The organism is Bacillus sp. hwrm1 (assembly GCF_040207805.1).
In the GTDB taxonomy this organism is placed as follows: domain Bacteria; phylum Bacillota; class Bacilli; order Bacillales; family Bacillaceae; genus Bacillus; species Bacillus velezensis.
The window spans coordinates 3,730,169-3,787,839 of the sequence record NZ_CP157943.1; the positions used below are offsets into that span (position 1 = coordinate 3,730,169).

Annotated in this window: 37 protein-coding genes and 1 pseudogene (1 of these 38 cut by a window edge); 13 read left to right on the forward strand and 25 right to left on the reverse strand. The window is 50.1% G+C overall.

The window, feature by feature from the left end; genetic code table 11:
* Together ABK447_RS18780 and ABK447_RS18785 are read right to left on the reverse strand one after the other, a co-directional pair.
* Positions 1-34 carry the 5' end (the start) of a HAMP domain-containing sensor histidine kinase gene (locus tag ABK447_RS18780; RefSeq protein WP_162303988.1) on the reverse strand. The gene continues 1,400 nt to the left of window position 1, outside the view, so only the first 34 of its 1,434 coding nucleotides appear in the window; the start codon lies at positions 32-34; its stop codon lies beyond the left edge, outside the window.
* Positions 21-704, reverse strand: coding sequence for a response regulator transcription factor (locus ABK447_RS18785; protein WP_007410267.1), 684 nt, complete (start codon positions 702-704; stop codon positions 21-23). The genes ABK447_RS18780 and ABK447_RS18785 overlap by 14 nt, the downstream gene beginning before the upstream one ends.
* Before the next feature lie 212 nt (positions 705-916).
* On the opposite strand from ABK447_RS18785, the gene ABK447_RS18790 reads away from it, so the two are divergent.
* Both ABK447_RS18790 and ABK447_RS18795 read left to right on the forward strand, forming a co-directional pair.
* A complete protein-coding gene (locus tag ABK447_RS18790; protein WP_349909112.1) occupies positions 917-2,353 on the forward strand; it encodes an ABC transporter permease in 1,437 nt (478 codons plus the stop codon).
* Positions 2,354-2,367: 14 nt separating this feature from the next.
* Positions 2,368-3,051 carry an ABC transporter ATP-binding protein gene (locus ABK447_RS18795; protein WP_349909113.1) on the forward strand — a complete coding sequence of 228 codons (684 nt, stop codon included), beginning with the start codon at positions 2,368-2,370 and terminating at the stop codon, positions 3,049-3,051.
* Between the two features lie 103 nt (positions 3,052-3,154).
* Here ABK447_RS18795 and ABK447_RS18800 read toward each other — a convergent pair whose 3' ends face one another.
* The 10 genes from ABK447_RS18800 to gerKA all read right to left on the reverse strand — a co-directional run bounded on the left by ABK447_RS18800 (position 3,155) and on the right by gerKA (position 13,942).
* Complete coding sequence (locus tag ABK447_RS18800) at positions 3,155-4,501, reverse strand: MmgE/PrpD family protein (protein WP_100001207.1); 1,347 nt, start codon at positions 4,499-4,501, stop codon at positions 3,155-3,157.
* Positions 4,498-5,649: a M20 peptidase aminoacylase family protein gene (locus ABK447_RS18805; RefSeq protein ID WP_007410263.1), complete on the reverse strand. Its 1,152-nt coding sequence runs from the start codon at positions 5,647-5,649 to the stop codon at positions 4,498-4,500. Before ABK447_RS18805 ends, ABK447_RS18800 begins: the two co-directional genes overlap by 4 nt.
* A 17-nt stretch (positions 5,650-5,666) precedes the next feature.
* Positions 5,667-6,416, reverse strand: a complete 750-nt coding sequence (locus ABK447_RS18810; RefSeq protein ID WP_012116792.1) for an amino acid ABC transporter ATP-binding protein — start codon at positions 6,414-6,416, stop codon at positions 5,667-5,669.
* A 13-nt stretch (positions 6,417-6,429) separates the two neighbouring features.
* Positions 6,430-7,104, reverse strand: coding sequence for an amino acid ABC transporter permease (locus ABK447_RS18815; RefSeq protein WP_007410261.1), 675 nt, complete (start codon positions 7,102-7,104; stop codon positions 6,430-6,432).
* Positions 7,105-7,126: 22 nt separating this feature from the next.
* The gene (locus ABK447_RS18820; RefSeq protein ID WP_012116791.1) at positions 7,127-7,918 is read right to left on the reverse strand and encodes an amino acid ABC transporter substrate-binding protein; all 792 of its coding nucleotides are present in this window, start codon (positions 7,916-7,918) and stop codon (positions 7,127-7,129) included.
* A 28-nt stretch (positions 7,919-7,946) separates the two neighbouring features.
* Positions 7,947-8,438 (reverse strand): GNAT family N-acetyltransferase, encoded by a 492-nt coding sequence (locus ABK447_RS18825; protein WP_003156352.1) that lies wholly within the window; start codon positions 8,436-8,438, stop codon positions 7,947-7,949.
* Between the two features lie 13 nt (positions 8,439-8,451).
* The gene (locus ABK447_RS18830) at positions 8,452-9,777 is read right to left on the reverse strand and encodes an LLM class flavin-dependent oxidoreductase (protein WP_029326230.1); all 1,326 of its coding nucleotides are present in this window, start codon (positions 9,775-9,777) and stop codon (positions 8,452-8,454) included.
* Positions 9,778-9,945: 168 nt separating this feature from the next.
* Complete coding sequence (locus ABK447_RS18835; RefSeq protein ID WP_014416891.1) at positions 9,946-11,064, reverse strand: GerAB/ArcD/ProY family transporter; 1,119 nt, start codon at positions 11,062-11,064, stop codon at positions 9,946-9,948.
* Positions 11,065-11,088: 24 nt separating this feature from the next.
* Positions 11,089-12,315, reverse strand: coding sequence for a Ger(x)C family spore germination protein (locus ABK447_RS18840; RefSeq protein WP_020955315.1), 1,227 nt, complete (start codon positions 12,313-12,315; stop codon positions 11,089-11,091).
* Positions 12,302-13,942, reverse strand: a complete 1,641-nt coding sequence (gene gerKA, locus ABK447_RS18845; protein ID WP_031378680.1) for a spore germination protein GerKA — start codon at positions 13,940-13,942, stop codon at positions 12,302-12,304. Before gerKA ends, ABK447_RS18840 begins: the two co-directional genes overlap by 14 nt.
* Positions 13,943-14,063: 121 nt before the next feature.
* On the opposite strand from gerKA, the gene ABK447_RS18850 reads away from it, so the two are divergent.
* A complete protein-coding gene (locus ABK447_RS18850) occupies positions 14,064-14,285 on the forward strand; it encodes a hypothetical protein (RefSeq protein ID WP_007410254.1) in 222 nt (73 codons plus the stop codon).
* A gap of 92 nt (positions 14,286-14,377) precedes the next feature.
* Here the strand turns inward: ABK447_RS18850 and ABK447_RS18855 are convergent, their stop codons facing one another.
* The gene (locus ABK447_RS18855; protein WP_100001205.1) at positions 14,378-16,123 is read right to left on the reverse strand and encodes a right-handed parallel beta-helix repeat-containing protein; all 1,746 of its coding nucleotides are present in this window, start codon (positions 16,121-16,123) and stop codon (positions 14,378-14,380) included.
* A gap of 278 nt (positions 16,124-16,401) precedes the next feature.
* On the opposite strand from ABK447_RS18855, the gene ABK447_RS18860 reads away from it, so the two are divergent.
* Complete coding sequence (locus tag ABK447_RS18860) at positions 16,402-17,880, forward strand: peptide MFS transporter (protein WP_012116786.1); 1,479 nt, start codon at positions 16,402-16,404, stop codon at positions 17,878-17,880.
* 121 nt (positions 17,881-18,001) lie between these two features.
* Positions 18,002-19,152 (forward strand): IS3 family transposase gene (locus ABK447_RS18865; RefSeq protein WP_094031497.1). Its coding sequence is split into 2 segments (ribosomal slippage): positions 18,002-18,275 and positions 18,275-19,152, totalling 1,152 coding nucleotides; the frame shifts between segments, so codons are not numbered across the junction.
* Positions 19,153-19,218: 66 nt separating this feature from the next.
* Here the strand turns inward: ABK447_RS18865 and ABK447_RS18870 are convergent.
* Genes ABK447_RS18870 through ABK447_RS18885 form a run of 4 tightly spaced genes read right to left on the reverse strand, consistent with a single transcriptional unit; the run spans position 19,219 to position 21,963 of the window.
* Positions 19,219-19,680 carry a hypothetical protein gene (locus ABK447_RS18870; RefSeq protein WP_039252807.1) on the reverse strand — a complete coding sequence of 154 codons (462 nt, stop codon included), beginning with the start codon at positions 19,678-19,680 and terminating at the stop codon, positions 19,219-19,221.
* On the reverse strand, positions 19,680-19,907 hold the full coding sequence (locus ABK447_RS18875) for a non-oxidative hydroxyarylic acid decarboxylases subunit D (protein ID WP_007410250.1): 228 nt from the start codon (positions 19,905-19,907) through the stop codon (positions 19,680-19,682). Before ABK447_RS18875 ends, ABK447_RS18870 begins: the two co-directional genes overlap by 1 nt.
* A gap of 17 nt (positions 19,908-19,924) precedes the next feature.
* A complete protein-coding gene (bsdC, locus tag ABK447_RS18880; protein ID WP_094031496.1) occupies positions 19,925-21,346 on the reverse strand; it encodes a phenolic acid decarboxylase BsdC in 1,422 nt (473 codons plus the stop codon).
* A 2-nt stretch (positions 21,347-21,348) separates the two neighbouring features.
* Positions 21,349-21,963: a non-oxidative hydroxyarylic acid decarboxylases subunit B gene (locus ABK447_RS18885; protein WP_088005476.1), complete on the reverse strand. Its 615-nt coding sequence runs from the start codon at positions 21,961-21,963 to the stop codon at positions 21,349-21,351.
* Positions 21,964-22,056: 93 nt separating this feature from the next.
* Here ABK447_RS18885 and ABK447_RS18890 point away from each other — a divergent pair, with 93 nt between their 5' ends.
* The 6 genes from ABK447_RS18890 (at position 22,057) to ABK447_RS18915 (ending at position 26,803) form a co-directional block, all read left to right on the forward strand.
* The gene (locus ABK447_RS18890) at positions 22,057-22,929 is read left to right on the forward strand and encodes a LysR family transcriptional regulator (RefSeq protein ID WP_015416796.1); all 873 of its coding nucleotides are present in this window, start codon (positions 22,057-22,059) and stop codon (positions 22,927-22,929) included.
* Between the two features lie 128 nt (positions 22,930-23,057).
* The gene (gene tcyA / locus ABK447_RS18895; protein ID WP_020955311.1) at positions 23,058-23,855 is read left to right on the forward strand and encodes a cystine ABC transporter substrate-binding lipoprotein TcyA; all 798 of its coding nucleotides are present in this window, start codon (positions 23,058-23,060) and stop codon (positions 23,853-23,855) included.
* Positions 23,842-24,546, forward strand: a complete 705-nt coding sequence (locus ABK447_RS18900; protein ID WP_003156375.1) for an amino acid ABC transporter permease — start codon at positions 23,842-23,844, stop codon at positions 24,544-24,546. Before tcyA ends, ABK447_RS18900 begins: the two co-directional genes overlap by 14 nt.
* 12 nt (positions 24,547-24,558) lie before the next feature.
* On the forward strand, positions 24,559-25,302 hold the full coding sequence (gene tcyC / locus ABK447_RS18905) for a cystine ABC transporter ATP-binding protein TcyC (RefSeq protein ID WP_020955310.1): 744 nt from the start codon (positions 24,559-24,561) through the stop codon (positions 25,300-25,302).
* A gap of 81 nt (positions 25,303-25,383) precedes the next feature.
* A complete protein-coding gene (locus tag ABK447_RS18910; protein ID WP_077392018.1) occupies positions 25,384-26,031 on the forward strand; it encodes a YitT family protein in 648 nt (215 codons plus the stop codon).
* 97 nt (positions 26,032-26,128) lie between these two features.
* On the forward strand, positions 26,129-26,803 hold the full coding sequence (locus ABK447_RS18915; protein ID WP_033575091.1) for a 4'-phosphopantetheinyl transferase superfamily protein: 675 nt from the start codon (positions 26,129-26,131) through the stop codon (positions 26,801-26,803).
* Here the strand turns inward: ABK447_RS18915 and ABK447_RS18920 are convergent.
* The gene (locus ABK447_RS18920; protein ID WP_033575092.1) at positions 26,798-28,108 is read right to left on the reverse strand and encodes a PLP-dependent aminotransferase family protein; all 1,311 of its coding nucleotides are present in this window, start codon (positions 28,106-28,108) and stop codon (positions 26,798-26,800) included. The two genes, ABK447_RS18915 and ABK447_RS18920, sit on opposite strands and share 6 nt — an antisense overlap.
* A 118-nt stretch (positions 28,109-28,226) precedes the next feature.
* Here ABK447_RS18920 and ABK447_RS18925 point away from each other — a divergent pair, with 118 nt between their 5' ends.
* Positions 28,227-29,189, forward strand: coding sequence for a DMT family transporter (locus ABK447_RS18925; RefSeq protein ID WP_020955308.1), 963 nt, complete (start codon positions 28,227-28,229; stop codon positions 29,187-29,189).
* Complete coding sequence (locus tag ABK447_RS18930; protein WP_007410241.1) at positions 29,186-29,725, forward strand: YcxB family protein; 540 nt, start codon at positions 29,186-29,188, stop codon at positions 29,723-29,725. The genes ABK447_RS18925 and ABK447_RS18930 overlap by 4 nt, the downstream gene beginning before the upstream one ends.
* Before the next feature lie 34 nt (positions 29,726-29,759).
* On the opposite strand, the gene ABK447_RS18935 is transcribed toward ABK447_RS18930, so the two are convergent.
* The 7 genes and pseudogenes from ABK447_RS18935 to srfAA form a co-directional block, all read right to left on the reverse strand.
* Positions 29,760-31,070 (reverse strand): aminotransferase class I/II-fold pyridoxal phosphate-dependent enzyme, encoded by a 1,311-nt coding sequence (locus tag ABK447_RS18935; protein ID WP_094031495.1) that lies wholly within the window; start codon positions 31,068-31,070, stop codon positions 29,760-29,762.
* 121 nt (positions 31,071-31,191) lie between these two features.
* The gene (srfAD, locus tag ABK447_RS18940) at positions 31,192-31,923 is read right to left on the reverse strand and encodes a surfactin biosynthesis thioesterase SrfAD (protein WP_039062589.1); all 732 of its coding nucleotides are present in this window, start codon (positions 31,921-31,923) and stop codon (positions 31,192-31,194) included.
* A 19-nt stretch (positions 31,924-31,942) separates the two neighbouring features.
* Entirely contained in the window at positions 31,943-35,779 is a 3,837-nt protein-coding gene (gene srfAC / locus ABK447_RS18945) for a surfactin non-ribosomal peptide synthetase SrfAC (protein WP_094031494.1), read from the reverse strand.
* 34 nt (positions 35,780-35,813) lie between these two features.
* On the reverse strand, positions 35,814-43,379 hold the full coding sequence (locus ABK447_RS18950; protein ID WP_269775696.1) for a non-ribosomal peptide synthetase: 7,566 nt from the start codon (positions 43,377-43,379) through the stop codon (positions 35,814-35,816).
* Entirely contained in the window at positions 43,301-43,465 is a 165-nt protein-coding gene (gene comS, locus ABK447_RS18955; protein WP_012116773.1) for a competence protein ComS, read from the reverse strand. The genes ABK447_RS18950 and comS overlap by 79 nt, the downstream gene beginning before the upstream one ends.
* A 16-nt stretch (positions 43,466-43,481) precedes the next feature.
* Positions 43,482-46,574: pseudogene (srfAB, locus tag ABK447_RS18960) on the reverse strand (surfactin non-ribosomal peptide synthetase SrfAB); the annotation flags it as partial.
* Positions 46,575-46,595: 21 nt separating this feature from the next.
* Positions 46,596-57,350 (reverse strand): surfactin non-ribosomal peptide synthetase SrfAA, encoded by a 10,755-nt coding sequence (srfAA, locus tag ABK447_RS18965; protein WP_094031492.1) that lies wholly within the window; start codon positions 57,348-57,350, stop codon positions 46,596-46,598.
* Positions 57,351-57,671 lie beyond the last annotated feature (321 nt).

Genomic DNA, 57,671 nt, shown 5'->3' on the forward strand with positions numbered 1-57,671 from the left:
ACAGCAGCTGATATAAGTATTTAATCCTCATCAAATTTGTATCCTACCCCCCACACCGTGTATAAAAACGGTTTTTCCTCACTGGACAGTTTTTTGCGCAGCCGTTTAATATGAACATCAACCGTACGTTCATCGCCGTAAAATTGATAGCCCCACACCTGCTCAAGCAGCTGCTCTCTCGAAAAAACCTGGCGCGGGTTTTGTGCGAGATAAAAGAGCAGATCGAATTCCTTCGGCGTCAGATTCTCGACAGGTTTTCCGTGCAGAAACACTTCCCGCGTCTTCTTATTGATTGAAAAACACGCCGTTTCGATCAAGTCGTCGCTTTTAACGGCCTGCCCCGTCGCCCGGTATCTTCTGATCACCGCTTTAATCCGCGCTACTAGTGTCAGCGGGCTGAACGGCTTGGTGACATAGTCGTCGGCTCCCATTTCAAACCCGATCACCTGATCAGACTCCGTGTCCTTTGCGGTCAGCATAATAATCGGCACACTGCTCGTCTCTCTTATTTTCCGGCAGATCGTCACTCCGTCCATTGATGGAAGCATAATGTCCAGAATGACCAAATCCCAGTCCTCTTCCGTGAAACGCTGATAGCCTTCCACTCCGTCATGGACAAATTCGGCTTCAAATCCTTCTTTAAAAAAGAACATTTCCGTCATGGTGCATACGCTTATATTGTCTTCTATCATTAATATCTTCATTGGTTCCTCCGCTTATCTTCACGCTTTTTCTTATAATAGCACCATTTTACCCGGGTGTTTTCGGGTTTCACAATTGTTAGTTTTTATTTCATCATCCGGAAATAGTTTGTTCATATTTTTTTCATACATTTCTCCTACTATATACATATCGGATGGCCGGTGCTAAAGAAGGCCGGTTTTACAATATCTGACACCCATACGGAGGAACAGACATGAACTTTATAAAAAGAGCCTTTTGGAGCATGAAGGAAAAAAAGGGAAAAACATTTTTGCAGCTGGTTGTGTTTTCAGTGATTTGCATTTTTGTCCTGTCCGGTCTTACGATCCAGTCAGCAGCAAAGAAATCAAGCGAACTGGCAAGGCAGCAGCTCGGCGGGAGCGTCACACTCCAGGCTGACCGCCAAAAGCAAATGGCGCAGCAGCAAAAAGACGGTGAAAAGAGGACGTTTGAATCAACGCCGATTTCCGTCTCAGATGCCAAGAAGCTTACATCTTTACAGCATGTTAAAAATTACAACTTCCTCACGACAGCGTCAGCAAATGCAGAAAGCTTTGATGCGATAAAAAGCTCAGGCGAATCAGCCGATAACAGTTCCGGCGCCGGCCGTTTTCAAGGCGGCGGAAGACAGATGATTTCAGCTGATATCTCGATCGAAGGCGTGCTCTCTACGGCATTGCTTGATGATTTCACAGGCGGGAGCTCAAAAATCACTGACGGCCGCGCCATCACAAAGACAGATGCGGACGCAAAAGTCGCCGTGATTAATGAAACGCTGGCAGATCAAAACAAGCTGAAGGTCGGCGGCTCCATTACCGTTTCCTCAGCAGCGGATGATTCTGTGAAAACGAAGCTTAAAATTGTGGGAATCTATAAAACAACATCATCAGGAGACGATCAGGCACAGCATTTTTCATTCTTAAATCCTGACAATAAAATCTATACGCCTTACACCGCCGCGGCGGCGTTAAAAGGGTCTGATAACAAAAACAAAATCAGCTCAGCCGTTTATTATATGGATGATGCCAAATATATTGACTCATTCGTTGCGGCTGCGAAAAAAACATCTATAGATGATAAAACCTACGCGCTGACGACAAATGATCAGGTGTATCAGCAAATGGCCGGCCCGATTGAAAATGTCGCGTCATTTTCTAAAAACGTGGTATACCTTGTATCCATCGCGGGCGCGGTCATTCTCGGGTTGATCGTGATGATGTCGATCAGGGAACGCAAGTATGAAATGGGTGTCTTGATGGCGATCGGCGAAAAGCGCTGGAAGCTCATCGGACAATTCTTAACGGAAATTCTGGTTGTCGCCGTTATTGCCATCGGGATCGCATCCGTCACGGGCAGCCTTGTGGCGAATCAGCTCGGAAATCAGCTTCTTTCCCAGCAGGTCAGCTCAGCCGATGATTCACAGCAGCAAACAAGCGGCTGGGGCGGCGGAGAAATGCCGCGGGGAGGCGGCTTGTTCGGTCAGCATTCATCCGGCGCGGATGTCATCAGTACAATGCAGGTAAACGTCTCGCTGAATGACCTTCTGATTCTTGGCGGCATCGGCGTCGCAATTGCCGTCATCGCCACATTACTGCCGTCTGTATCAGTCATGCGGCTTCACCCTAAAACGATCCTGACCAAGCAGGAGTAAGAGGAGGCAGCATAATGAGCCTATTAACCTTTCAACAGACCGGCTACTGGTACCAAGACAAATCACAGCCGCTGTTTCAGGATATAACGATCAGCTTTGAAAAAGGGAAGTTTTATACAATTGTCGGCGCCTCCGGAAGGGGAAAAACAACGTTTCTGTCTCTGGCGGGCGGCCTTGACACACCTAAAGAGGGAAGCATCCTTTATAACGGAAAAGACATCTCCAAAATCGGATTAACCAAATTCAGAAATCAATATGTCTCTATCGTCTTTCAATCTTATCATCTGATCCCGTATATGACGGCGCTCCAGAATGTCACAACGGCGATGGAGATCACCGGCTCTAAGGAGAACAACAAAGATGCGTTCGCGCTCAGCATGCTGAAAAAAGTCGGCATCACCGAACAGCAGGCCCGTCAGCGGGTGCTGACATTAAGCGGCGGACAGCAGCAGCGCGTTTCAATTGCGCGGGCTTTCTGCTGTAACACGGATTTGATTTGCGCGGACGAGCCGACGGGAAATCTCGACGAGGATACGTCAAAGGAAATCGTCCGGCTCTTTCAGGATCTGGCGCATAAAGACGGCAAATGCGTCATCATGGTTACGCACGACGAACAAATTGCCAAAGTTTCGGATATCAACATCCGCTTATCAAGAGGAAGTTTCACGGTTAAAGAAAACGGCACGGCCGTTTCCTGATACCGCGCCCCTGCCAGCGCAGACAGGGGCGCACCCTATATCCCCCTATTCAATAGAAGTGAACGTAAAAAGAGCGAGGGCTGCATCCCCCCGCTCTTTTTATTTATATCAGCTGTAAATAACGGTCCATATTTGATTGTCCGGCTGCTTTGATCAATTCTTCCGCCTTTTTCTCTTCTCCCGGTAAAGCGAGCCGGAGTTTGTCTTCAATGTCTTTTTCAGAAAGACCGTTTCCCGGCGCTCCCTTCGGACAGTCGATACGTGTTTCATAAACATGACCGCTGGAAGCCGTGACCCGTACAATTGTAAAACGGCCCTTCGGAACGGCGTTGTCAGCCGGCTGAATTTGATCATCGCAGCTGCGGTGAATCCGCTCAAATCCTTTTTGAAGGGATTCCGGAATCGGCTCGGATGTGAAATGTTCAACTGAAAAATCCTTACCGTGCAAAGCTAAGGTGATCACATATTCCACGCTGAATCTTCCCGCTTCGCCTGTTTTCGGACGCCGTTCTGTCAATGCAGCGTCACCGCCCGGCGGATAAATCACGTCGATCCGTTCCGTTTGGCCGAAAGTGAGACCATGTTCGGCCTTCAGCTTGAGAATGGCGTCCGCCGCATGATGAGCCGCCGAGCAAAACGGATAAACCTTAAACCAAAGTCCCGGGCTCACAATCCGCCAAGGTGTTCCCCACCCGTTTACAAGCAGGGTTTCTGCCCGTTCAAGATCGCCGTACAGTCCGAAAAAACCTTTCTCCCCGTCGAGCGCATGAACTGAGCCGCCGAAACCGGCCTTGGCAAGCTGCACGGCGAACAATCCGGCTTGAGCGGCCAGTCCGGCGTGGAGCGGCTTCATTTCTGTCCCGAATTGCACTCTCATGCCTCCGGAACGGGCAGCCGCAAACCCGATTGCTTTCTGCAATTGGGTTTGATTCAGATTCTCCGCGAATCCGACGGCGCATGCGGCCGCAATGGCACCTAACGTTCCTGTATTGTGCCAGCCTTTCTCGTAATGATGCCTTCCAGCTGACTCGCCGAGCCGCGCCATCACTTCAATTCCCGTCACATAAGCACCGAGAAAACGGCTTTTGTCTATCCGGCCGGCTGATGCGGCTGCAATCAAAGCCGGAAGGATGACTGCGCTCGGATGTCCTCTTACATCAGAATGAACATCGTCAAAATCAAGCGCATGTGCGATGAATCCGTTAATGAGCGCGGATTGGGACGGCGTGGTTTTTTGATTTCTGCCGATAAGCGGCGCTATCGGCACCCCGCCTTCTTCTTCGGCCAGTTTTACCAGCTTTTCAACTCCTTTATCCCGTCTCCCCGCAACAGCTGCCGCTGTAAAATCAAGCAGTCCTTTGCGCGCTTCTTTCATCGCTTCAGCGGATGTTTCCGGCACAGACGACATGACGGCCTGAGCAAGTCCGGCCGTCAGATTTTCCGTATTCATTCCGTCTGCTCCAATACGTTGACGGCAAGCCGGGCGAAAAACTCAGCCGCTGCCGGGAGCGCTTTTTCGTCGAGTGTGAAGGCAGGATGGTGCCATTCTTCCGTTCCGTTTGTTCCCATCCAGACGAAGAAGCCGGGGATTTTTTCTTGATATAATGCAAAGTCTTCACCGCCGGGCGACTGTTCTGCCCGAACGGTCTGAAGCCCGAGGCTTTCAGCCGTTTGTTCCGCCGCCTGGATGAAACGGGCGTCGTTCATCACTGACGGAAGGTAAGGATACCAGCGGAAATCAGCCTCTGCCCCGAATCCGGCCGCGATTCCTTCGGCAACCCGCTTCATATGTTTCGGAACAGCGTCACGCGCTTCCTTTTGAAACGTCCGGACGGTGCCTTCCATTTCAACATGGTCCGGGATGACATTCCAAGAGCTGCCGCCCTGAACTCTTGTGATGCTGACGACGGCATTATAAAGCGAGCTGATATTTCTGCTGACAACTGATTGCAGGCCGCCGATGATCTGTCCTGCCGCCTGAATCGGATCAATGCTGTTATCAGGGATTCCGGCGTGGCCGCCTTTTCCTTTAACAGTGATTTCAAAGCGGTCGACACTCGCCATCAGCGGACCTTCTTTCAGACCGACCGTGCCGACGGGGAGGTCAGGTTTGTTATGCATGCCGAATATCGCCGATACACCGTCAAGCGCGCCGGCTTCAATGACCTGTCTTGCTCCGGCGGCGATTTCTTCCGCGGGCTGAAAAATAAACCGCACCGTTCCTTTCAGCTCATGCTTTCTCTCATTTAATAAAAAAGCCGTGCCGAGGATAGATGCCGTATGGAAATCATGGCCGCAGGCGTGCATCACGCCGCTGTTGCGCGAAGCAAACGGAAGGTTTGTTTTCTCTTCGATCGGCAATGCGTCGATGTCCGCTCTGACGGCGATGACGGGGCCGCTTTTGTCTCCTTTGATTTCAGCGATCACTCCGGTTTGAAGTTTCGGCATATCAAGAACCGTAATTCCTTCTTCCTCCAGCCAGCGGCGGATTTTATTCGTCGTTTCGTATTCCTCGCCTGACAGCTCAGGGTGTTCATGAAGGTCGCGGCGGATATTGATTAAACGTTTGTTTAATGATTCATACGTTTCATTTGCCATTTCTTCTTCTTCCCTTCTTAGACAAGTTCGGCGGGCTCTCCCACTTGCTTAATAAATTTTTTCGTCCGTTCGTTCTGCGGATTGTCAAACAGCTCTTCCGGCGTTCCCTGTTCGATGATGCGTCCGTCCGCCATAAATATGACCTTGTCGGCCACTTCACGAGCAAAAGCCATCTCATGCGTGACGATGATCATGGTTGTCTGTTTTTCGGCAATTGATTTGATGACTTGGAGCACCCCGGCTACAAGCTCAGGGTCAAGGGCCGAAGTCGGTTCATCCAGTAAAATCGCGTGAGGATCAACGGCCAAGGCGCGCGCAATCCCGATCCGCTGCTGCTGTCCGCCTGACATCGTAATCGGGTAGCTGTCCGCTTTGTGTTCTAAACCGACTTGCCGCAGCAGATCCATACCGATCTGTTCCGCTTCTTTTCTCGGTTTCTTTTGCGCGGTGATCAGCGCCTCTGTCACATTTTGCAGGGCGGTTTTGTTTTTGAACAGGTTGTAATTCTGAAACACCATCGCCGTCTGCTGGCGAAGCTTATGAACGTCTTTGCGCGAATAGGACGCTGCATTCAGCTTTGCATCACCGATTTCAATGATGCCGTCATCCGGGCGCTCCAGCAGATTCAAACAACGGAGGAGCGTTGATTTTCCCGAGCCTGACGGGCCGATGATGGCCGTGACTTCGCCGCTTTTGATCTCAAGATCGATCCCGTCAAGTACGGTAAGGTCTTTAAATGCTTTTCGAATATGTCTGACTTGTATCATCCTGAGCCTCCTCCTATGTGCGATAAGGCTTGCTGATCGCCCGTTCGAGCAGATCCTGCAGCACACTGTAAATAATCGTAAGAATCCAGTACATGACCGCGACGGCTAAATACGTCTCAAAATATTTGAGGTTGCCTGATGCATACATTTTTCCTTGGGCGAACATTTCCATCACTCCTAATGTAAAGGCGAGCGATGTTTCTTTTAACAGGCCGATAAACGTATTTCCCGTCGCGGGAAGCGCGTTTCTGACGGCTTGCGGGAAAATGATTCGTCTGTACGCCTGGGATTTTGTCATTCCGACAGACAGACAGGCTTCAAGCTGCCCCTCATCGACTGAGTTGAGCGCCGCGCGGAAGATTTCAGCCAAGTAGGCGGCATTCTTCAGGCTTAACCCGATAATCGCCGCGGTTAACGCCGTCATCTTGCTCATTCCGGGAAACAGCTGAGGCAGGCCGTAATAAATTAAGAAAAGCTGGACGAGCGTCGGCACGCCCCGGAAAAATGAAATATACACCTTTGACAGCTGGTGAAGCACAGGAACACGATTTTTTGTGATAAGCGCTAATATAAGGCCGCCGATCACGGCAAATACCATGGCCGCGACGGCCATTAGTAATGTGATCGGCAAGGCTTCGATTAACGCGGGAAAAGCTGAAAACATAAATCCCCAATCAATGCTGTTCATTCTCGATTTTCACCGCCGTTTCTTAATGCTTTGCTTCTGTTGTGATATCTTCTTTAAAGTACTTTTCAGACAGCTTTTTCAGCGTGCCGTCTTTTCGCAGGTCTTCAATGGCTTTGTTTACTTTTTTGCGGATTTTATCGTGAGCCGCATCTTTCGCAAACGGGAAAGCGACTTTTTCATAGACAATCGGGTCTCCTGCTAATTTCAGAGGCAGACCGGTCTTTTTGATCTGGGCGATCAGGACGCTGCGGCTGTTTACATAAGCGTCAACCCGTCCGTAAGCCACGTCTTTCAGCGTGCCTTCTTGTGTTTCATATGTTTTCATGTTGATTTTTTTATCCGGGTCCTTACTCTCAAGGTTTTTCGCGTGGTTTGAGCCCAGAACGGCCGCCACTGTTTTTCCTTTTAGATCGTTGACTGATTTGATGTCTTTGTTATCGTTTTTGACGACGATTTGAGTGCCCGCATACGAATACGGTTCTGTGAAGTTATACGTTTTCTTGCGTTCGTCCGTGACAGCGACCTGGTTAGAGATGGTGTCGAGTTTGCCGGTCTGGAGCTCTCCCATCAGACCGCTGAATTCAAGCAGCTTCCAGTCCAGTTTCATGTTGATTTTTTTTGCGACGGCTTCCATGACATCCACGTCAAAGCCGGTCAGCTTGCCGTTTTCTTTATATGCGAACGGATAGCTTTGTCCCGTGGCGCCGACATGCAGTACGTTATCGCCGCCTTCGCTTTCTTTTCCGTTTCCGCATGCTGATAAGACCGCCAAAAGTGCGGCAGACAGCAGCAAAGCCCATGTTTTCTTCTTCATTAAAATCCCGCCTTTTCCTATTAATATGTTAATCCTGCAATTGTTTTTTTAAATAGATGGTGATGTGCCCTTTTCCTAGATCCTTTTCGCCTGCACGGACGTAGCCTTTCCGCTCGTACATGCCGATCAGCCACGGATGCTTATCCGCTGTGCCCAGTGACACGAAAGGCGCTTTTAATGTGTCGCGGAGCACTGTATTCTCCAGCCACTCCAGCATGTCTGAGCCCGTCCCTTTTTTTCCGGTTTCAGGATCGACGGCAAACCACCAAATATGTGGAACACCGTACGGCCCGGGATTCGGCCCCCACGGCATCCGCAGAGAAATCGTCGCCAGAATCCGGCCGTCTTCCTCCAAAACGTAACAGGCGTTTTTTTGTATGTTATTCAAAACGAGTTCTTTATCCGCCGTGGCAGCGGCAAAGTTGATGCCGAGCTTGCGGATCGGTTCATACGCCCGCAGTGTCAGTGAAAGCAGCTCATCAGCGTCTGCCTCCGTTGCGAGCCGGTATTGTCTTGACATGATGAGCCCTCCTTTAGTCGGCATATCGGTTTGCCGGTTTTTCCAGTCCGAAATGTTCTCTGAGCGTCGTTCCTTCATACTCTTTTCTGAACACGCCCCGTTCTTGTAAAATCGGAATCACTTTGTCTACAAAAAGAGTGAGACCTTCAGGCAAAAGCGGCGGCATGATGTTGAAACCGTCACAAGCTTGTTTTCCGACCCATTCTTCCATCTTATCGGCAAGCTGTTCTGGCGTTCCGACAAAGATATGATGGCCTCTTGAACCCGCCACATATTTGTACAGCTCGCGGATGGTCATGTTATCGCGTTTGGCCATCTCCTGAACGAGCTTGAAGCGGCTTTTAACGGCATTCGACGCATCCGCATCCAATTCAGGCAGCGGGCCGTCAAGCGGGCAGGCGGAAAGGTCGACGCCGCCCAGATAGTTTTGCAGAATGTTCAGGCCGACAGACGGAATGATGAGGTCTTGGAGCTCTTCATATTTTGCCTGCGCTTCTTCTTCGGTATCGGCGATAACGGGAAAAATTCCCGGCATGATCGCGATTTTTTCAGGATCACGGCCGAAAGAAGCCGCTTGTTCTTTAATAGATTGATAGAATTCCTGCGCGGACTCCAAATGATTTTGCGCGGTGAAAATGACCTCCGCCGTTTTGGCGGCCAGCGCTTTTCCGTCTCCTGATGATCCGGCCTGAATAATGACCGGGCGCCCTTGAGGTGTGCGGGCGACATTTAACGGCCCTCTCACGGAGAAATATGTTCCTTTATGGTTCAATTCATGCATTTTGTCTTTATCGAAAAATGCTCCTGATTCTTTGTCACGGATAAAGGCGTCTTCCTCCCACGAATCCCATAATCCTTTGACGACTTCAACGAATTCTTCCGCGCGCTGATATCTGAGATGGTGCTCAAGATGCTTTTCGCCGCTGAAATTAAGCGCGGTCGATTCAATCGAAGATGTAACGACATTCCAGCCCGCTCGGCCGTTGGAAAGATGGTCAAGCGATGCAAATTGTCTCGCGATATGGAACGGTTCGCTGTATGTGGTAGACGCGGTCGCCGTCAGACCGATGCGGGATGTGACCTGAGCGAGCGCCGACAGCAGCGTAAACGGCTCAAAGCGCGTCAGCACATTCGGATGTGATTTGCCGTCTATTGATAAACTGTCCGCCAAGAACAGCATGTCCAATTTCCCCCGCTCCGCTGTTTTCGCCAGTTCTTTGAAATAATCCAAATTCATGCTCGCGTCCGCCGGTGCCTGAGGATGTCTCCAAGAAGCGACATGATGGCCGGTGCCCGCGAGAAACACACCGAGTTTGATTTCTTTTTTCTTTGTCATGATGGATCTCCTTCTATTCTGAAATACGGTTCGGAACATATTAACACCACTAAACCTATATTTCCTAGTAAATTTATAAGAATAAATCAAAATGTACAATTGTCACGCAAGTTTGTCAATGCATTAAGACAAAAATCATGATTTTTTAAAAAACCCGGCGCACCGGCCGGGTTATTTCTTCGAAACTGTATAGACGGTCCCTTTGACCTTTTTCTTAATAACGGCAATGATAAGCAGCAAAACGGGGAACAGCACTTGAAACGGAAGATGAATATAGATCGGCACAATGTTTAAGCCTTCATTCATATGTTCCGAAAAATTGCTTGCGATGCTGATGGAGAGAATCAGCACCCCCAATCCGACCGGGAAGGCCAGCTGGGACGGATTTTTTTCTTTAAACAGCGTGGACACGCCCACGACAACCGCATATGTAAAAAGGCTGACTTTGAAAAAACCGCCGATGACGAGCACGAGCATGAAAAAGACATCCAGCCGGTCTAAAAACTCTTCCACTTTAATTGTCTGTATGGTGCTCAGCAGCGGAAATTGAGAGCGGAGCATTAAGTTGACGTCCAGCACACAAATATTAATCGCCACTGACATTGCCAAAAACAGCCCGCTGATGATAATCGCCAGAAATCCGGTTTTCTTCACCTTTTTCCGATCTTTTAAATAAGGGAAAATCATGACAAACACGATTAATTCACCGAACGGGATGAACATCGTCTGTTTAAACACGGAATAAATGACCGTTCCTGCACCCTCCGCTAAAACGGGCTGGAGAAATCTGAGGTTTATCGTGCCTGAGCTGATAATGAGGATCAGCCCGACGGCTGTCAGGAAATACATAATGCCAAACAGCAGCTCGCCGGCTCTCGCTATCACTTCAATTCCCTTTCTGACCGCAAATATCGCGGCGATCATCAGCATGGCATTCACAATTAAAAGCGGCGTGTCCTGGTAGGCGAAGGTGACAAGCATTTCGCCGAAATCCCGCAATACGCGGGCGGCGATATAAGCAAAATAGAGAATATAAAGAAGGGAGACCGCCCAGCTCAGATGTCTGCCGATCAGTTCGTTCATGTAATCTCTCGGAGAAGACTCAGGAAAAAATTGATACAGCGCCTGATAAACGTAGAAAAGTCCGAGACCGATAACACACCCGAGAAGCACGGACAGCCACGCATCCCGCCCGGCCATCGTGCCCGGCGGGATCAATAACGAACTGCCCAATTCAAACAAAATGATCATAATAAACAGCTGACGCGTGCCGATTTTCGCATTTTCCATACGCTTCGCTCCTTTCTCCTCAAATCAATCATGCTCAAGCTTGTCTGAGAGAGGATTATTCCGCAAGCCCGTTCTTCTGATAATGACTTCCGTTTTGACATCTACGGGGAGATTTGGGAAATATTCTTCATCCCACTTCCCTTTGAACTTTTTCCATTTGTCCGGATGCTTCCGATAGATCAGGTCTCCGAAGCCGACGAAGTCATTCTTATGGGCTTTTATATCTTCAATCGATTTGGTGATATCTTTCTCAAGCTGCACGCTGAGCGCCTTTTGCATCGTCATCAGCACTTGCGGATCAGACAGATGGAAAGGGTATCTGACAGCGTCCACCAGCCCCTCGACCTGAGCATGCACGTGAATATGCGGTTTTCCGTTCGGAAAAGTGGCCGTCACTTTTGTATTCTGGCGGGTGACCTGCAGACTGATTGCATGCTTCACGTTCTTCCAATCCGCATTGATGAACGTATGCTTGATCCTATTGAGCAGCCATACAGCCCCCACACTGTCGTCATCCTCAATCCAGTAATCCAGCCTCCCATCCTTTTTGAACACCGCCAGTCCGTCCGCTGACAGCACTGCTTTCGGTTCAGTTGTCTGCGTATTTTCCATCGTAGGACCGGCTTTATCGTCTCCGTGCATTTCATAACCCGGAATAAACGGCGACCCGGCCGGAGAAGCGAGATCAATCAGAACGTCCTGAAGGCTGGTTTTAATGACTCTGCCGTATTGTTCCTGCGTGAAGCTGAGCGTCTTGTTCACTTTATTGGAAGGGATTTTATCAATCGGCGTCAGCACTTTAATAATGTCTTCAGCCTTGCAATTATGCGCGATCACAACGGTTGCGGTCGTCCTGAATTCGGTGTCGCGGTCAAGATTGTCCAAAATAAAACTGAGCCCTTCCTCTTTCGCCAGTTTTTCACTGAACACCACGAGATTCGTATGCGCAAAATAGAGCCTTCTGGACACTTTCATCGAGCCTTTTCTCAAAGCTTCCGTCATATTGTCTCCGGACACCGAATAGACGGAAACCGGAGGCCGGTCTCCCGCTCCGCCGCCCTGCAGACCGCCGGCCACGTTTCCCGGATTGATAATTTGCAAGTGAAGGACGTATTTTCCCGTTTCGGTCCGGTCAATACCGATGGCGGAGATCACCGCTAGATCGGTCAGCTCCCTTTTATCCCAGCATCCGGATACAAACATAAGGGAAACCATCGTACAAAGGATAAGCATCCATTTACGTCTTTTCATTACCGTCGCCCTCTTCTACATCTTTATTAACCATTCCTCTGGATGTCTCCGGTTTCGGTCTTTGATGTTCCCCTTGGCGCCTGTTGTTTTCCTGCACGAGCAGTCCCGGCCTTTTTTCATCCGCCCATAACGGAGCTCGGAGAAGGGAATCCTTCAGCCCGCCCGGGGTTAAAGGAGCGAGCGGGGACATATACGGAAATCCGAATGAACGCAGGCCGCACAGATGGACAAACATCATGATAATGCCCAGAATCAGCCCGTAAAATCCCATGACCGCCGCCGACAGAATAAAGAGAAACCGGATCAGGCGCGCAGATATCGCCATGTCAAAAGCCGGGGTCGCAAAGCTGGCAATCGCCGTCAGGGCGACGACGATAACCATGGCCGGGGAGACGATGCCGGCCTGTACGGCGGCCTGGCCGATGACAAGCGCTCCGACTATGGAAACGGCGGAGCCGACAACTCTCGGAAGCCGGACACCCGCCTCCCTGAGAATCTCAAAGGCCACTTCCATCGTCAGCGCTTCAATCACGGCCGGGAACGGCACCGTCTCCCGCTGAGCCGCGATGACAATCAGCAGCTGCGTCGGAATCATTTCCTGGTGAAAGGTCGTCGCCGCCACATAAATCCCCGGCGCCACCAGTGAAATGAAGAAGATCAAAACCCGCAGCACCCTGATGCTGGTGGCGATATCAAATCGTGAATAATAATCCTCAACGGATTGAAAAAATTGAATAAATAAGGCCGGCGCGATGAGAACGAACGGCGTTCCGTCCACGATAATCGCAAATCGTCCTTCCAGCAGATTCCCCGCCACGACGTCCGGCCGCTCCGTATGATATACGGTGGGAAACACAGAAAACGGCGCGTCTTCAATGAGCTGTTCAATGTAGCCGGATTCCAGAATGCTGTCGATGTCAATGTGCTTCAGCCGCTTGCGGACTTCCTTAATCAGCTTTTTATCGCAAATTCCGTTAATATACATCAGCGCGACATCCGTATTCGTTTCGTGTCCGATCTCCATTTTTTCAACCCATACATCAGGCGTTTTTACATACCTGCGGATCATGGATATATTGGTTTGCAGAGATTCAGTGAATCCCTGCCGCGGGCCGCGGAAAGAGACCTGAGTGCTCGGTTCTTGAATGGACCGGTGCTCTCCCCCTTCCGTGCTGGCGATCAGCGCCTTGTCAGCCCCGTCGACAAAAATGAGCGTGCTGCCCGCCACCAGCCCGGCATAAAGACTTTTCCATTTTTCTTCCTCTTTCACCCCGCCGATCGCAAGCGTTTTATCGTATATCAGGCAGACCGCTTGTTCCGGCTGAACGGACGGGATGTCGATTAAATCCTCCAGAAGGGATTGGCTGACGAGCTGTTCGTCTACCAAACCGGCGATATACACAATTGCGGCCGGAAGCTCTTCTTTTCCGATTTTCAGCCGGCGGATGACGACATCGGCACTGTTGCCGAACCTCTCAGACAGCTTCTTCATATTTTGCTTTAAGCTGAGGGAGATCGGCTCATCCCGCTCTTTGTCCGGCTGGCTGTCCGCTTCTTTTCTGTCTTCATTGTCACGGTCGTTTTGATCGGCTTTTTTTTGTTTCTTCTGTTTAAAAAATGGCGGCATATCGCAAAAAACCTTTCCTCGTTTTTTTCATATTCTTCCTGTACGGCAAAAGATTATGCACGGCGGAAAGTCTGTATAAGTTTTGCGGAATCGAAAAGGATAAAAAGGGAGAGTGATGCGCATGAAAATATTGGGGGTTTCATTTTTTTTGCTGGCTGCCTGTCTGATCATTTCAGTAACGATAGATATGCTGCAAGGTTTCAGTTTCTATGGAGCGGTCCAAAACAACCTGTCCGCTTTTAAATTGACCACCTTCTCAGAATGGCTGATGCTGTTTTTATTCGCCCTCTTTTTAATCAGAGAAATGATCGTTTTATATAAATCAGGTAAAAAAGATGCCTGACAGGCGCACGGCTGTATTGTGTCAAAAAAGAACACATCCCTCCTTCTTTCGGAGTTCATGTGTTCTTTTTATTTTTCCGATGCAGATTGTTTTCAGATGACGATATTTCCGCTGTCCGTATCTGTCGCGTGTTTCACAATGGCGCCTTTGATAATGCGGTTGCCGATGATTTTAGTACTTGCGGAGGAATTGGTTTGGATGGCGGAAGCAGAAGCGGCGGAAAGGTTGTTGATGGTATTGCCCGACACGAGGGAATTGGAGGCTCCGTTCAGATAGATGCCGATCGGGCTGCCCGCCGTTCGATTGATCGTGAGCGTATTGTCTATGACTTCATGCGTGCCTGAATTCAGATACACGGTAACGATAAGCGGTGATGATTCAAAGCGGTTGCTGATGACAGAGGTTCCCGAGGATGTTGAACTGAAAATGGGATAGTTTTTGTAGCTTTTGAAGAGATTTCCCTTGATGACAGCCCTGGCGTCATTTGTCACAGATACGGCATAGGACTCCGCGGCGCCCTGATACGCATTCGGAATCAGCGTATTTCCTTCAATAACGGCATTTCCGCCTGTGACCCATATGCCCCGGCTGAACGATTTCAGCACATTTTGTTTTACGGTGATATTGCCGGCCGACATGCTGATTCCGTCCGTTACCTGATTCAGAGTATTATTCATAAAGACGGCATTTTCCGACAGCGTCGCCCGCATCCCCGTGCTTCGTCTCGTTTCGGAACGTCCGTTTTCAATGATATTGCCGTCAACGGTCACATCTTCGGCCTGATAGACGGAAATGCCCGTATTTTCAAATTGACTGATTTTGTTATGGGTGACGAGGACGCTTTTTCCCCTTATATCTATTCCGGTGGAAAAACCGGTAATCAGATTGTTGGAAATGACGGCATTGCTGCTGTCCTGTCCCTGTGACACACCTTGTCCGGCGACTGCGGTCCTTGAGCCGCCGTCTGACCGAAAGAAGACATTCCCCGAAATGACGGTATGTGCCCCATACCCGTAGCTGATTGTGTTATCGGAATGATTTCCTTCAATTAACACATTATATCCGTTAAAATTGGTGACTGAGCTTGCGGCGTTTCCGGAAAAGAAGTTGTTGCGTACCGTAATATGAAGAGCTTCTTCATAATCAATATCGCCTTCTCCGTACGATTCAATATCGATTCCGAATTTCGGAGCCGTTCCGTTCCCTTGCCCGGCGTCTTCAATCACGCATTCTTCCACCGTAACGGTATTGCAGCCGGTGATTGAAATGTTGTTTCGCCTTGACTGCCTGATCTCACAGCGGCGGATGGTCACCTGTTCTGAAGTTTTGTAATCACTGTTTGTTTTTAACCCGAGCGGGCTGACAATAATGCCGTCTCCCGTAAAATCCGAAATCTTCACATTTTCGATCAGCACATTACTGCTGCCTTCAATACAGATTCCAAATCCCCATTCATGGGTCGAACGCAAAGGGACATTGGTATACGTGTGTTCATCCCGTTCGCCGATGATCCGGCCGCCGGTGATGGTGACATTTTCCCGCCTGCCTATATAGAAAGCCGAGTAGCCCCAAGAGCTGTTCGGCGCCACTTTAATCGTGCATTCCGGATCTAAAACGATGGTGAGATGGCTCGGCACGTTAATCCCGGCGTTCCGAAACGGCTGGCTGCTGTCCCCGCCAAGCGTGCCGTTGATTTTATACGTTCCCGGCGGAAAAAACACCGTATGACAGCCTTCGCTGACGGCCTTGGCCAAGCATTGGTTGATGGCGCCCGTCACATCGGTTTTTCCGTCTGCCGCCACACCGCAATCCGTAATATCCAATATACGATTCGGCAAGTGATAATCTCCTCCTTCCTCTCTTATTGTCATCTTATTCCGCCATATCCCGCTCCGCCTGTACATACTTTAAATTTTATTAAAAAAGTTTATAAAGATAGTTTAGTCAGATAATATAACAAAATAAGTCATTGGAATTAGGAAAATTCGTCTATATTCAACGTTTTAATATCTTTTCATTCTGGAATTTTTTGAATTCAGTATAAATTATATTGACACAAGTATTATATAAGAATATGATTTTTGTAATACACTTTTTTAAGAAAGGGTTGGCTCAGGTGGCATCTATTGATAAGGACTCTATAACAGAAACTGTGCCGCAACGAGGCTTTTTCGGTCATCCCCGCGGCTTGTTCACACTGTTTTTCACCGAATTTTGGGAGCGTTTCTCCTACTATGGTATGAGAGCCATATTGCTTTACTATTTATATACGGAAGTCGCTCATGGCGGTCTCGGCTTTGATAAAACGACCGCAGTTGCCATCATGTCCATATACGGGTCTCTCGTATACATGTCGAGCGTCATCGGCGGATGGCTGGCCGACCGGGTATTCGGCACGGCAAACACCGTATTTTACGGCGGAATTTTAATTATGTTCGGGCACATCGCTCTTGCCTTCCCTGGCAGCACGGCGGCGTTTTTTACCAGCATGGCTCTGATCATTATCGGAACCGGCCTGCTTAAACCAAACGTATCCAGCGTTGTCGGAGATTTATATACGAAGGAAGACGAGCGCCGCGACTCAGGTTTCAGCATCTTTTACATGGGGATCAACCTCGGCGGATTGCTTGCGCCGCTAATTGTCGGAACACTCGGACAGAAGTACAACTACCACTTAGGCTTCGGATGCGCCGCGGCCGGTATGTTCCTCGGACTGATTGTTTTCGCTCTTACGAGAAAGAAATACCTCGGCAAAGCAGGCTCCAATGTACCGAATCCGATTTCTAAATCATCAGTGATCGGCACGGGAATCGGAGTGGTCATCGCAGCAGCCGTTATCATCGTTCTGATTCAAACCGGCTGGCTGACGATCCAGCGTGTGATTGATACGGTCAGTATCCTCGGCATTGTTATTCCGGTTATTTACTTTATCGTGATGTTCACGAGCAAAAAAGCGACGAAAACGGAAAAATCACGGCTTGCGGCTTATGTTCCGCTGTTTGTTGCAGCGGCAATGTTCTGGGCGATTCAGGAGCAGGGCGCGACGATTCTTGCTTTATATGCGGATCAGCGCACGAGACTTTCCTTTGCGGGCATGCATCTTGAGTCTTCATGGTTCCAGTCTCTGAACCCATTATTCATCGTTATTTTCGCGCCGGTGTTCGCCTGGATCTGGATGAAGCTCGGCAAACGCCAGCCTTCAACACCGATTAAATTCGCGATCGGCATTATCCTTGCCGGATTATCATTTTTAGTCATGGTGCTTCCGGTTATGGGCGGAAGCGGCGAGCTTGTGAGCCCGCTTTGGCTTGTGCTCAGCTTCCTTTTGGTTGTGCTTGGTGAGCTTTGCCTTTCACCGGTCGGTTTATCCGTCACAACGAAACTTGCGCCTGCCGCTTTCTCAGCGCAGACGATGAGCATGTGGTTTTTAACAAACGCCTGCGGTCAAGCCCTGAACGCAAAAGTAGTCGGTTTGTTTGATAAGATTTCTGAAGCGGCCTACTTCGGCTCAATCGGTCTTGTTTCGATCATTCTCGGTATTATTTTGATTCTTCTGTCTCCCGTCATTAAACGGGCGATGAAAGGCGTACAATAACAGATAAAGAAAAGCCTGCGGAATCGTGGGACTGACCCCATAAGATGAGACAAATAAAAACACCTTCAAGTTTGAATACGGATGATTATTATCCGAAATTAGACTTGGAGGTGTTTTTTCTATGAGAACAAGAGTGAGTTATCCGGTTGAAGTGAAACAGAAGGCTGTAGAAATGAGATTGGCAGGCGTACCTATGAAAGAGATCCTGCAGGAGTTGAATATTAAGAATAAGACACAGGTTCAGACATGGGTTAGATGGTATAAGGCTGGTGATACACATCGATTCGAACAGCCTGTTGGAAAGCAATACACTTACGGAAAAGGTCCGGAGTATTCTTCCGATTTAGAGAAACTGCAGGCAGAGATTCGTTACCTGAGACAACAGAATGAAGTTTTAAAAAAGTACAACGAATTGGAAAGGAAGTTGATAGCGAAACGTCAGTCGAACTTGTAGAAATATTGCACAGCACAATGACCGTACAGGATATCTGTATTCATTTAGGTATCTCTCGAGCGTCTTATTATCGTTGGAAGAAGAATCTGATGAAGGATCATCCCAAGCGCCATTTGGAAAAACAAATCGGCACGTTGTGCCGAGAGCACAAGTATCGATATGGATATCGAAAAATCACAGCCATACTAAAAAAGAGAATGTGTATTAACCATAAAACGGTTCAACGTATTATGCAGAAAAATCAATGGCAGTGTCGGGTTAAGGTGAAAAAGCGCAAGAAGGATGGGCAGCCATATGCCGTGGTCGATAATATATTGGATCGGAACTTTCAGTCTGATCGTCCTCTTGAAAAACTAGTAACGGACATCACATATTTGCCTTATGGACAGAAACAATTGTACCTTTCCAGTATATTAGATTTATACAATGGAGAAGTGATTGCTTTTACTATTGGGGATAAGCAGGACACAGCCTTTGTCTTAGACACACTTGATCAGCTACCAATGCTGCCTGAGAACTGCGTGTTACATAGTGACCAAGGTTCTGTGTATACATCTTACGAGTATCAAAAAGCTGTTAAAACAAAAGGCATTACCATGAGCATGTCCCGCAAAGGGACGCCCGCTGATAATGCCTCCATCGAATCGTTTCATTCCTCGCTAAAGTCTGAAACGTTCTATCTTAACAGCATTGATCGAACTACGACTGCCATCGTAGAACGCACTGTCATAGAATACATTCATTATTATAACAATATTCGTATTCAAACCAAACTAAACAACCAATCACCGATAAACTATCGGCAATTGGCTGTTTAAAAGGTGTTTTGACCCCTGTCTCAAAAACGGGGGGCAGTCCCTCGTCCGCAGGCTTTTTTGATGCGTCTATTGTTTTAACTCCTCAAGTGTTTCTCTCCATCTCTTCAAGACATCTTCCGGTTCGTGGAGCTGGATGGCCGGTCCGGATGTCAGATCCGCGTATTTCGCCCGATCTTCCTTGACGGTGATCACCCGGCAGCTGAACCGTTCCCGCTCGTGTTTCGCCTCTTTCAGCGGCGGAAGCGCCTCACATTCCAATGTGACGTAATATGCGGCTCCTCCGTGCCAGGCGATGAAAAGAGCTTGTCCCGAATGCAGAAGGCTTCTTACGGTCGTCGTGTTTTTCCATAAGGCAAGCCGGAGATTTGTTCTGCTCACGGCCACGATTTCACCGGCGCTGATCATGGCCGCGTGCGGACGGCCTTCTTTTGTCACGGATTGGAGCACAAATGCGTCGTGCTGCTTTTTTTCAAGCTCCGTCCCGTCTAAAAGCGTGTAAAGCGCCTCCGGCAAGTGCTCCGTCAGCATTACGCTTTTCTTTCCGGAACAGCGGGAACATGTGCGGCCGTCTCCGTTTCTTTCGGATCGATTTTAAATGCCGGGTTGAATGCCGCCGGATTCGTGATGCTTTCCGGTTCACAGGATCTCCATGTGAAAAAGCAGGTTTGGCATTGGTAAATTTCCCAGGCACCTTTGACCGGCGATTGGCTGACGGTTTCTCCTTTTTTCGATTCACAGCGCGGGCATGTTTTCATTGCAACCTCATCCTTTCTTATTGATACATTAAGTCCATCAGTTTTTGTTCCCATTCTTTCGTTGTCAGCGGAGAATCAAGCGGCTGAGAATAATGGCCTCTTGTTTCCGGCGCGGCAGGCGTCGTGGCGTCAAGAATCATTTTGTGTGTCATCCCTGCCGGATCAGACCCCGGGTCAAGCGGAAGGACAGACAGGTCAGGAATGATGACTGCATCGTGTTTCGGATGCATTTTCGTTGAGAGCGCCCACATGACTTGCGGCAGGTTAAACGGATCGACATCCTCATCCACGACAATGACCATTTTGCAGTAGCCGAGTCCGTGCGGCGTGGTCAGGGCGCGCATGCCGACCGCCTTGGCAAATCCGCCGTAGCGCGTTTTCGTGGAAATGATGGCGATCAGGCCGTGCGTATACATCGCGTTCACGGCGACAATTTCGTTCGGATAAGCTTCCTTGAGCTGCTGGTAAAGCGGCACGCACGTATTAATGCCGATCATATAATCGCACTCCGTCCACGGCATGCCTAAGTATAAATGTTCAAAAATCGGATTGTTTCTATGATATACCCGTTTGATTTTGATCACCGGCATGCTGCGGCCGCCTGAATAATGGCCCGTGAACTCACCGAAAGGTCCTTCGTATTCCCGTTCTCCCGCAAGGATCTCTCCTTCCAGAACGACTTCAGCGCCCCAAGGGATGTCTAAATCAGACAGTTTAGATTTGACGATTCTGTAGGGCTCCCCTTGAATCGCGCCGGCCATTTCATACTCGGATTGATCGTATAACAGCGGAGTTGACGCAGCTGTCGTAATCACCGGCTCACAGCCGAGCGCGATCGTAACGGGAAGATTCACGCCGCGTTCTTCAGCTTGGCGAAGATGAATCGCAATATCATGCTGAGGCACGGGCTGAATGCCGAGGCGGTCTTTTCCCTTTACCTGCATTCTGTAAATGCCGACATTCTGCTTGCCGAAATTGTCCGGATCTTCAAGATCGCGTGAAATGACACACGCTTTATCCAAATAGTAGCCGCCGTCCCCCTGGTTGATTCTGAATAGCGGAAGGATGTCAAATAGATTGATATCTTCCGTTATTTCATTTTCATGAAACGGCGCGGTTTCTTCCCGTTTGACCGGCACCGGAAATGCATCGTACCGTTTGGCAAACTCAAAGAATTGTTCTTTAACAGGCGAATCTTTCGGCATGCCGAGCATCATCGCGTGATTCGGCCACGAGCCGATGACATTCAGAGCCACCTGCGCATGGTGATGTCCGTAAATATTGTTAAACAAAAGCGCAGGGGTTTTATCCCCGAGATTGCTGGCTGCACGCGCGGCGGCGCCCAGATCCGGCTCCGGTTTCACCTCTTCGTTGACTGTTAAGAGCTGCCCTTCTTTTTCAAGAGCGGCGAGAAATTCCCTAAAATCCTGATAGGCCATTATCAGATTCCTCCTTTTTGTTTTTCAATTCCGTACCACCGTTTCGCTTCCGGCAGACGGATGCCGAACTGATCGAGCGTCCGGAACACAATATGGTCGATCAATTCATCCATGTCAGCCGGCTTGTTATAAAATGCAGGCATCGGCGGAAGAATGACGGAACCCATTTTTGTAAGCGCTAGCATATTTTCTAAATGGATTTGGCTGAGCGGCGTTTCTCTAGTCAGCAGCACAAGTTTTTTCCGCTCCTTCAGGATGACGTCAGCCGCCCTTGTCAGCAGATTGTCAGCCATTCCGGTGCGGATGCTTGCCAGTGATTTCATGCTGCACGGAGCGATGATCATCCCGTCCGTTTCAAACGAACCGCTTGAAATCGCCGCGGCTTGGTCTTTGTGAGAATACGTATAGGATGCGAGTTTCTCGACATCTTTTAACGTATAATCGGTTTCATGTGTAATGGTGACATTTGCCCAAGGAGACACGACAAGATGGGTTTCGATCTCCGCGGCTTTTAAATATTCTAAAAGCCTGATCCCGAATATGGCTCCCGTTGCCCCGGTCATTCCGATGACGAGCTTCATATTGACCCCTCCTTTACGCTTGAAATGTGGTGTCAAAACCATCATACTCCTGATATATCCATATGAAAAATATTCGTTAAATCTATGTATCATACCTTAAAGGTATAAAAGAAAGGAGCGAGCGTTCTCATGGATATCCGGCAATTGCGTTATTTCATTACCATTGCCCAAGAGCAGAAAATTACGACGGCCGCCAAAAAGCTTCATATGGCACAGCCGCCTTTAAGCAGACAGCTGAAACAGCTCGAAGAAGAATTGGGCGTCATTCTGTTTGACCGCAATAAAAAGAAACACATGACCCTTACATATGAAGGAAATGTCTTTTTGAAAAGAGCGAAAGAGATTCTTCATAAGTTTGAGGATGCCATTATCGAGGTACAAGAGCTGAAGGAGGAGGTGGCCGGGACACTTGCCGTCGGGTCAACCATTTACTGCGCCGCGCTCATGCTTGAGAAAGTGTCACAGATGAAAGAGCGGTTTCCGCATCTCACCTTTAACATTTGGGAAGATGAGCCTGTCTCACTGCTCGAGCTTCTGGAAACCCGGCAGATTGACGCCGCCGTCACCACCACCTTGATTAAAAACGACGGCATTGAATCGAAGGAGCTTGAAGACATTCCGTGTGTATTGGTGCTGTCCGAGCATTCAAAACGACTGTGCGGTGAAACGATTAAACTGAATGACATCGCCTCTTTGCCTTTGATCCTTTTGCGCACCGTCAATGGAAGAGGTGTGTATGACCAAGTCCTCCAAGTTTGTGAACAGTACGGTCTCGACCTTCAGGTTGTCTGTGAATGCCATGACTCCGCGACGCTCTTGAGCCTCGTATCATCAGGGTTCGGCGCCACAATTCTGCCTTTGACGATGATTCCCGTCCATATGCGCTCGCATGTCAAAACGGTTATCATCGAAGACAACCCGTTTGTCATGACACCGGCCGTCATCTGGAGAAAAGACAGCTATCTGCCGAAGCCAGTCAGACAGTTTTTGGAATTGTTTTGATCCGGAACACGAAGAATTCCCGCTTATGAAAACCAATTACTTGACTCATACTAAAAAAAAGTTATCCTTTACAATTGGGAGCTATTTTTTCTCAATAAAACTACTCAGAAAAGTGGGGAATAAAGAAGATGAAAAAAGCATTATTCGCTTTGTTCATGATGGTCAGCATCGCAATGCTTGCAGCCTGCGGAAACTCACAGGACAGCGGATCTAAGTCAAAAGACGGCGATCTTTGGGCTTCTGTCAAGAAAAAAGGCGTACTGACCGTCGGCACAGAAGGAACGTACGAACCGTTTACCTTCCATGATAAAAAGAGTGACAAACTGACCGGGTATGATGTTGAAGTGATTCAAGAAGTCGCGAAACGCCTCGGTCTGAAAGCTGACTTCAAAGAAACACAATGGGACAGCATGTTTGCCGGATTAAACGCGAAACGGTTTGACGTCGTTGCCAACCAAGTCGGCAAAACAGGCCGTGAGAACCAATATGATTTTTCGGATAAATACACAACGTCAAATGCAGTCGTCGTGACGAAAAAAGACAGCACGATTGCGAAAGAGGCTGATGTCAAAGGAAAAACAGCGGCTCAGTCATTAACAAGCAATTACAATAAATTAGCGAAAGAAGCCGGCGCGAAAATTGAAGGCGTTGAAGGCATGGCTCAATCCCTTCAGCTCATTCAGCAGGGCCGCGCTGATCTGACTTACAACGATAAGCTTGCCGTACTGAACTACTTAAAAACGTCCGGCAATAAAAACGTGAAAATCGCGTTTGAAGCAGGCCAGCCGCAGCAGACGTATTTCGCATTCCGAAAAGGAAGCGGCGAACTTGTGACTCACGTCAACAAGGCGTTAAAAGAAATGAAAGAGGACGGGACTCTTTCTAAAATAGCGAAAAAATGGTTCGGCGAAGATGTTTCTAAGTAACATGCCGGAACCCGTGATTGCAACAGCCATTCCTTGGGATCTGGTGCAGCAGTCATTCTGGCCGATTCTTTCCGGGGGAATCTATTACTCGATTCCCCTTACCATTCTTTCCTTTATTTTTGGAATGATCATCGCGCTGATTACGGCGCTCGCCAGAATGTCAAATATGAAACCATTGAGATGGGTGTTCAGCGTATACGTATCAGCGGTGCGCGGCACTCCTCTTCTCGTTCAATTGTTCATCATTTTTTATCTGTTCCCGACATTTAATATTACGCTGGACCCTTTCCCAAGCGCAGTCATCGCGTTTTCATTAAACGTGGGCGCCTACGCTTCTGAAATCATCCGGGCATCTATTTCATCCGTGCCGAAAGGGCAATGGGAAGCCGGTTATACGATCGGCATGACCTATCGCAAGACATTGTTCCGCGTGATCCTGCCGCAGGCGTTTCGCGTGTCCATTCCGCCATTATCAAATACATTTATCAGCCTGATCAAGGATACATCTCTCGCGTCACAGATTCTCGTCGCGGAGCTGTTCAGAAAAGCGCAGGAAATCGGCGCGCAAAACCTTGATCAAATCTTGGTCATCTATATTGAAGCCGCCTTTATTTATTGGATCATCTGCTTCTTGCTGTCAATCGTACAGCACGTGATCGAACGGCGTCTCGACCGTTATGTGGCCAAATAAGGAGGTTTCGATATGCTTTCCGTCAAAGGATTAAATAAATCATTCGGACAGAATGAAATTTTAAAAAAGATAGATATGGAGATAGAAAAAGGGAAAGTCATCGCCATTCTGGGACCGTCCGGTTCAGGAAAAACGACGCTTCTGCGCTGTCTGAACGCGCTTGAGATCCCCAATCGCGGCGAGCTGGCATTCTCCGATTTTTCAATAGATTTCTCCAAAAAAGTGAAGCAGGCTGATATTCTTCGCCTCCGCCGCAAATCAGGCATGGTCTTTCAGGCGTATCATCTGTTTCCTCACCGCACGGCGCTTGAAAACGTCATGGAAGGACCCGTTCAAGTGCAAAAGCGCGACAAGGAGCAAGTCAGAAAAGAAGCGATGGAACTTCTGGAAAAAGTCGGACTCAAAGACAAAATGGATTTATATCCGTTCCAGCTTTCCGGCGGTCAGCAGCAGCGGGTCGGCATCGCCCGCGCGCTTGCGATTCAGCCCGAGCTGATGCTGTTTGACGAACCGACGTCAGCGCTTGATCCGGAGCTGGTCGGCGAGGTGCTCAAAGTGATTAAGGATTTGGCGAACGAGGGCTGGACGATGGTCGTCGTCACCCATGAAATCAAATTCGCGCAGGAAGTGGCCGATGAAGTCATCTTCATTGACGGCGGCGTCATTGTGGAACAAGGACCGCCGGCCCACATTTTTTCCGCGCCGAAAGAAGAACGCACGCAGCGGTTTTTAAATCGTATACTGAATCCTTTGTAGGAACGGGAGAAGAAGCGAAACACTGATTTCGCTTCTTCTTTTTTTTGGCGGTTATGCTACAATGACAATTAATGAAATTTTATGAAAGAAGGGACCTCTTTGAAGCGGGAATTCTTGATGCGCTGGACGTTTTATTTTGCCGGTCTGTTGATTTTGTCTTTCGGGGTATCGTTAACCATTAAAGGAAAAGCTCTCGGCATCAGCCCTTGGGATGCCTTTCATTATGGGCTTTTTCAGCATTTCGGACTTTCTGTCGGCCAATGGTCCATCGTGGTCGGCGCGGTCATCGTGGCTTTAACCTGCCTGTTCACGAGGACACTCCCGAAAATCGGCGCTATCTTAAACATGGTGCTGATGGGAATGTTTATTGATTTCTTTTCGTTTCTGCTTCCTGAGACGCACGCTTTTTCCTTAGCGGCCGTGTTTTTTTCTATCGGATTGCTGCTGATCGGCTGCGGCGTCGGTATTTACGTATCAGCAGGGCTCGGCGCGGGCCCCCGGGACTCTCTGATGATGCTGATATCTGAAAAAACGGGCTGGAACGTGCAATGGGTGCGGAACGGCATTGAGCTGACGATTCTTGCCGCAGCCTGGATGATGGGCGGACCTATCGGTGCCGGAACCATTATTACGGCTGTTTTGACGGGGCTGATTCTGCGTTTTTCTTTGCCGCAGTCCTCTAAACTGTTAACATACGCGATCTCCGGGCGGGCAACGTCCGTTCATTAAAAACAAAGCCGAAACGGTTTTGTTTTTTTATTTTCGGACAGCTTTCGTCTGATATGATAGGATGGTTTTGACAATATTTTCAGACGGAGGATCGGACATGAAGATTTACGGAGTATATATGGACCGCCCGCTTTCTGCAGGGGAAGAGGATCGGATGATGGCGGCCGTGTCCGCCGAAAAGCGGGAAAAATGCCGGCGCTTTTACCATAAGGAGGATGCTCACCGCACCTTGATCGGCGACATGCTGATTCGCACCGCTGCGGCGAAGGCTTACGGACTTGATCCGGCCGGGATTTCATTCGGCGTCCAGGAATACGGAAAGCCGTACATCCCCGCGCTTCCGGACATGCACTTTAATATTTCCCACTCCGGTCGCTGGATCGTGTGCGCTGTTGATTCAAAACCGATCGGCATTGATATTGAAAAAATGAAGACCGGCACGATTGATATCGCCAAACGGTTTTTTTCGCCGACGGAATACAGTGATCTGCAAGCGAAACACCCCGATCAGCAGACCGATTATTTTTACCATCTGTGGTCGATGAAAGAGAGCTTTATCAAACAGGCCGGAAAAGGGCTTTCCCTGCCGCTTGATTCATTCAGCGTCCGCCTTAAAGACGACGGCCATGTGTCCATTGAGCTCCCGGACGGACATGAACCTTGTTTCATCCGCACATATGATGCGGACGAGGAGTATAAGCTGGCCGTTTGTGCGGCGCATCCCGATTTTTGTGACGGGATTGAGATGAAAACGTATGAAGAGCTGTTATAAGCAATCCGTCAGCATTTTGATGCCTCGCGTGATATCCCCTGTCTTGACGTTGGACACGTTGAGTTTGATGATATTTTCTTTCGGAAAATCCGATAGGTAATGGCTCTCAATCGGCTCCAACAGCACGCCTTGCGCTTTCAGACGCTGCACAACTCTTGAAGCGGAAAGGCTTTTCTCCAGCACGAGATGGGTATGGATCGACGTTTGCTTTACAGAAAAACCGCCGTACTCCTGCAGCGCGTTTTGGAGCAGCTCGGAACGTGCTCTGTAAGAGGCCCGGATTTTTTCTTTATGCCTTTTGAACATGCCGCTTTTGATATACACTTCAAGGGCCGCTTGGGATATCATCGAACAGTCGATATCGCTCAGCTTTTTATACGTATGGAAAACCGGGGCCAGCGAATCCGGGAGCACAGCCGCTCCAACACGCAGCCCCGGAAAAATCATTTTCGAAAAGCTTTTCAAATAAATCACGCGGGAAGACAGATCGTAGGCGTACAGCGGGTCTGCCTTCTGATTGTCCTCTAAATCTCCTAGGAAATCATCCTCAACCAAATAAACGTCATACGCCTCCGCTAATCGGACAAGCTCTCGTTTTTGCCATTCTGTCAGAGAGCTGCCGAGCGGATTATGAAATCGGGGCATCGTGTAAAAAAACTTAATTTCCTCCGTCTGAAACAGCCGCTCGACTTCCGCCATATCAAGCCCCTCAGCCGTCCGTTTAATGCCGCAGGCGGGAAGGCGCAGCGCTTCAAGCTGCTCCACCATCAGATGATAGCCCGGCTGTTCGATTAAAATCTTCTTTTTTCCGTTCGGAAACGGCATCAGAGACAGCAGGGATAACGCCTGCTGCACACCCGAGGTGATAAAAATGTTCCGCTCTTTTGCAAATACCTGATAATCGGATAACAGCGTCTGAAGCACCCGGATTAAAGACGGAAGCCCCTGCGGCGTGCCGTAAATGAACAAATCATTTTTATACATATCAATGGCTTTGTTGATGCAATGCTGAAAGTCGCGGTACGGAAAAATATCAGGGTCCGGCGCCGAGGCTGCAAAATCAATGATACCTGTTTGTTCTCGCTCCTGCTTTTTTTCATTTTTAATAAGATAGTAGCCGCTTTTCGGCACGGCATAAATAATGTGCCGTTTTTCAAGCTCCTGAAGCGCACGGATGACGGTGCTTTTACTGACGTGAAAACGCTCGGCCAGCTGCCTGATAGAAGGCAGCCGCGCCCCTTCCTGAAAAGTGCCGCCTTCAATGAGACTCTCCACTTCTATCATCACGTTCATATACTTTTCCATGCTGAACCTCCATCTGTACCGGTACAGTTTATCATTATTCTCATTGTACTGCTTCTTCCCTTCCCATACAATAAAAGGGAGCGGCCGGCGCTCGATCTCATTAAAGGAGTTCGTAAAGATGATTAATCAAAACCGTTTGGCTGCTGCTTACCTCGCTGCCATTTTAAATGCGCTGATTATCGGTTTTTCCTTTATATTTGTCAAGATTGCGCTTCAATCCGCCAATCCGTTTGATATATTGGCTCATCGGTTCACAGCGGCCTTCATCTGTGCAATGCTTCCTGTTTTATTCGGCTGGATCAAACTGTCCGTCAGCTGGAAGAATGTGCTGGCGATCTTGCCTTTGGCCCTTTTATATCCGGCTTTGTTTTTCAGTTTTCAGGCGTTCGGCCTTTTGTATTCTTCATCATCGGAAGCCGGTATCATTCAAGCCGCCATCCCGATTTTTACGATGCTGTTTTCGTCTTACTTTTTAAAGGAACGTCCGACATGGGCGCAAAAGGGATTCACATGCCTGTCAGTGGCCGGGGTGGTATTTATTTTCACAATGAAAGGGGTGTCCGCGGAATCGGCGAGTTTTAAAGGTGCTTTCCTGATCCTGTTGTCCGCGCTGTCCTCCGCCCTTTACAATACGGCAGCGAGACGCATGACCCAGCGTTTTTCATTGGGTGAGCTGACCTGGTGCATGTCTGCGATCGGCTTTGCTTCCTTCAACTGCATCGCTCTCTTCCGGCACGGAGCGGAAGGAACGATCGGGCAGTATTTTCTGCCCTTCCGCGATCCCGGTTTTATCGCAGCGATTCTGTATTTAGGCATTTTGTCTTCTCTCATTACATCATTGATGTCAAACTACGCGCTGTCCAAGATTGAAGCGTTTAAGATGAGCGCCTTTAACAATTTGTCCGTCATCGTGACGATGCTTGCGGGTGTCCTCGTTCTCCATGAGTCACTCCGCTGGTATCATATCGCCGGCGCCGTCTGTATCGTCATCGGAGTCTTGGGAAGCAATGCTTCAGGACGGCGGAAAAAAAGCATATTACGACATAGGGAAAAAATGAAAGGAAACGAAGACGGAATATGATCAACACACGAAATGAAAATATCTATCTCGCGGGCTGCTTAACATTTGCCGATGTAAGAAAACACTTTGCTTATCATCAAGGAAAATCCGCGGCTGTCTGTTTTTTGATTATGCTGCTGGCTTCTGCCATCTGTTTTGAAATGAACGGCCCGGTTACAGGCGGCACATGGGGCGTCAGAGCTCTCCTGAATTTCCTTGCAGCTGTGATTCTCTCTTTGGCAGTCACGGTGATCGCAACGGCAATCTCATTCTTCCGTCTTTACAGAACATACAAAACGAATCAGCGGCTGAAATCTGCCAGAAGTATTACGATTCATCAGCTCGGAATCAGCCAAAAACAAAAAAACGCAAGCATTCTTTTTGAATGGGATGAACTGCTCTCGGCTAGGGAGCACAAAGATATGTTTCGATTACAAACATCGGGTTACGGAACACTTCTGCTGCCGAAACGACTTTTCTATTCGCAAAAAGATATCGCCGTTTTCAGGCAAATGCTCCGGGAAAATGTGAATGGGAAAGTAAATGTAACAGAATAAAAGACAAAAAGGAGGGTGTCCCCCTCCTTTTTTGTCAGCCTGATATTTCCGCCTGTTTCTGCAGCTGCTTTGCTTCCTGACAAATTTCTTCGAACAGATCCGCGATGTGTTCCTCTTCAACACATGAAAATGCGATTCGCAAATCGGTTTCATTAATGGATATCGTCCCGATTCCTCTCTTTTCAAGCAACGACACTCTCAATTCGCCGGCGTTTATGTCTTTCAGCCGGACACACATGAAATAACCAGAGTTAAACGGGTAAGGCGTCCATACGTCATCATAGTGCTTGTTTTCTGCAAGAACGGCTTTCACTTTGTCAGCCCGTTTTTTCATGATGTTATATTTCAGCGATTTTTCTTTCTCGTATTCCGGTGACTGCATCGCCCGCAGCATAAACGTTTGGGACGGGTGCGGGGCGCTTGAAATCGTTCCCCTGATAATCCCTTTTGTTTTTTCCTCGAGCACGCGCAGCGCTTTTTCGCTTTTTGTGCTGTACGTAATAAAACCGACGCGGAAGCCCCACGCGTAATTTTCCTTCGTCGCGCCGTCTATTTTCACGCAAAGCACCCGGTCGTGCACTTGGGCGAGTTTGCTGAAGATGGATTCCTGAATGGCCGTTTCATCGTAAAACAGATTGTAATACGCATCGTCTACGAGCACGACAATCTCTTTGCCGGCTTCTGCCGCCTCCAGGATCACGCTGACGATTTCTGACGCTTCCTCTTCTCCCGGCGTGTAGCCTGTCGGATTATTCGGGAAATTCAGCACGACAATCGCCTTTTCTTCCTGCTTTTTCAGCAGCTCGGACAGCCCCGCCGCATTAAAACGCCCATCCTGCTGAAAAAGCGGGTAGGTCTCAATGGATGCCTTGCGCCGGACACCGAAAATGAAATTGTAATTTCCCCAATATTTATCAGGCAGAAGCAGCGTATCCCCTTCATTGACGAACAAGTCGGCGGCAATGCTCAGTCCGTGTGTTAAAGCGTTTGTCACGATCGGCGTGCTGATGTCTTTGCCGGCTAATGAAGGATTTTCGAGACGCATTTTTTTCAGCCATTCCTGTCTGAGCGGCTCTTTTCCCTGCGGCGGAGCATAATCGTAGATATCATCGGGGTTATAGGCGGACAGTGTCTCTTGAATATGGGAAAAGTGCATGGACTCGCCCTGTGAGGTGGCAATCCCGATCGTGGCATTATACTTTCCGGCCTTGGCTTTCGCTTCCGCCGATTGTGTCAGCACCCCTTTCGGATAAAACAACTCTCTGCCCAAATCAGAAAGCATATGAAGCACGTGCGGGTTTTCTTCAGATAATGTTCTGTTCAGCTCTTTTGCTGCATCATTCATGTACGACAATCCCTTCAAAATTATATTCCATCAAATCATAACATAAAATTTTTGATAAATGAGAAAACTCGCGGGCGGATTTTGTTACAAAAAACAGACAGCGAATGCTGTCTGTCATATCCTATAACAATTGGCCTGCAGTGCTCCTGTTAATAATCTCATAGATTCGTTCCGCCACTTTTTCAGTTTCACTTAATATGAACATGTGGCCGTCCGAAAACTCATGAAATACGGGATTGTCGGCCCATTTTTTCCATCCGTCCGCATCTTTGATACATTTTTTATCCTTCCGCCCGTTAAAAACATGGACGGGTGATTGAATGATGTGAGAATCAGACGGACGGAAGCTTTCAAGCGCGCGGTAGTCGGATCTGAAAGAAGGCAGGAAAAATGACATGACCTCCTTATTCTCCACTAACTCCTGCGGCATTCCGCCAAGCTCGATAATATGGGCGAGAAATTTTTCATCATCAAGATGAGACACTTTTTTCCTTTCCACATGCGGCGGCTGAATGGCTGAGATGATCACGGCCTGCGGGTAAATGCCCTCCCGCTCCAGCTTTTGCGCCAGCCTGAAAGCGACCATGCCTCCCATACTGTGGCCGAACAGCACAAACGGGCGGTCGGGATGGAGATTCAACTCCTGCTTGTATAAACTGACAAGCTGTTCAAAATCCTCAACGGCGGACATTTGATTTGTTCCGTGTCCCGGCGGTTCCGCGGCAAGCATCTCACACTCACCTTGAAGATAGGTGTGGAGCGGGCGGAATGATGCGGAATAGCCTCCTGCGAACGGAAAACAGATAAGCTGCGTTTTTTCCGTGGTATCGAACGATTTAAAGAGCTGGACCATTGGCGGGCTTCCTCCTTTTCTATCGTGAAGTTGTCAGCTTCAGATGTTCCTTCCTTAGGAATTCGAGCAAATATGCCGCATTCCTTTCGAGACATTCTCCCTGAAGCATTTCTGCGTGCGTGCCGCAGCCTTTTTTCACACGGTATTCACCTGTCGTGGCTTCCTCCCACGAAGCGAGCCACGGCGGCATCGCAAAGTCCGGTTCTGACGTTAATAGATCTATATCCGCTTTGACCGTGCCGGTGCTGACGGTATGAACGAAATAAGAATAAAACGCGTTTGTTTTTTTGGCGAGACCTTCTTTGACGGCTTCGTTATTCAGCGCTTCATTGTCCCGGTTTACCTTCATCAGCGCCTGGACATCACTTTCTACGGTGCGGCCTTCCAAGTCGCTGACGCCTTGTTTTTTATAGGAATCAACCATGATCAGCCGCTCCACTTTACGGCCTTCGGCTTCAAGCCGTTTGGCCGTTTCAAAGGCGAGCGTGCATCCTGCCGAGTATCCGAACATCTTGACCGGTCCTTCCGGCTGGAGCTGATTGATCAGCTCTGTGTAGCGTTCGATGCGGTTGTCTTCCTCGATAAAATCAAACGCACAGATTTTATAGCCGGACAGCTGTTTTGCCAGCGGCTGGTACATCAGCCCGTAACCGAGAACCGGCGGGAACGCAAACAGTGTGTCAGACTGATTTTTATTCATGATGGTGAGATCTTTCATTCCTTTTTCTTCACCGTGAAGCAGATAACCGGCAATGTCTGCGATTGTCGTCGCTTCGAATAACAGCTGCACCGGAATGTCCGTACCGAGCTCTTTTTTAATGCGCGACGCTGCCGTCATCGCTTTTAAGGAATGGCCCCCGAGCGCGAAGAAATCATCATGAATCCCGATCTGCTGTCTGCCGAGAATCTCGGACCAGATGTGTGCAATCGTTTCTTCCGTCGCGTTTCGAGGCCCGATCCATTCTTTCGCCGCCTGAGCCTGATCCGGTTTCGGCAGCTGCCGTTTATTGACCTTCCCGTTTGTCGTTAACGGAAGCTCCTCTAAGAAAGTAAAGGTTTGCGGCACCATGTAAGCAGGAAGCTGTTTTTTCAAGTGCCTCTTTACGTCTTCAGCTGAAAGCGGCGTCCGGTTCACGAGGTAGGCGTTGATTGATGCATCTCCGGACTCATGGCGGTCCGCAACAACGACCGCATCTTTCACACCCGGGTATTCCTGCAGCTGCTTTTCGATTTCTTCAAGCTCAATCCGGTGTCCGCGTATTTTGACCTGGTCGTCAATACGCCCGGCGTATTCAATTGTTCCATCCGGCAGCCAGCGTGCTAAATCCCCTGTGCGGTAAAGCGTTTCTCCCGGCTTGAACGGATTTGGGATAAACGTTTGCTTCGTCAGGTCATGACGGTTCAGATACCCTTTTGATACACCCATTCCGCTGATGCACAGTTCACCGACAGCTCCGAACGGCTGAAGCTGATTTTGCCCGTTAAGAATATAAACACTGGCATTGCTGATCGGCTTTCCGATCGGCAATGAGGAAATGGAATCCGGTATATCGTGCACGATGTGAGCTGTCGCAAACACCGTGCCCTCAGTCGGCCCGTAGCAATTAATCAGCTTGCCGGGCCCCATGATCTCAAGCGCCTTTCTGACGTGAGGCACTGACGCGCGCTCACCCCCGAATAACACACAGCGAAGCCCCTTCAGCCACTCCTCTCCCGCATCGGTGAGAAGATTAAAAAGTGCGGTTGTCGCAAACATGACAGTGACATTCTCCTGCCGGATCAGATCAGTGAGCCGTTCTGTATCAAGCAGTGTATGTTCATCTGCGATAATGAGCCGTGCCGCATTCAGTATTGATGCGTAGAAATCAAAGGTAAATGCGTCAAAGGCGTAATTGGAAACAGATAAGAACGTATCTTTTTCAGAAAATGCCATGTAGTCTACATGCTTGACCAATCCTTGAATATTGGCATGAGTGGTGATATTGCCCTTCGGCTTTCCGGTTGTGCCGGACGTATACATAATATACGCCGGATCATCGGGATCAATTGCGGCTGCAGGATCGCTTGCCTGTTCCTCAAACCGTGCTCGATTATCGATGATGAGTGTTGTTCCTGTATACGGCAGCTGAGCCGCTTTTTCTTTCATCTCCTGATGTGTCAGCAGACAGGCTGCCGCACTGTCAGCCAGCATGTACGAGATTCGGTCCTCCGGCAGCTTCGGATCAACCGGCAGATAAGCCGCTCCCGCTTTTAATACGCCGAGAATGCCGATCACCAGTTCAAGCGAGCGCTTCGTGTATAACGCGACAACGGTGTCCTTGCCCGCACCTTGCTTTTGCAAACGGCGCGCAAGACGGTTCGCTTCCTCATCTAATTCACGATAGGAAAGAGTCTGGCCGGAATACGTAAGCGCCGGTGCATCTGGATTTACATTCACCGCTTCCTTGAACCAATCTGTCAGAGGCTTCGCCTGATGAGTCTGAGCCGGCGGGTTTAAGCCGGTAAGCAGAAGCTCTCTTTCCTTTTCATCAACAAGTCTGATCGTATTGACAGGCTGATCCGGCTTCTGGATGAGCTGCTGAATCGCTGTGAGAAGCTGAGATTTTAAGCGCAGGATAAATGCCTCATCAAACACATTCCCGTTATAGGCAAGCTTAATCAGCATCTCATCACCTGGAGAAGCCATCAGGTTGAGATCATAATTCGATTTCTCAAATACATGGACGTCCTCCATATCAAAGCCGTTTTCACTGTTTTCTTCATTTTTTGCATCCTGAAGCGGATAATTTTCAAACACAATGATGTGGTCAATCAGCTTTGGCTGATCGGCCTGGCTTTGGATATCATAGAGCGGCACATATTGATGCGGCTCAGACTGCAGTGATTGCTCCTGCAGCTGCTTGAGCAAGCCGTTAAATGTGGTATCCTCAGACAGCTTCACCCGCCTCGGGACAGCATTGATAAACAGCCCGACCATATGTTCAACGCCTTTGATTTCTGCGGGACGCCCGGAAACGACTGTGCCGAAGATCAAATCTCCGGACTGCTGGTAGCGGCTGATTAATACACTCCAAACCGCCTGAAGCGCCGTACTCAAAGTGGTATGCTGCGATTTTGCAAGCTCGGTAAATGCTTTTGTTTCCGCCTCCGGCAGTGAGAAGAGCAGCTCTTTCGGCTCATAGCCGTCCTTTTGTTTCTTTCTTTGCTCCGCAAATGTCGTTTGTCCTTCAAAATCTTCTAAGTACCCGCGCCAGTAATGCAGTGATGCTTGTTTATCCTGCTTTTCAAGCCACTTGATATAGTCTTTATACGGTTTGACCGGCGGCAGGCTGTACGGCTTTTGTTCGCGCAGGGCATTGTATACCTTAAACAGATCCTGCACGACGATGCCGAAGCACCAGCCGTCCAAAATGATGTGGTGGTAGCTCCACACCCATTCAAAGCTTTCTTCCGATTTTTTAAAAATGGCTGCCCGCATCGGAATATCCCGCGTCAAATCAAAGCCCTTGATCTTATCCTGTTCTTTGTATTCATTGATTTTGGCTGTTTGCTCGCTGTCCGTTACATGTGTCAGATCGATTTCTTCTATCTGAAACTGCCGTTTTTTCAATACGACTTGGACCGGCCTTTTTACTTTTTCGTGAATGAACACGGTACGAAATACATCGTACCGGTCCATGATCACATTCATGCTTTCTTCAAGGCATCTGATATTCAAGCTGCCTTTTACTTTCATTGTCATTTGTTCGATGTAAAAACTTTGGCCGGGATTCAGGAGAGTATGAAACAGCATTCCCTCCTGCATCGGCGACAAATAATACATGTCCTGAACCTGATCTTTGCTGAATTGGCTCATCTGCTCCGCTCCCCCCTTCTGTTAACTGTTTTTGTCACGTTAAATTCTCCTCAAGCATGTCAAAGATGTCTCCCATTTCATCCATCTCAAGATCCTGCGCGCTGAAATCGCTCGGCGTAAATTCTTTCTCCTCTTTGGCTGTGCAATGGCGGATGATCATTAAGAGATTGTCTTTAAACCGCTGCATCTGTGTTTCGACGGTGCTTCTTTCATATTCTTCCTGATTGTATGAGCAGGAAATGACGAAGCGGCCGCCTGTAACCATCCCGCTGAAGCTCAGTGCGTATAACGCCTCTGACTCTTCGCTGACTTGACGTCCCATATCATATGGAGACGGCTCAAACCATTCCGTTTTCACTTCATTGTCAAACTGCCCTAAGTAGTTAAAACTGATTTCAGGCGTGACGCCTTTTTCTGTTTCATCGGATGACAGATACCGGAGAATCCCGTATCCTACACCTTTATCAGGAACGCGCCGCACCGTCTCTTTTACCGTTTTAATGACGGAAGAGACGCCGTCTTCCTTGCTGATCTGCAGAATCAACGGATATTGGGCCGTAAACCAGCCGACCGTCCGTGAAATATTGACATTCGGTATGATTTCTTCCCGGCCGTGTCCTTCTAAGTTGATGCCGACTTTGCCGTTTTCCGTCCATTCACCGATCGTTAAGCCGAGCGCGCTGAGCAGAATGTCGTTGATTTCCGTTCCGTACGGATGATGAACATCTGTGAGCAGCTGTGCCGTTTCTTCCTCAGTCAATTCACATTTCACGGCCGCCGTATGTTTGACGAGCCGTTTGTTCGGATCATGGTCTTTCGGCAGCGGCTGGAGTTCTTCCGCATCTGCCTGCGCCCAATAAGCCGCCTGCTTTTTCAGCTCTTCTGATTGCGCAAACGTGTTCAGCGCCTCCGCCCAATCTTTAAAGGAGTGGGTTTTCTGCGGGAGGACGATGCTGTTTTGCTGCTGCGCCTGTTTATAACCTGAAGCGAAATCCTCAAGCAGAATTCTCCATGAAACCCCGTCCACGACGAGATGGTGAACCGCGATTAACAGATGATCGCCTTGTTCTGTCCGGTATTGCTCCGCTTTTAACAGCGGGCCGTTCTCCAGATCAAGACTTCCCTGAAGATGATCGGCAAGCCGCTGAATCTGGCTTTTCAGCATATCCTCGTCAGTTCCGTACAGATCAACGATTTCAAAGCTTGCCTTGCATTCTGTGACAGGGAGGTATGTCTGAATGATGCCTTCCCTTTCTTCACGGTAAACCATGCGGAGCGCATCATGGTGTTCAATCAATGCTTGCAGGGTTTTTTCCACCAGGTCCGGATCAAAGCCGTCTTTCGCGTGAAGCATGACGGATTGGTTCCAGTGGTGTTTGTCGGTAAAGTTTCGTTCAAAGAACCAGCGCTGGATCGGCGTTAACTCCGCTTCGCCTTCGACAGGGCCCTGGTCGGCCTGCTTGCCTTCCGTCCGCTCCACATAGGAGACGAGCTCTTCGATGGTCGGATGCTGGAAGAGATCTTTCATCTCCAGCTTGTAGCCGTGCTGGTTCAGGCGGCTCGCCATTTGGATGCCTTTGATCGAATCCCCGCCGAGCGTGAAGAAATTGTCGCTTACGCCGATCTGATCAAGACCGAGCACTTCCTGCCAAATGTCGGAAAGCAGGGTCTCCATCTCCGTTTCCGGCGCTTTGTACGCGGCGCTTCCCGCTTCAATGTCAGGCGCCGGCAGGGCTTTTTTGTCAATCTTTCCGTTTGCGGTGACCGGAAGCTCGTCCATCTCCACCCAGAACGCCGGCACCATGTAGTCAGGCAGCTTGTCTTTCAGCGCGGCTTTGAGCGCTTCAATATCGTCCTGCTGAGGAGCGACATAGGCGCAAAGCGCGGTATTGCCCGCTTTGTCTTCCACGGCCGTCACCGCTGCGTCATGAACGTCCGCAAGCTGGGAGAGGCGGACTTCGATTTCTGAAAGCTCGATCCGGTAGCCCCGCACTTTGACCTGCTGATCAATACGCCCGATGTATTCGATGCCGCACTGCGCGTTCCATTTGACGAGGTCGCCGGTCCGGTACATGCGCTCGCCGGGCACGAACGGATCTGCGGTAAACCGCTTCGCCGTTTCTTCTTCACGGTTCAGGTATCCGCGCGCAAGACCGCGGCCGGCCACGCACAATTCACCGGCAATGCCTTCCGGCTGCACCTGATCGCCGTCGCCGAGAATATAAACTCTCGTATTGGCAATTGCCCGTCCGATCGAAAGCGATCCTTCCTCCGGATTGATGACGCCGCTTGTCGCGACGACGGTGTTTTCCGTCGGGCCGTAGTTGTTGACGATCGTGTACGGCTGTTTCACCGCCCGCTTCAGCTTGTCGCCGCCGACGAGAAGCATGCGGAGAGAGGTATTTTCCAGCTCCATAAATTGTTCGGCCAGCTGCGTCGGCAGGAAGGTGATGGTCACGCCGTTCTCCTCGAAATAGTGATTTAAGCGGGTGATATCCAGCCGGATCGCTTCGTCAATGACATGAAGCTCCGCGCCGATGGTCCATGTCGGGAACATCTCCCAGATGGAGGCGTCAAAACCGAAGCCCGCGTATTTGGCGCTTTTATCATCCGCCGTCATGGCGAATGCGTCGTGATGCCAGAAACACAGGTTCACCAGCGCATGGTGTTCGACCATGACACCCTTCGGCTGTCCGGTCGTTCCTGACGTGTAAATCATATAAGCGAGATGATCCGCCGTTGTTTCCGTCTGCGGGTTCGCTTCATCGTTTTCATCAAGCGGCAGGCTCAGAATGGAGCGGCTGCCGTCAAGCAGGATCGTTTCTCCGTTGTAGCTGTCCGGCACGCCCAGCGCTTCCTGTGTGAGAAGAAGCTTGGCGCCGCTGTCCTGCAAAATGTAGCTGATGCGCTCTTCCGGGTAGTCGGGGTCAATCGGCACAAATGCCGCGCCCGCTTTCAGGACGCCGAGTACGCCCGCGGCCATTTCCAAGGACGGTTTCGTCAAAATGCCGACACGTTCGTCAGCCGTGACGCCGCAGTCCATGAGAATGCGCGCGATGCGGTTCGCCCTTGCGTTCAGCTCGCCGTACGTCCATTTCGCGCCGTTATATGCCGCGGCCGGCCGGTTCGCGTAGCGGGCGGCCGTTTCTTCAAAGAGAAGGTGAACCGTTTTGTCCCGCGGCACAGAAATTGTTTTTCCTTTCCATGCGTCAAGGAGGGCTTGTTTTTCAGCATCGCTGATCAGTGAAATCTCAGGCAGCTTTCTGTCCGGACTTTCTGCCGCTTGCTTCAGAATCCGCAGGAACCCGGCGCTCCACTTTTCAATTGTTTCTTTTTTAAACAGATCAGTCGCATATTCAAACTGAAGGCCGAGACCTTCTTGATCCGTAAAGCCGCCGAGTGTCAGATCGAATTTCGCCGTGCCTTGGTTTGACTCATACGGAGTGATGCGCAGGTTCTCCAGTTCCAGTGTTTCTTTATCCGGATCTTCTGTCGTCACCATAACCTGGAACAACGGGTTGCGGCTCATATCTCTCGGCAGGTCAAGCTTTCCGATCAGATCTTCAAACGGATAATCCTGATGCGCCAGCGCGTCAAGATTGGTTTGTTTCACCCGTTCGAGCAGCCCGGCGAAGGTCTGCTCTTTTCGCGTTTCATTGCGAAGCGCAAGCGTATTGACAAACATCCCCGGCATTTCCTGAACTTCAGCGCTCGTTCTTCCGGCGGTCACCGAGCCGATAATGATATCGCGCTGCCCCGTGATTTTGCTCAAAAAGACATGGAACGCGGCGTGAAGCACCATATGAAGAGTCGCTCCCGATGATTCCATTAATTCACGCACCGCTTTTTCCGTTTCACGCCCCGCTCTGAAACGGACGGATTGTCCTTTAAAACTTTGAACCGGCGGACGGGGGAAATCGGTCGGCAGATTCAATTCAGGAAGCTCGCCGGAAAATGCGGAGAGCCAATAACGCTCATGGTCTTTCATCCGTTCGGCCTGCTCGGGTTCATTCTGCCAGACGGCGAAGTCTTTATAGTGCAGGTTCGGCGACGGCAGGCTTCCGCCTTTGTAAAGATGAGCGAGCTCTTTGACCAGCATGCTTCTAGACACGCCGTCGGCAATAATATGATGCATATCCAGCAGCAGCAGGTGTTTCTTTTCATTCAGTCTGACAAGAGCGGCCCGAATGAGCGGAGCCGCACTCAGATCGAACGGCTTAATGAATGCCTGAATGATAAGATCCGCTTTCTCCTCGTCCGCTGCTTCAAAGATGTGCAGGTCAATGTCAGCCTGTTCTGCGATCTGCTGCATCGGGCGGCCGTTTTGATCGATAAAGGACGTCCGCAAAGACTCGTGGCGATTGATCATCTGATTGAGCGCTTCCTGAAGCCTTGAAATATTGACTTCTCCTTCCATCAGAAGAACGGACGGCATATTATAACTGATTGTCTCCCGGTCAAGCTGGTTCAGGACGTACATCCGTTTTTGGGCGGATGATAACGGGTACGCGTCTGCACTGTCGGCCGGTGAGATTATCCGATATCCCTCAGATACCGCTGATTTTTCGATATATGCGGCAAGCAGGCGGACAGTCGGCTGTTCGAACAGCGCTTTTAACGGAACCGTTTTGTCCAGTTCAGCCTGAATATTGGCGAGGAGCATCATGCCTTTTAAAGAGTGCCCGCCATAATCGAAGAAATTATCGTCAATGCCGAGCGTATCCGTACCGAGTGTCTGTTTCCAAATGCGGCACAGCTTTTCCTCCAATTCCGTTTCCGGCAAGGCTGAAACTGTTTGCGCCGTTTGGCTGACGCCCGGTTTCGGAAGGGCGTTTTTATCGGTTTTTCCGTTGGCTGTGAGCGGAATGCGGTCTACTTGCATGAAATAAGCCGGAAGCATATGAGACGGCAGTGTTTCGGAAAGCCGTTTGCGAAGCTCAGAGCCTTTCAGCTCGCTGTCGGCTTTATAATACGCGCACAGTTCCGGCAGCCCGCCTTCGCTGACTGCGAGAACGACCGCCTCCTGAATGCCGTTTACGCTTAACAGCACAGTTTCAACCTCTTTTAATTCAATGCGGTAGCCCCGGATTTTCACCTGATCATCCGCACGGCCGATAAATTCAATCGTCCCGTCAGGAAGCCTGCGGACGACATCTCCCGTTTTGTACATCAGGCTGTCCGGTGAAAAAGGATTTGAGAGAAATTTCTCCGCCGTCAGCTGCGGACGGTGAAGATATCCTCTGGCAAGCCCCTTCCCGGCAATATAAAGCTCGCCGCTTGCGCCCGGAGGAACGAGCTGCATTGCTCCGTCCAATACAAGCGCGCCGGTATTTGCGATCGGGCGGCCGATGACGGGACGCTGCTCATATTGATCAAGGCGCTCCATATTGATCCGTCCGGCAATGGCGCCGATCGTCGTTTCCGTCGGCCCGTAGTGATTGATGAAGTCGGTATGGGCGTATACGTCATGAAACTTGCGGACATCGGACGTGATGATCTTTTCTCCGCCGAGCACCACTAAACGAAGCGGGCTGAAACGGCGTTCTGACGTAAAACGGGCTGTATTGACGATCATATGGAACAATGACGGCGTCAGTTTCATATACGTAATGCCGTTTTTCTGTATATACTCACCAAGCTGATCAGGCGCGGTGTACGTCTCTTTCGGCACAATGTGCAGCTCGCCGCCCGCCTGAAGAATCGGGAATATGGCCGTATAGCCGAGATCAAATGCGTAAGAAGACAGCAGCACAGATTTGTCAGCTTCGGTCAAACCGGCTTCACGGCTGAACCATGTGACATAATTGATTAGATTGCGGTGCTCCAGCTGGACGCCTTTCGGTTTGCCCGTTGTTCCCGAGGTATAAATGATATATGCAAGCTGGTCGGCGCCGGGCTCCGTTTCAAGCCGGCCGGCGCTTTCGTTCTGCCATTCTCCGTCTTCCATTACGACCGTTTTTCCTTTATAAACGGCGGCCGCGGTCATGTTTCTTTCATTGACGACCAGAAGCTTCGTTCCGCTGTCTTCAAGAGAGTAGCGGATTCTCTCTTCAGGAGTCTCCGGATCAATCGGGAGAAATGCCGCTCCGGCTTTCATGACGCCGAGAATCGCGGTAATCAAGTCGGCCGAACGATCCATCATAATGGCCACAATGTCCTCACTGCCCGTTCCGCAAGCCTGAAGGTGGCGGGCAAACCGGTTCGAGCGTTCATCAAGCTCACGATATGTCAGACTTATTCCGCCCGCAACCGCCGTGAGATCAGGCGTTTTTTGCGCTTGCCGTTCAAACAGCGAAACAAAAGTGCCCTCAGGCAGATCCGCTTCCGTACGTTTTTCATCAGAAAGGAGCGCTTCCCGTTCAGGAGCGGACAGCAGGCTTGCGTCGGCCAGCTGAATATCCGGATTTTCAGCGCAGGCTTTAATCAGATTGACAAAATGAGCGCTCCAGCGGCGGATGGTTTCGTCCGCAAATAAGGCTTTCGCGTAATCAAAACTCAATCCGACCTCTTCTCCGCGTTCAGCCGCTTCTAAGGAAAGATCAAATTTAGCGACATGATGATGCATGGAGTATGAAGAAATCTCCAAATCTCCGAGCCGCAGGGCCGGGATCTCCATGTTCTGCATATTAAATAACACGCTGAACAGCGGACTCCGGCTTGTGTCCCTCGTTAACGGCAGTTTTTCAATTAATTCTTCAAGCGGATAGCTTTGATGCTCAAAAGCTTGAAGGCTCGCTGTTTTCACCTCATCCAGAAATTGTTTGAACGTTTTTTTGCCGGCAGGATGCGACCGAAGCGCAACTGTGTTGACAAACATGCCCGGCACGTCTTGGAGATCAGGATGCTGTCTTCCGGCCGCCGGAGACCCGACTATGATGTCTTCCTGCCCCGAATATTTGGACAGCAGCACTTGAAAAGCGGCTAACAAGAACATGTACATCGTCGTATCCGTATCAGCCAGCAGCTTCTTAATCTGCGCCGTCACCTGTTTATCAAGCCCGAAGATGACGCGTTCCCCTTCAAAACTGCGCTCGGCAGGACGCGGGAAATCAAGCGGCAGATCCAACACCGGCAGATCGCCTTTGAACGTATCAAGCCAGTAGGCTTCGTGCTGATCGAGATTTGCTTTTTCACGCTGCCAGACTGAAAAATCCTTATAATGAATCTTTGGCAGCGCAAGCTCCGTGCCTTGATAAAGCTTCGCAAGATCACCGATGAAAATGCCCATTGAGCTTCCGTCCGTAATAATGTGGTGCATGTCAATCAGCAGAAGATGCCGGTCTTCTTCAAGCCGGATCAGCTTCGAACGGACAAGCGGCGCGCGGTTGAGCGCAAACGGCCTGATAAAGGCTTTTGTCAGCTCTTCTGCATCTTCTTCCCGGCCCTCGGCGGTTTCAAGCTCAAACGACACGTTTTTGTGAATGGTCTGCACGACTTCTCCCTCTGCCATGTCAAATGACGTACGCAGTGTCTCATGACGGTTGATTAATGCCTGCATGGCCTCCTCAAGACGCTTTTTGTCTACTGACCCTTCCAGCAAAAGTACAGCAGGGACGTTGTAGCTCGTGCTGGCCTGTCCGAGCTGATTAAGGATATACATCCTGCGCTGTGCTGAGGAAACAGGATAATGCTTCTGATAAGGCGCTTGTCGGATCGGTTCAAACTGCTGCTCCTCCTCGCTCTCATGCTGCAAATAATGCGCTAGCTCCTGAATGGTCGGCTTTTCAAATAACACTTTAATCGGTACTTCTTTTTGAAAGTGCTCCTGGATTTTAGCGGTCATCATCATGGCTTTTAAAGAATGTCCGCCAATCGTGAAGAAATTGTCAGTCACACCCGCTTTTACACCGAGAATGCCTTCCCAAATGTCAGCGAGTTTCTGCTCCGCTTCCGTTTTCGGCGCTACGTATTCTTTTTGAACGGCTTCAGCCTGAGGCTCAGGCAGCGCTTTTTTATCAATTTTTCCGTTCGCCGTAAGCGGAAACTGATTCATCTGGATGAAGTGCGCGGGAATCATATATTCCGGAAGTGATTCCGAAAGTGTTTTGCGCAGGTCTTCCGGCGAAAGGGCTTGGTCTGCCGTAAAGTAAGCGCAGATTTCATTTTCATCCGCTTTATTTTTCCGGATCACAGCCGCAGATTCCGTCACATTCTCCGCCTGGCTGATTTTCGCCTCGATTTCGCCGAGCTCGATTCTGAAACCGCGGACCTTTACTTGGTTGTCAATTCTGCCGAGAAACTCGATCGTGCCGTCCGGAAGCCACTTCGCCAAGTCCCCCGTCCGGTATATCATTTCATCCGGTCTGAACGGATCGCGGACAAACTGCTTCTCCGTTAATTCAGGCAGGTTCACATAGCCTCTTGCCACTCCGCTTCCGCCGACGCACAGCTCACCGGGCGCGCCGATCGGCTGGAGATTGCGGTTTTCATCCATAATGTACGCAGTGGAATTTCCGATCGGCTTCCCGATCGGGACCGAACCGTCATAATCCTGATCAATGAGAAAACTCGTCGAAAACGTCGTATTCTCCGTCGGCCCGTATCCGTTCCAAAGCGACAGCTCCGGTGATGCCTTTCTCACTTTGCTGACGATATGCGGCACAAGCGCATCACCGCCGATGATGAGGTGCCGGAGCGTGTTAAACATGCCGGCATCCTTTTGGGCAAGCTGATTAAACAGCGGAGACGTCAGCCACATGGTCGTGATCCGCTGCTCTTTCAGAAATTGGGCGAATTGTCCGGCGTCAAGCAGCGTCTCTTTTTTCACCGGGTGCAATGACGCTCCGTTCAGCAATGCGCCGAAGACTTCGAAGGTTCCGGCATCAAAGCTGACGGCTCCCGTTTGCGCCATCCGGTCTTCTTCATGAACCGGCACGTAATTCGAATGTTTGACGAGCCTGATGATATTTCTGTGTTCAATCATGACGCCTTTCGGTTTGCCGGTCGATCCGGATGTATACATGATATACGCCAAGTCGTTGCCGCCGGCCGGAAGATTCAAGTCTGTTCCGCTTACCGTTTCATCCGCGCTTTCATCCAGCATGACGACCGGGACTTGCAATGCGCCCGCTTGTTCTTGATAGTCCTGAACTGTCAGTACGAGCCGAATCGAGCTGTCTTCCGCCATAAAGCGGAGACGGTCCTCCGGAAAAGCCGGATCAATCGGCACATATGCGCCGCCTGCTTTTAGGACGGCAAGCATTCCGACAACGGTTTCCGCAGACCGGTCGTTCATAATAGCGGCGGTCCGGCCTTTTTCCAGCCCGCTCTTCACAAGGTGTCTCGCCAGACGGTTGGCCGCTTCGTTCACTTCACGGTAGGTCCATTCGCGTCCCGCTTCTTTTATCGCGATGCTTGCAGGCGTCCGGTTTGCCTGTGCTTCAAACAAACGGTGAACGGCCTCCTCTTCCGGAAGCGCCGTTTTCGTATCATTGAATATCTCAACAATCTGCCGCTCTTCTTCGCCTGAAACAAGGCCGAGTTCCCGCACGGGCGCGTCAGGCGTTCCGACCGCGGCTTTCATCATGCGGGTCAGATGGTGCGCCGTTCGTTCGATGGCATCATGAGCGAAAGCCGCTCCGTTGTATTTGATTTTGACAGTCCACGTTTTTCCCGGATACACGATGAGATTGAAATCAAAGCTCGTCTGCTCAAAAGCATGTTCAACTTTAATGGAAAAGCCGAGTCTTTCCTCCATGCCCCCGTTTTCCAGCTCTTTGTCCAGCGGATAGTTTTCAAACGCGACCAAATGATTTAAGAGGCTGCCGTCCAGGGCGGAGCGCTTTTGAATGTCATAGAGCGGCACATAATCATAGCGCTCGGCTTCCACGGCGTTTTTCTGAACTGCCGCCATCACGTCCGAAAAGGCTGCATCTTTGTCAATCTTGATTCTGACGGGAATTGTATTGATGAACAGCCCCGCCATCGTTTCTATGCCGTTGATTTCTGAAGGACGGCCTGATACGACGGTGCCGAACACCACATCGTCTGTATAGTTGTATTTGCTGAGCACCGCACCCCAAACGGCCTGAAACAGGTTAGGCCCCGTGACTTGATGCCGGTTGGCGGTCTGCTGAATCTGCGCGACCAGCTCTTCATCCCAGACAAAAGAATATTCTTCATTTTGGTAGTCTTTCTTTTCTGCTGCCAGACGGCCCGGGAGCAGGCTCGGCTGTTCGAAATCCGCCAGGCGGCTGCTCCAATATTGTTCCGCCTCCTCATAATCCCGGCCTCCGAGCCATTTGATATAGTCAGAGTAAGGTTTGCCCTGGCTTCCCCCGGCGGGCCGGCCGGCACGAAGCGCTTCATAGTTTTGGAACAGGCTTTTCATCAAAACGCCCATACTCCAGCCGTCCATGACGATATGATGATTGCTCCAGACGAGATACAGCTCCTTCTCACTGAGTCTGAACACCGCCGCTTTAAAGAGAATATCTTTCGCCAGATGAAAGCCCTGCTGCTGCACGCCGCGTTTATAGCGTTCAATATATTCGGTTTGGCGCGATTCATCTAATTGACTGATATCTTCATAGTGCACCTTCGTCTTCCGCTCCGCCAATACGACTTGGCGCGGTTTTTGAAGCTGCTGGTGCACGAATACCGTACGCAAAATGTCATATGTCCGGATCAGCTCATTGACGCTTTTTTCAAAAAGCTCCAGCTGAAAGCTTCCGTGAATCCTAAGCTCTAATTGTGTGAAGTAGGAGGAAGAATACGGATCAAGCAGCGCATGATACAGCATTCCCTCCTGCATCGGTGTGAGTGCATACACCTTTTGAATCGATTTTTTGCTCATATGTCACCTCTGTCTTTTCTGTTAGAGAATTTCCATTAATTTATCAAGTTCATCAAGCGTCAGATCATCATCGCCAAGATCGCTAGGCGTAAGCTCAGGTCCGTCTTGGGCCAGGCAGTGATCTATGATTTTCAAGAGGTGCCCTTTAAAACTGTCACTGAACGATTGAATGGTTTTTTCATGAAATTCGAGAGAATGATAGGCAAACGTCATCGTCATCTGCCCATTTTCTATAAATCCGACAATATCAAGCGCATTCGGCTTCTCTGTGTCAGGGCTCAGCGATTGTCCTGACGGCATCCCGGATCTTGTAAATAAGCCGGAATCCGACATCTCATTAAACTGGCCTAAGTAGTTAAAGCTGATATCCGGATCAATCTCAAATGAAAGATTCTCTTTATGCTCAGGCGCCGTTACATAACGCAGAATGCCGTAGCCGACTCCTTTGTTCGGGATGTGTCTGATGTCTTCTTTCATTTGTTTCAGCTGATATGAAAGATCGTCGGCGTGCTTCATCTCAAGGATCATCGGATACATGCTCGTAAACCATCCGACCGTCCGGGTGATATTCAGGCCGTCAAGAATGTCTTCGCGTCCGTGGCCTTCCAAATGAACGCCGATCGTGTCTTCACCCGTCCACTCTTTCAGCGCCAGTCCGAGCGCCGTGAGCAGGATGTCGTTCATTTCGGTGTGATAGGCTTCATGTACGTTTGTCGTCAGCTGTTCAGTTTGTTCAGGCGTCAGAGAGAAGCTGACCGTTCTCGTATGTCTCATGCGCTGATCACCAGACTGCCTGTCTTTCGGAAGCTGAGTGCATACCTCTTTTTCCTCAAGCTCTCTCCAGTAATCCGCTTCTTTCAGAAACGCCTTCGTATTTGCGTATTCTTTGATTCTCTCGGCAAATTCGGCGAATGAATGTGTTTTCGGCGGCAGCGCCGGTTCATTGCCTTGCTTCAGCTGCGTATACACGGACGTAAAGTCCTCCAGTAAAATCCGCCAAGATACACCATCCACGACTAAGTGATGGATTGCGAGAAGAAGGTGGTCTCCATCTTCAGCCCGGAAGAGCCCGGCTTTCAAGAGATGTCCTGTTTCCAGTGAAATACTGCTTTGAAGACGGTCTGCTTCCCTTTCGATACGATCCTCATGGTCTTCAGCAGGTCCGTTCAGCTCAAAGACGTTCAGTTCAACAGACGCATCCTCAAGCCCTCTGTAATACGGTTTTTGTTCACGATAAATCATCCGGAGCGCATCATGGTGCACCGTCAGGACATGTAATGTTTTTTCTGTTATCTCCGGATCAAAGCCGTCTTTCGCGTGAAGCATGACGGATTGGTTCCAGTGGTGTTTGTCCGTAAAGTTCTTCTCAAAGAACCAGCGCTGGATCGGCGTTAAGGCCGCTTCGCCTTCGACAGGGCCCTGGTCGGCCTGCTTGCCTTCCGTCCGCTCCACATAGGAGACGAGCTCTTCAATGGTCGGATGCTGGAAGAGATCTTTCATCTCCAGCTTGTAGCCGTGCTGGTTCAGACGGCTCGCCATTTGGATGCCTTTGATCGAGTCCCCGCCGAGCGTGAAGAAATTATCGCTTACGCCGATCTGGTCAAGACCGAGCACTTCCTGCCAAATGTCGGAAAGCAGCGTCTCCATCTCCGTTTCCGGCGCTTTGTATGCCGCGCTTCCCGCTTCAATGTCAGGCGCCGGCAGGGCTTTTTTGTCAATCTTTCCGTTTGCGGTGACCGGAAGCTCGTCCATCTCCACCCAGAACGCCGGCACCATGTAGTCAGGCAGCGTGTCTTTCAGCGCGGATTTGAGCGCTTCAATATCGTCCTGCTGAGGCGCGACATAGGCGCAAAGCGCGGTATTGCCCGCTTTGTCTTCCACGGCCGTCACCGCTGCGTCATGAACGTCCGCAAGCTGGGCGAGGCGGACTTCGATTTCTGAAAGCTCGATCCGGTAGCCCCGCACTTTGACCTGCTGGTCAATACGGCCGATGTATTCGATGCCGCACTGCGCGTTCCATTTGACGAGGTCGCCGGTCCGGTACATGCGCTCGCCGGGCACGAACGGATCTGCGGTAAACCGCTTCGCCGTTTCTTCTTCACGGTTCAGGTATCCGCGCGCCAGACCGCGGCCGGCCACGCACAATTCACCGGCAATGCCTTCCGGCTGCACCTGATCGCCGTCGCCGAGAATATACGCTCTCGTATTGGCAATCGCCCGTCCGATGGAAAGCGATCCTTCCTCCGGATTGATGACGCCGCTTGTCGCGACGACGGTGTTTTCCGTCGGGCCGTAGTTGTTGACGATCGTGTACGGCTGTTTCACCGCCCGCTTCAGCTTGTCGCCGCCGACGAGAAGCATGCGGAGAGAGGTATTTTCCAGCTCCATAAATTGTTCGGCCAGCTGCGTCGGCAGGAAAGTGATGGTCACGCCGTGCTCTTCGAAATAGTGATTTAAGCGGGTGATATCCAGCCGGATCGCTTCGTCAATGACGTGAAGCTCCGCGCCGATGGTCCATGTCGGGAACATTTCCCAGATAGAGGCGTCAAAACCGAAGCCCGCGTATTTGGCGCTTTTATCATCCGCCGTCATGGCGAATGCGTCGTGATGCCAGAAACACAGGTTCACCAGCGCATGGTGTTCGACCATGACACCCTTCGGCTGTCCGGTCGTTCCTGACGTGTAAATCATATAAGCGAGATGATCCGCCGTTGTTTCCGTCTGCGGGTTCGCTTCATCGTTTTCATCAAGCGGCAGGCTCAAAATGGAGCGGCTGCCGTCAAGCAGAATCGTTTCTCCGTTGTAGCTTTCCGGCACGTCGAGCGCTTCCTGTGTAAGAAGAAGCTTGGCGCCGCTGTCCTGCAGAATGTAGCTGATCCGCTCTTCCGGGTAGTCGGGATCAATCGGCACAAATGCCGCGCCTGCTTTCAGGACGCCGAGTACGCCCGCGGCCATTTCCAAGGACGGTTTCGTCAAAATGCCGACACGTTCGTCAGCCGTGACGCCGCAGTCCATGAGAATGCGCGCGATCCGGTTCGCCCTTGCGTTCAGCTCGCCGTACGTCCATTTCGCGCCGTTGTATGCCGCGGCCGGCCGGTTCGCGTAGCGGGCGGCCGTTTCTTCAAAGAGACGGTGAACCGTTTTGTCCCGCGGCACAGAAAGTGTTTTTCCCTTCCATGCGTTGAGGAGAGCTTGTTTTTCTGTTTTATTCACCAATGAAAGCTCAGAAAGCTTCGCAGCCGGATTTTCCGCTGCGGCTTCTAACAGTTGAAGCCAGTAATGCTTCCATGTCTCTGCCGTTTCCGGTTTAAACAGCGCGGTGTTATATTCAAGCACAAACGTTAAACCTTCGTCTGTGTCCTCAGCCGTCATTGTCAGGTCAAACTTGGCTGTTTTTCTGTCAAACGGATGGTGCTTCAGCTCAATTCCTTCCATGACCAGATCTTCCGCATTTGCATTTTGCATTGAGAATACCGCATCAAACAGCGGATTTCTGCTCGTATCACGCTGCACCTCAACCTTTTGCAGAAGGTCTTCAAGCGGATAATCCTGCGCGTCAAATGCATGTAAAGCGGTTTGTTTTACTTCTTTAAGATAGTCCGTGAACGTTTTGTCCGCTTCCGGATACGTACGAAGCGCGAGTGTATTCACAAAAACACCGATGACGTTTGCGAGATCCGCATGTGACCGTCCCGCAACCGGCGAGCCGACAATGATGTCATGCTGTCCGCTCAGTTTTGATAGAAAGGCGCTGTATGTCGCCAGCAGCACCATGTACATGGTAGAATCCGTTTGTTTCGCAAGACTGCGAAGAGCCGACGTCTGTTCCTCAGTCAGAGAAAAGACCAGCTTGTCTCCTTCAAAGGTTTGCACGGCCGGACGGCTGTAATCAGCCGGCAGCGTCAATACCGGAAGCTCGCCGTCAAGCTCCCGAAGCCAATGCTCCTCCTGCTTGCGGTACTGCTCTGATTGAATAAATTTCTGCTGCCATACCGCATAGTCTTTATAATGAATCCGCAGCGGCTCAAGCGTTTCGCCGCCATACAAGCGGGACAGTTCATCTATCAGCACGCCGACTGAAGCGCCGTCCGAAATGATATGGTGCATGTCAAACAGCAGCAGGTGGTCATGTTCAGCCAGCTTGACCAGTCCCGTTCTGACGAGAGGAAGCTGATCCAGGCGGAACGGCCGGATAAAGCTCTGAATAATCCGTTCAGCATCTTCTTCAGAGGCTTCATAATATTCCATGTCGATATCAGCTTCCGTCCATATGCGCTGAACCGTTTCCCCATCCTTTATGTCAAATGTCGTTCTGAAGGCTTCATGGCGTTCTGTCAGCTGTTTCATGACGGATTTCAGCTTTTCCGCATCAAGCTTTCCTTTTAAGCGGAGCACAGACGGCATGTTATAGCTTGTTTCAGCGCCTTCCAGCTGCTGAAGCACGAACATCCGCTTCTGCGGTGAAGAAACCGGATACGTTTCCCGCTCGGCCGCCGGTGCGATGCTCTCAGCCGCCTTCCGCTCAGCCCCTTCAATCAGCTGCGCCAGCCCCGCGGCCGTCGGAGAAGTGAACAGATCCTTTAAGGTAAGCTGCACGCCGAATGTCTTCTGGATAAGGGCCAGCAGTTTCATCCCCGCTAACGAGTGGCCCCCGATCTCAAAGAACTGATCATGGACGCCGACCCGCTCCATTTGCAGCACCTCAGCCCAAATATCCGCCAGTTTTTGTTCTGTTTCATTGCGCGGCGCCGTATATGACACGGCATTCGCTGCGGTCACATCCGGCATCGGCAGCGCCCGCCTGTCGATTTTTCCGTTCCCTGTAAGAGGCAGTTCATCCAATTGAATAAAGACGGACGGAATCATATAAGCCGGAAGATCCTTCGCCGTATGCTCCCTCAGCTCCCGGGAAGAGATTTCCCTGAGGCCGACAACATACGCGCAAAGAAGTTTGTCACCCGCACCCTGATCCACAGCGAGCACAATACATTCCTGAATCTGGTCATGACTTTGGAGCTGATGCTCAATTTCGCCAAGCTCAATCCGCTGACCGCGGATTTTCACCTGATGGTCGATACGTCCGATAAACTCGATATCGCCATTCGGAAGCCATCTGGCCAAGTCGCCCGTTTTATACATCCGTTCACCTTCCTTAAACGGATGCTTTACAAATTTTTCTTCCGTCAGTTCAGGACGGTTGTAGTAGCCTTCTACGAGTCCTTCCCCGCTGACGCACAGCTCTCCCGCGATACCCGCCGGCTGAATGCGTCCGGCTGAGTTCATGATAAAGACTTCCGTATTGCTGACCGGTTTACCGATCGGAACGGAGAGCGTATCCTCTTCAATGACATCCACCGGATGGTATGTCGCAAACACCGTGCTTTCCGACGGACCGTACATATGAAGCAGTCTTCCTTTTCCGACTGCCGCAAGCGCCTTTTTGACATGTTCTACAGACGCTCTTTCGCCCCCGAACATGATTTTCCGAAGCGTCGTCAGACAGGACGGCTCCATATCAACAAGCAGGTGGAACAGGGCCGTCGTAATCATCAGAATGCTGACGTTCTCCCGTTTGATGACACGGGACAGGCGGGTCATGTCCAGCACCGTATCTTTCGGGACGATCACAAGCTTTGCACCGTTTAACAGCGAACCGAACATATCAAACATAAAGGCGTCAAAGACGTAGTTTGACAGACCGAGCACTGTATCTTCTTCAGAAACGGTCAAATAGTTCGTGTTTTTTACCGTCCGCAAAATGTTGGCATGTGTGACGATGTTTCCTTTCGGCGTTCCCGTCGTGCCTGATGTATAAGTGAGATTGGCAATCGTTTTGGAATCAAACGGCAATGCTGGATTGTGAGAGTCCTTTTCATAGCTCGCCTCATCATCAGCAAGCACAATGACGCCTTGAAAACCGGCCTTTTCCGCAATCGGCTTGAGGCTTTGCTGAGTCAGGAGCACATTCGCCCCGCTGTCGCGGAAGAAATGCTGAATCCGCTGAACCGGATGCTCAGGATCAATCGGCACATAGGCGGACCCCGCTTTTAACACAGCCATAATGGAAACAATCATATCCATTGACCGTTCACACAGAACAGCCGCGGTTTTTCCGCCGCCTCCGACCGAAAGAATATGCCGCGCAAGCCTGTTGGCGCGTTCATTCAGCTGCTGATACGACAGGGTTTCCCCTTCGAACTGTAGAGCCGTCCGGTCAGGGTTCTTTCGGGCTTGTTCTTCAAAGATCTGCACGATCGTTTGATCTTTCGGGTATACCGTGCGTTCCGGGTTGAACCGCTGTAATTGATTCAAAGCCTCCCGTTCAGAAAGCAGATCATATTCGCTGATTTTCGCATCCGGCTGAGCTGCCGCGCTCTCCAGCAGACGGACATAGTGCGCAAGCATGCGATCCGCAGTTGAGCGCTTAAACAGCTTCGTGCAATAATCCAAATCAAGCGCAATGCCTTCCGCTGTTTCCCGAGCCTGCATGGTCAGGTCGAATTTGGCGATATTGAAGTTTGTTTCATGAAGAGACAGCGTCAGATTACCGATCTCCGCAATTCCGTCCGAAGCATTTTGCAGACTGAACATCGTGTCAAATATCGGATGCCTGCTCATGTCCCGGGGCACGTTCAGCTCCTCGGTCAGCCACTCAAACGGATAATCCTGATGAGAAAACGCATCCAGCACCTGCTTGCGCACATGACCTAACAAGCCGGCAAATGTCTGATCCTGCTTCACGGAGCTTCGCAGCGCAAGCGTGTTGACAAACATCCCGATGAGCCCCTCGGTATCGGAGTGATTTCTTCCCGCTGACGGTGTTCCCACGATGATGTCTTCCTGTCCCGAATACTTAGAAAGCAGCGTATAGTATGCTGATAACAGCACCATGTAAAGGGTGGCTCCGTTTTTCTCGGCAAGCTTCTGCAGCCGTTCCCGCAGCATTTTCGGCAGCTTGGCGGACACGCGGTCACCTTCAAAGCTTTGCACCTGCGGCCGCGGATAATCAGGGAGCAGCTGAAGCACCGGCAGTTCGCCGCTGAAGACTTCTTTCCAGTACGCCCGCTCCTTCTTGTAGCCTGCTTTCGCCCGTTCCGCCTGCCATACGGCATAATCTTTATATTGAATGCGCAATTCAGGCAGCTGATTTCCGCCGTAGATGTCAGCCAGTTCCTTCAGCATGATGGAAATAGACACCCCGTCAGAAATCAGGTGATGCATATCAAACAGCAGCATATGGCGATTGTGACCGAGCGTTTGCAGGCCGATTCTGAACAGCGGCGCCTCAGATAAATCAAAACGGCGCACAAAGTCCTTCATGACCTGTTCATTCGTTCTTCCGCGCGCTTCGATCATTTCAATATGAAACGGAACATGCTCGCCAATCACTTGTCTCGGCGTGCCGTCCTCTGATTGAAACGATGTTCTGAGCGCTTCATGCCTGCTGATTAAGGCAGAAAATGCACGCTCAAGCTTTTCACGGTCTAAAGCGCCCTCAATCATGGCCGCAGCCGGCATGTTATATCCGACTCCCGCGTCTTCAAATTGGCTTGCGATATAAGTCCGCTGCTGAGCGAGCGAAAGCGGATAGCTCGCCTGCTTCTCAGCCGGCTCAATTGCCCTGAATGCCGGTCCTTCGTTTCGGTTTTCCGCATAATCGGCAAGCGCCGCAATCGTCGGATGCTCAAACAAGTATTGCAGCGGAATTTCAACGCCCATTTGCTTATGAATTTTCGTCAGAAGCGTCATTGCCTTTAATGAATGACCGCCTGACTCGAAGAAATGATCATAAATGCCCGCCTTGTCCATTCCGAGAACTTCCTGCCAGATGACGGCAAGTGTTTCCTCCGTTTCATTTCTCGGCGCGGCATATTCGGATGAGCTGACAGCCTGCACATCAAGCTCAAACAGCTTTTTGCGGTCCGCCTTCCCGCTCGGCGTGAGCGGAATTTCGTCCGTTTTTGTAAAGTAAGCGGGCACCATGTAATCAGGAAGGTGCTTGGACACATACTCCCTGTACTCGGCAGGGTGAAACTCGGTTCCTTTTTCCTGAACGATATATGCGCAGACATCTAAGCTGCCCTGCTGATCCGGCCGTGCCAGCACGACGGCCTGCGCCGCGCCCGGAGCTTTTCTGAGCACCGTTTCAATTTCTCCCAGCTCAATGCGGTAGCCCCGGACTTTCACCTGATCATCTTCACGGCCGATATATTCGATCGTCCCGTCCGGCAGCCAGCGCGCCATATCACCCGTGCGGTACATGCGGCCGATTCCGTTAAACGGGTCCTGCAAAAACTTCTCTGCGGTCAAATCCGGAAGATTTAAATAGCCGCGGCCTACACCGTCACCCGCGATATACAGCTCACCGGCCGTGCCGTCGGGCTGAAGCCGCTGGTGCTTATCCAATATATACAGACGGGCGTTGCCGAGCGGTTTTCCGATCGGAACGTACGCCGCCTGTTGATTCATTCCGTTATCCGCTGACACCTGATGCACGGACGCATCTACGCACGTTTCTGTCGGCCCATAGACATTCGTCAGACGCGGCGTCCTGCCCGATTGATGAAAGAGCGTCATCAGCTGCTCGGCAACAGCGGCGGACAGGCCCTCTCCCCCAATGAGCATGTGGCGCAATTCAATTCCGCTGACATCTCCCGCCGCAACCATCATCTGCAGATGCGCAGGCGTTCCGTCAGTGGCTTCAATCCGGTTTTGACGATAATAGTCCAGCAGTGCCGAGCCATTCGTTACAGTCGTTTTCGGCACGATATAAAGCGTCTGTCCCAAAAGAAGCGAGGCAAAAATCTGTTTGACGGACGCATCAAAATGAAACGGAGCCAAAAGCGCCATTCTTAATGTCTGCTCACCGCATTGATAAATCTCCTGCTGCAGTGATTGCACCAGATGATGAACTTGCCGGTGCTCAATCATCACGCCTTTCGGCCGCCCCGTTGTACCTGACGTATAGATGATGTAAGCCAGCCGGTCTGATTGTGTGCTGACACCGTCCGCAGCCGTCTCATACTGAACAGCCTCGTCAAAATCAATCCGTTCGGCATCCGCTGCGGGCGCCTGTATTCCGGCCTCCGTCAGAACAGCCTTCGCTCCGCTGTCCTCCAAAATGTACTGAATCCGATCCGCCGGAAAGTCAGGATCTATCGGCACATAGGCGCCGCCCGCTTTCAAAATTCCCAATATTGCCGCAATGACACGCTCAGAACGGCCAAGCAGCACCGCGACAGGAGAATCGGCTGATATCCCGGCTTGAAGAAGGCGTCCGGCGATACGGCCTGACTGTTCATGCAATGTGCGATAGGACAATGTTCGGCCTTCATACACAACCGCGGGTTTGTCAGACAGTGACTTCACTTTCTCTTCAAACAGCCCCGGTATCGTCATCTCTCCGCGGTAATTCACCGGATTGCCGGAGGCCCGTTTCAACAGCCGCTCTTTCTCGGATTCAGAAAGAAGAGTAAGTTCATCAATTATGCGATCAGGAGATGAAATCGCATCTTCAATCAGCGTGATCAAACGTTCAGAAACAGATTCAATCTCTTCCCCCTTGAAAATGTCGCTGCGATAGTCAAAATCAATTGTCAATTTCCCGGTGTCCCATCGTTCCTTCACATGAATTGAAATATCATTTGTACCGCTTCCGCTGAAAATAGGGTCTGTCAGGAAGGACAGATTCTCTTTTTTCTGCCACTGCATCACCTGGTACTCCAGAGCCACCGTAAACAATCTGCTCAGCGAACTTTTCGAAGCGCGCAAATCATTGACAAGCAGGTTATACGGATACTTTTGGTGGCGGAGAATTTTCATCAGATCCTTCATCCGGCCTTTAACGAATTCCAAGAACGACTGTCCTCCGTCAACGCTTGTCCGCACAGGCACCGTAGATACGAACATTCCGAGCATCTGCTTTTCTTTCGCATTCGTCCGGTTTCCCATAAACGTACCCGTGACAACGTCATCCCGGCCGGTCACTTTGTAGAGATAAGTGATCAGAGCTGACTGGAACAGAGATAGTACGCTGACTTTATGCTCCTCGCAGAATGAATGAATGCGGCCATATAAGTCGTGAGGAATTTCTTGAGAAAACCGTTTCGCATCAAGACCCGCATCTGCCTGGCTCCGTTTCAGGGACACAAGCTCCGGCACGGTCTCAAACTGCCCGTTCCAAAAATCCCGATCCTTTTTAAACCGCTTCGACTGCACATATTCCTGCTCTGTCAGCACGTGCTCGATAAAAGAAGGAATCTCCGTCTGTTCCTCACTTGTCCCGCCTGAAAGCTCCAAATAAATATCAGTAATCGCATTGCCCAGAATCGTCATGGAAATCCCGTCTGAAATAATGTGATGCACATTAGCGTAAAACCAGACCTCATTTTCACTGATCGTGTGCACGGAAAAACGGAATAAATCCTGATCATATAACGCCAGAGGCTTGCCAGCTTCTTCACGCCCCCATTTGGACAGCTCGTCCGCAGAGCAGCCGGCTTGCCTGATATCTGTGTGCCCGATAGAGAGCGGACGGTATTCGCTCACATATTGAACGGGCTCCCCCTCATCATCAAGCCGCAGACGGATTCTCATCGACTCATACCGCCGGACGAATTCCTGTATCGCTTTCTCAACGTAATGAGCCTGTACGCCGTCTTCAGAAATGAGTTTCCCGAACCCGGCAAGATTTGAAATACTTGTGTTCGGATAGAATTTTTCTGTATACCAGATACGTTTTTGAGCATTTGTTAAAGGATAAAAAGTTATTTCCATATGTGTGCGCCTCCCCTTTTTAAGATAAAGATGTCAATTCTCCCTTAGAAACAGCCTCCCTCTATGTCCCTAACTCATTCTCAAGCCAAAAGAACCACTTACCTCCAAAAACGATCCCGATTCAATCACCGCCGAAATCCGTCATCCGTTCACCCGCGCAGTCCGAAATGCGGCATCAAATTTATGAGAAATCAAGACAAAAAGCCATTGATTGTAAGCACGAAAGGTTTACCTATTTCTGCATGTATTTCTATATATCTACTTACGTTCACTTTATATGAAAATATTGTTTTTATCACCGAAAAATGGGTGAAAAGTTTC

Bases quoted from the DNA above. Each gene is read 5' to 3' on its own strand.
- ABK447_RS18785 (WP_007410267.1), bottom strand. From the start codon at position 704: ATGAAGATATTAATGATAGAAGACAATATAAGCGTATGCACCATGACG.
- ABK447_RS18790 (WP_349909112.1), top strand. From the start codon at position 917: ATGAACTTTATAAAAAGAGCCTTTTGGAGCATGAAGGAAAAAAAGGGA.
- ABK447_RS18795 (WP_349909113.1), top strand. From the start codon at position 2,368: ATGAGCCTATTAACCTTTCAACAGACCGGCTACTGGTACCAAGACAAA.
- ABK447_RS18800 (WP_100001207.1), bottom strand. From the start codon at position 4,501: ATGAATACGGAAAATCTGACGGCCGGACTTGCTCAGGCCGTCATGTCG.
- ABK447_RS18805 (WP_007410263.1), bottom strand. From the start codon at position 5,649: ATGGCAAATGAAACGTATGAATCATTAAACAAACGTTTAATCAATATC.
- ABK447_RS18810 (WP_012116792.1), bottom strand. From the start codon at position 6,416: ATGATACAAGTCAGACATATTCGAAAAGCATTTAAAGACCTTACCGTA.
- ABK447_RS18815 (WP_007410261.1), bottom strand. From the start codon at position 7,104: ATGAACAGCATTGATTGGGGATTTATGTTTTCAGCTTTTCCCGCGTTA.
- ABK447_RS18820 (WP_012116791.1), bottom strand. From the start codon at position 7,918: ATGAAGAAGAAAACATGGGCTTTGCTGCTGTCTGCCGCACTTTTGGCG.
- ABK447_RS18825 (WP_003156352.1), bottom strand. From the start codon at position 8,438: ATGTCAAGACAATACCGGCTCGCAACGGAGGCAGACGCTGATGAGCTG.
- ABK447_RS18835 (WP_014416891.1), bottom strand. From the start codon at position 11,064: ATGGAAAATGCGAAAATCGGCACGCGTCAGCTGTTTATTATGATCATT.
- ABK447_RS18840 (WP_020955315.1), bottom strand. From the start codon at position 12,315: ATGAAAAGACGTAAATGGATGCTTATCCTTTGTACGATGGTTTCCCTT.
- gerKA (WP_031378680.1), bottom strand. From the start codon at position 13,942: ATGCCGCCATTTTTTAAACAGAAGAAACAAAAAAAAGCCGATCAAAAC.
- ABK447_RS18850 (WP_007410254.1), top strand. From the start codon at position 14,064: ATGAAAATATTGGGGGTTTCATTTTTTTTGCTGGCTGCCTGTCTGATC.
- ABK447_RS18870 (WP_039252807.1), bottom strand. From the start codon at position 19,680: ATGCTGACGGAGCACTTGCCGGAGGCGCTTTACACGCTTTTAGACGGG.
- ABK447_RS18875 (WP_007410250.1), bottom strand. From the start codon at position 19,907: ATGAAAACATGCCCGCGCTGTGAATCGAAAAAAGGAGAAACCGTCAGC.
- bsdC (WP_094031496.1), bottom strand. From the start codon at position 21,346: ATGGCCTATCAGGATTTTAGGGAATTTCTCGCCGCTCTTGAAAAAGAA.
- ABK447_RS18890 (WP_015416796.1), top strand. From the start codon at position 22,057: ATGGATATCCGGCAATTGCGTTATTTCATTACCATTGCCCAAGAGCAG.
- tcyA (WP_020955311.1), top strand. From the start codon at position 23,058: ATGAAAAAAGCATTATTCGCTTTGTTCATGATGGTCAGCATCGCAATG.
- ABK447_RS18900 (WP_003156375.1), top strand. From the start codon at position 23,842: ATGTTTCTAAGTAACATGCCGGAACCCGTGATTGCAACAGCCATTCCT.
- tcyC (WP_020955310.1), top strand. From the start codon at position 24,559: ATGCTTTCCGTCAAAGGATTAAATAAATCATTCGGACAGAATGAAATT.
- ABK447_RS18910 (WP_077392018.1), top strand. From the start codon at position 25,384: ATGAAAGAAGGGACCTCTTTGAAGCGGGAATTCTTGATGCGCTGGACG.
- ABK447_RS18915 (WP_033575091.1), top strand. From the start codon at position 26,129: ATGAAGATTTACGGAGTATATATGGACCGCCCGCTTTCTGCAGGGGAA.
- ABK447_RS18920 (WP_033575092.1), bottom strand. From the start codon at position 28,108: ATGGAAAAGTATATGAACGTGATGATAGAAGTGGAGAGTCTCATTGAA.
- ABK447_RS18925 (WP_020955308.1), top strand. From the start codon at position 28,227: ATGATTAATCAAAACCGTTTGGCTGCTGCTTACCTCGCTGCCATTTTA.
- ABK447_RS18930 (WP_007410241.1), top strand. From the start codon at position 29,186: ATGATCAACACACGAAATGAAAATATCTATCTCGCGGGCTGCTTAACA.
- ABK447_RS18935 (WP_094031495.1), bottom strand. From the start codon at position 31,070: ATGAATGATGCAGCAAAAGAGCTGAACAGAACATTATCTGAAGAAAAC.
- srfAD (WP_039062589.1), bottom strand. From the start codon at position 31,923: ATGGTCCAGCTCTTTAAATCGTTCGATACCACGGAAAAAACGCAGCTT.
- srfAC (WP_094031494.1), bottom strand. From the start codon at position 35,779: ATGAGCCAATTCAGCAAAGATCAGGTTCAGGACATGTATTATTTGTCG.
- ABK447_RS18950 (WP_269775696.1), bottom strand. From the start codon at position 43,379: ATGTATATCCTTAATCAGCTCGGACAGGCCAGCACGAGCTACAACGTC.
- comS (WP_012116773.1), bottom strand. From the start codon at position 43,465: ATGAGAGCGAGGAGGAGCAGCAGTTTGAACCGATCCGACAAGCGCCTT.
- srfAA (WP_094031492.1), bottom strand. From the start codon at position 57,350: ATGGAAATAACTTTTTATCCTTTAACAAATGCTCAAAAACGTATCTGG.